Origin of the sequence: Pseudomonas sp. JH-2, from assembly GCF_036231725.1 — a bacterium.
Lineage (GTDB): Bacteria > Pseudomonadota > Gammaproteobacteria > Pseudomonadales > Pseudomonadaceae > Pseudomonas > Pseudomonas delhiensis.
Map to the genome: position 1 here is coordinate 1 of NZ_JAZAQP010000006.1, position 56501 is coordinate 56501.

General features: G+C 67.4%; 52 protein-coding genes and 1 pseudogene (1 of these 53 running past the window's edge). 9 read left to right on the forward strand and 44 right to left on the reverse strand.

Features of this window, described 5'->3' with window-relative positions; genetic code table 11:
* The 10 genes and pseudogenes from VV867_RS05780 to edd form a co-directional block, all read right to left on the reverse strand.
* Nucleotides 1-212, reverse strand: a pseudogene (locus tag VV867_RS05780) (porin); the annotation flags it as partial.
* 36 nt (nucleotides 213-248) lie between these two features.
* Nucleotides 249-1403, reverse strand: a complete 1155-nt coding sequence (locus VV867_RS05785) for an ABC transporter ATP-binding protein (protein ID WP_089391751.1) — start codon at nucleotides 1401-1403, stop codon at nucleotides 249-251.
* Nucleotides 1404-1409: 6 nt separating this feature from the next.
* Nucleotides 1410-2255 carry a carbohydrate ABC transporter permease gene (locus VV867_RS05790; protein WP_328565845.1) on the reverse strand — a complete coding sequence of 282 codons (846 nt, stop codon included), beginning with the start codon at nucleotides 2253-2255 and terminating at the stop codon, nucleotides 1410-1412.
* Nucleotides 2248-3171 (reverse strand): carbohydrate ABC transporter permease, encoded by a 924-nt coding sequence (locus tag VV867_RS05795; protein WP_089391753.1) that lies wholly within the window; start codon nucleotides 3169-3171, stop codon nucleotides 2248-2250. Before VV867_RS05795 ends, VV867_RS05790 begins: the two co-directional genes overlap by 8 nt.
* 102 nt (nucleotides 3172-3273) lie before the next feature.
* Entirely contained in the window at nucleotides 3274-4533 is a 1260-nt protein-coding gene (locus VV867_RS05800) for an ABC transporter substrate-binding protein (RefSeq protein ID WP_328565846.1), read from the reverse strand.
* Nucleotides 4534-4826: 293 nt separating this feature from the next.
* Nucleotides 4827-5192 carry an endonuclease domain-containing protein gene (locus tag VV867_RS05805; protein ID WP_328565847.1) on the reverse strand — a complete coding sequence of 122 codons (366 nt, stop codon included), beginning with the start codon at nucleotides 5190-5192 and terminating at the stop codon, nucleotides 4827-4829.
* Nucleotides 5193-5350: 158 nt separating this feature from the next.
* Nucleotides 5351-6799 carry an ATP-binding protein gene (locus VV867_RS05810; protein WP_328565848.1) on the reverse strand — a complete coding sequence of 483 codons (1449 nt, stop codon included), beginning with the start codon at nucleotides 6797-6799 and terminating at the stop codon, nucleotides 5351-5353.
* Nucleotides 6792-7526 carry a response regulator gene (locus tag VV867_RS05815; protein ID WP_109933116.1) on the reverse strand — a complete coding sequence of 245 codons (735 nt, stop codon included), beginning with the start codon at nucleotides 7524-7526 and terminating at the stop codon, nucleotides 6792-6794. Before VV867_RS05815 ends, VV867_RS05810 begins: the two co-directional genes overlap by 8 nt.
* A 42-nt stretch (nucleotides 7527-7568) precedes the next feature.
* The gene (locus VV867_RS05820; RefSeq protein ID WP_328565849.1) at nucleotides 7569-8567 is read right to left on the reverse strand and encodes a glucokinase; all 999 of its coding nucleotides are present in this window, start codon (nucleotides 8565-8567) and stop codon (nucleotides 7569-7571) included.
* A 67-nt stretch (nucleotides 8568-8634) separates the two neighbouring features.
* A complete protein-coding gene (edd, locus tag VV867_RS05825; protein WP_109933114.1) occupies nucleotides 8635-10461 on the reverse strand; it encodes a phosphogluconate dehydratase in 1827 nt (608 codons plus the stop codon).
* 128 nt (nucleotides 10462-10589) lie between these two features.
* Between edd and gap the strand changes: the two genes are divergently transcribed.
* A complete protein-coding gene (gene gap / locus VV867_RS05830; protein ID WP_328565850.1) occupies nucleotides 10590-11594 on the forward strand; it encodes a type I glyceraldehyde-3-phosphate dehydrogenase in 1005 nt (334 codons plus the stop codon).
* 51 nt (nucleotides 11595-11645) lie between these two features.
* Here the strand turns inward: gap and VV867_RS05835 are convergent, their stop codons facing one another.
* From VV867_RS05835 to VV867_RS05870, 8 genes are all read right to left on the reverse strand, one after another.
* Nucleotides 11646-12404, reverse strand: coding sequence for a carbonic anhydrase family protein (locus tag VV867_RS05835; RefSeq protein ID WP_328565851.1), 759 nt, complete (start codon nucleotides 12402-12404; stop codon nucleotides 11646-11648).
* Nucleotides 12405-12585: 181 nt separating this feature from the next.
* Nucleotides 12586-12768 (reverse strand): DUF1289 domain-containing protein, encoded by a 183-nt coding sequence (locus VV867_RS05840; protein ID WP_089391762.1) that lies wholly within the window; start codon nucleotides 12766-12768, stop codon nucleotides 12586-12588.
* 147 nt (nucleotides 12769-12915) lie between these two features.
* The gene (bglX, locus tag VV867_RS05845) at nucleotides 12916-15204 is read right to left on the reverse strand and encodes a beta-glucosidase BglX (RefSeq protein WP_328565852.1); all 2289 of its coding nucleotides are present in this window, start codon (nucleotides 15202-15204) and stop codon (nucleotides 12916-12918) included.
* 211 nt (nucleotides 15205-15415) lie between these two features.
* On the reverse strand, nucleotides 15416-16405 hold the full coding sequence (gene scpB / locus VV867_RS05850) for an SMC-Scp complex subunit ScpB (protein WP_328565853.1): 990 nt from the start codon (nucleotides 16403-16405) through the stop codon (nucleotides 15416-15418).
* Between the two features lie 84 nt (nucleotides 16406-16489).
* The gene (locus VV867_RS05855) at nucleotides 16490-17338 is read right to left on the reverse strand and encodes a segregation and condensation protein A (RefSeq protein ID WP_328565934.1); all 849 of its coding nucleotides are present in this window, start codon (nucleotides 17336-17338) and stop codon (nucleotides 16490-16492) included.
* Nucleotides 17339-17815: 477 nt separating this feature from the next.
* Nucleotides 17816-19030, reverse strand: coding sequence for a tryptophan--tRNA ligase (locus VV867_RS05860; protein WP_109933107.1), 1215 nt, complete (start codon nucleotides 19028-19030; stop codon nucleotides 17816-17818).
* 49 nt (nucleotides 19031-19079) lie between these two features.
* Entirely contained in the window at nucleotides 19080-19709 is a 630-nt protein-coding gene (locus VV867_RS05865; protein WP_109933106.1) for an L-threonylcarbamoyladenylate synthase, read from the reverse strand.
* Nucleotides 19706-20575, reverse strand: a complete 870-nt coding sequence (locus tag VV867_RS05870) for a PHP domain-containing protein (protein WP_109933132.1) — start codon at nucleotides 20573-20575, stop codon at nucleotides 19706-19708. The genes VV867_RS05865 and VV867_RS05870 overlap by 4 nt, the downstream gene beginning before the upstream one ends.
* Before the next feature lie 147 nt (nucleotides 20576-20722).
* Between VV867_RS05870 and VV867_RS05875 the strand changes: the two genes are divergently transcribed.
* From VV867_RS05875 to VV867_RS05905, 7 genes are all read left to right on the forward strand, one after another.
* Entirely contained in the window at nucleotides 20723-21319 is a 597-nt protein-coding gene (locus VV867_RS05875; protein ID WP_089391768.1) for a septation protein A, read from the forward strand.
* A gap of 1 nt (nucleotide 21320) precedes the next feature.
* Nucleotides 21321-21620: a YciI family protein gene (locus VV867_RS05880; RefSeq protein ID WP_009620898.1), complete on the forward strand. Its 300-nt coding sequence runs from the start codon at nucleotides 21321-21323 to the stop codon at nucleotides 21618-21620.
* Between the two features lie 119 nt (nucleotides 21621-21739).
* Complete coding sequence (locus VV867_RS05885; protein ID WP_328565854.1) at nucleotides 21740-22129, forward strand: translation initiation factor 2 (IF-2, GTPase); 390 nt, start codon at nucleotides 21740-21742, stop codon at nucleotides 22127-22129.
* 14 nt (nucleotides 22130-22143) lie between these two features.
* Nucleotides 22144-22821: a response regulator transcription factor gene (locus VV867_RS05890; protein ID WP_109933104.1), complete on the forward strand. Its 678-nt coding sequence runs from the start codon at nucleotides 22144-22146 to the stop codon at nucleotides 22819-22821.
* A gap of 140 nt (nucleotides 22822-22961) precedes the next feature.
* The gene (locus VV867_RS05895; RefSeq protein ID WP_109933103.1) at nucleotides 22962-23423 is read left to right on the forward strand and encodes a Spy/CpxP family protein refolding chaperone; all 462 of its coding nucleotides are present in this window, start codon (nucleotides 22962-22964) and stop codon (nucleotides 23421-23423) included.
* 94 nt (nucleotides 23424-23517) lie between these two features.
* A complete protein-coding gene (locus VV867_RS05900) occupies nucleotides 23518-24855 on the forward strand; it encodes a sensor histidine kinase (protein WP_328565935.1) in 1338 nt (445 codons plus the stop codon).
* A gap of 15 nt (nucleotides 24856-24870) precedes the next feature.
* Nucleotides 24871-25350, forward strand: a complete 480-nt coding sequence (locus tag VV867_RS05905) for a hypothetical protein (protein WP_328565855.1) — start codon at nucleotides 24871-24873, stop codon at nucleotides 25348-25350.
* Here VV867_RS05905 and VV867_RS05910 read toward each other — a convergent pair.
* Nucleotides 25331-25891, reverse strand: a complete 561-nt coding sequence (locus VV867_RS05910) for a nitroreductase family protein (RefSeq protein WP_328565856.1) — start codon at nucleotides 25889-25891, stop codon at nucleotides 25331-25333. The genes VV867_RS05905 and VV867_RS05910 overlap by 20 nt on opposite strands.
* 404 nt (nucleotides 25892-26295) lie before the next feature.
* On the reverse strand, nucleotides 26296-26673 hold the full coding sequence (locus VV867_RS05915) for a YkgJ family cysteine cluster protein (protein ID WP_089391775.1): 378 nt from the start codon (nucleotides 26671-26673) through the stop codon (nucleotides 26296-26298).
* A gap of 152 nt (nucleotides 26674-26825) precedes the next feature.
* On the opposite strand from VV867_RS05915, the gene VV867_RS05920 reads away from it, so the two are divergent.
* Complete coding sequence (locus VV867_RS05920) at nucleotides 26826-28280, forward strand: TrkH family potassium uptake protein (RefSeq protein WP_109933100.1); 1455 nt, start codon at nucleotides 26826-26828, stop codon at nucleotides 28278-28280.
* 6 nt (nucleotides 28281-28286) lie between these two features.
* On the opposite strand, the gene VV867_RS05925 is transcribed toward VV867_RS05920, so the two are convergent.
* The 24 genes from VV867_RS05925 to VV867_RS06040 all read right to left on the reverse strand — a co-directional run.
* Nucleotides 28287-28931: a DUF1345 domain-containing protein gene (locus VV867_RS05925; RefSeq protein ID WP_328565857.1), complete on the reverse strand. Its 645-nt coding sequence runs from the start codon at nucleotides 28929-28931 to the stop codon at nucleotides 28287-28289.
* Between the two features lie 51 nt (nucleotides 28932-28982).
* Nucleotides 28983-29426, reverse strand: a complete 444-nt coding sequence (gene fliJ / locus VV867_RS05930; protein ID WP_109933098.1) for a flagellar export protein FliJ — start codon at nucleotides 29424-29426, stop codon at nucleotides 28983-28985.
* Nucleotides 29427-29458: 32 nt separating this feature from the next.
* Nucleotides 29459-30814 carry a flagellar protein export ATPase FliI gene (fliI, locus tag VV867_RS05935; protein WP_109933097.1) on the reverse strand — a complete coding sequence of 452 codons (1356 nt, stop codon included), beginning with the start codon at nucleotides 30812-30814 and terminating at the stop codon, nucleotides 29459-29461.
* On the reverse strand, nucleotides 30804-31586 hold the full coding sequence (gene fliH, locus VV867_RS05940) for a flagellar assembly protein FliH (protein ID WP_109933096.1): 783 nt from the start codon (nucleotides 31584-31586) through the stop codon (nucleotides 30804-30806). The genes fliI and fliH overlap by 11 nt, the downstream gene beginning before the upstream one ends.
* Nucleotides 31587-32603, reverse strand: coding sequence for a flagellar motor switch protein FliG (fliG, locus tag VV867_RS05945; RefSeq protein ID WP_109933095.1), 1017 nt, complete (start codon nucleotides 32601-32603; stop codon nucleotides 31587-31589).
* Between the two features lie 6 nt (nucleotides 32604-32609).
* A complete protein-coding gene (gene fliF, locus VV867_RS05950; protein ID WP_109933094.1) occupies nucleotides 32610-34400 on the reverse strand; it encodes a flagellar basal-body MS-ring/collar protein FliF in 1791 nt (596 codons plus the stop codon).
* Nucleotides 34401-34423: 23 nt separating this feature from the next.
* Nucleotides 34424-34759, reverse strand: a complete 336-nt coding sequence (gene fliE / locus VV867_RS05955; protein WP_109933093.1) for a flagellar hook-basal body complex protein FliE — start codon at nucleotides 34757-34759, stop codon at nucleotides 34424-34426.
* A gap of 301 nt (nucleotides 34760-35060) precedes the next feature.
* Nucleotides 35061-35396 (reverse strand): endonuclease domain-containing protein, encoded by a 336-nt coding sequence (locus tag VV867_RS05960; protein WP_328565858.1) that lies wholly within the window; start codon nucleotides 35394-35396, stop codon nucleotides 35061-35063.
* Nucleotides 35397-35549: 153 nt separating this feature from the next.
* Nucleotides 35550-36965 carry a sigma-54-dependent response regulator transcription factor FleR gene (fleR, locus tag VV867_RS05965; RefSeq protein ID WP_328565859.1) on the reverse strand — a complete coding sequence of 472 codons (1416 nt, stop codon included), beginning with the start codon at nucleotides 36963-36965 and terminating at the stop codon, nucleotides 35550-35552.
* Nucleotides 36966-36969: 4 nt separating this feature from the next.
* Entirely contained in the window at nucleotides 36970-38178 is a 1209-nt protein-coding gene (locus VV867_RS05970; protein ID WP_371921110.1) for a sensor histidine kinase, read from the reverse strand.
* Between the two features lie 119 nt (nucleotides 38179-38297).
* On the reverse strand, nucleotides 38298-39773 hold the full coding sequence (locus VV867_RS05975; RefSeq protein WP_089391784.1) for a sigma-54 dependent transcriptional regulator: 1476 nt from the start codon (nucleotides 39771-39773) through the stop codon (nucleotides 38298-38300).
* Nucleotides 39774-39994: 221 nt separating this feature from the next.
* Nucleotides 39995-40291 (reverse strand): flagellar protein FliT, encoded by a 297-nt coding sequence (locus VV867_RS05980; RefSeq protein WP_275627311.1) that lies wholly within the window; start codon nucleotides 40289-40291, stop codon nucleotides 39995-39997.
* A 26-nt stretch (nucleotides 40292-40317) separates the two neighbouring features.
* Nucleotides 40318-40698 (reverse strand): flagellar export chaperone FliS, encoded by a 381-nt coding sequence (fliS, locus tag VV867_RS05985; RefSeq protein ID WP_009620865.1) that lies wholly within the window; start codon nucleotides 40696-40698, stop codon nucleotides 40318-40320.
* A gap of 124 nt (nucleotides 40699-40822) precedes the next feature.
* Nucleotides 40823-42235 (reverse strand): flagellar filament capping protein FliD, encoded by a 1413-nt coding sequence (gene fliD, locus VV867_RS05990; RefSeq protein ID WP_328565860.1) that lies wholly within the window; start codon nucleotides 42233-42235, stop codon nucleotides 40823-40825.
* Between the two features lie 74 nt (nucleotides 42236-42309).
* Nucleotides 42310-42681 (reverse strand): flagellar protein FlaG, encoded by a 372-nt coding sequence (locus VV867_RS05995; protein ID WP_275627313.1) that lies wholly within the window; start codon nucleotides 42679-42681, stop codon nucleotides 42310-42312.
* A gap of 76 nt (nucleotides 42682-42757) precedes the next feature.
* Entirely contained in the window at nucleotides 42758-43876 is a 1119-nt protein-coding gene (locus tag VV867_RS06000) for a flagellin N-terminal helical domain-containing protein (RefSeq protein ID WP_109933452.1), read from the reverse strand.
* A gap of 227 nt (nucleotides 43877-44103) precedes the next feature.
* Nucleotides 44104-47634, reverse strand: coding sequence for a glycosyltransferase (locus VV867_RS06005; RefSeq protein WP_109933453.1), 3531 nt, complete (start codon nucleotides 47632-47634; stop codon nucleotides 44104-44106).
* 64 nt (nucleotides 47635-47698) lie between these two features.
* Nucleotides 47699-48967 carry an ATP-grasp domain-containing protein gene (locus tag VV867_RS06010; protein ID WP_109933454.1) on the reverse strand — a complete coding sequence of 423 codons (1269 nt, stop codon included), beginning with the start codon at nucleotides 48965-48967 and terminating at the stop codon, nucleotides 47699-47701.
* Nucleotides 48964-49770, reverse strand: a complete 807-nt coding sequence (locus tag VV867_RS06015; protein WP_109933455.1) for a methyltransferase domain-containing protein — start codon at nucleotides 49768-49770, stop codon at nucleotides 48964-48966. The genes VV867_RS06010 and VV867_RS06015 overlap by 4 nt, the downstream gene beginning before the upstream one ends.
* A gap of 36 nt (nucleotides 49771-49806) precedes the next feature.
* Nucleotides 49807-52887 (reverse strand): CDP-glycerol glycerophosphotransferase family protein, encoded by a 3081-nt coding sequence (locus VV867_RS06020; protein WP_328565861.1) that lies wholly within the window; start codon nucleotides 52885-52887, stop codon nucleotides 49807-49809.
* A 15-nt stretch (nucleotides 52888-52902) separates the two neighbouring features.
* On the reverse strand, nucleotides 52903-53745 hold the full coding sequence (locus tag VV867_RS06025; protein ID WP_328565862.1) for a LicD family protein: 843 nt from the start codon (nucleotides 53743-53745) through the stop codon (nucleotides 52903-52905).
* Nucleotides 53746-53758: 13 nt separating this feature from the next.
* Nucleotides 53759-55150 (reverse strand): bifunctional cytidylyltransferase/SDR family oxidoreductase, encoded by a 1392-nt coding sequence (locus VV867_RS06030; RefSeq protein ID WP_109933458.1) that lies wholly within the window; start codon nucleotides 55148-55150, stop codon nucleotides 53759-53761.
* Entirely contained in the window at nucleotides 55147-55842 is a 696-nt protein-coding gene (locus VV867_RS06035; RefSeq protein ID WP_089391793.1) for a WbqC family protein, read from the reverse strand. The genes VV867_RS06030 and VV867_RS06035 overlap by 4 nt, the downstream gene beginning before the upstream one ends.
* A protein-coding gene (locus tag VV867_RS06040; protein WP_328565863.1) for a DegT/DnrJ/EryC1/StrS family aminotransferase crosses the window boundary here: on the reverse strand, nucleotides 55839-56501 show its 3' portion. The gene runs 456 nt beyond the window's last position; the window shows 663 of its 1119 coding nt (coding positions 457-1119); the start codon falls outside the window, past its right edge; it ends in the stop codon at nucleotides 55839-55841. Before VV867_RS06040 ends, VV867_RS06035 begins: the two co-directional genes overlap by 4 nt.

Here is a 56501-nt window from a genome sequence, read left to right on the forward strand (position 1 = left end):
CCGTGCAGGTTGCCCGCGGCCTCGCCGACGTAGTCCAGCTTGAAGTCGTAGCCCTTCTCCAGCAGCTCGCTGCGGGTGCCGCCCCAGTCCCCCAGGCCCCATTTCGAATCGGCGGAAAAGGCCTCGTCGGCGCAGGCCAGGCCATTCAGGCCGACGGCGCCCAGGGCGAGCAGGCAGCCCAGGGCGGGCCGGATCTTGTTGTTCTTATGCATTGCTGACGTCCTCGTTGGTGGAATGCCTTGCGGCGTTCAGTGCTTGTGCCGGGCCAGCGGGGTGACCTTGGCCTCCCCCGCCCCGCCCGGCGCCTTGCGCAGGCGCTCGCCGCTCTGCGCGTCGAACAGCAGTACCCGCGCCGGGTCCAGGCGCAGCTTCAGCGTCGAGCCAAGGGCCGGCGCCGCGTCCGGGGCCAGGCGGCAGCAGACCTTGGCGCCATTGAGGGTGACGAAGGCCAGGGTGTCCGGGCCGGTGGGCTCCAGCACCTCGACCTCGGCACGCACGTCCACCAGGCCGTTGCCCGTCTCGGCCACGCCGATCTGTTCCGGGCGCACGCCGAGGATCAGCTCGCGGCCCTCGACGCCTTCGGCGTCCAGCGCCAGGGGTAGTTCGCAGCGGTCCTGGCCGCTGTCCAGCAGGCCGACCAGTTGGCCGCCCTGGCGCTGCACGCGCAGGGGGATGAAGTTCATCGGCGGCGAGCCGATGAAGCTGGCGACGAACAGGTTGGCCGGGTCGTTGTAGATCTGCTGCGGGGTGCCGAACTGCTGGACGATGCCGTCCTTCATCACCGCCACCTTGTCGCCGAGGGTCATGGCCTCGATCTGGTCGTGGGTGACGTAGACCGTGGTGGTCTTCAGGCGCTGGTGCATCAGCTTGATCTCGGTGCGCATCTCCACCCGCAGCTTGGCGTCGAGGTTCGACAGCGGCTCGTCGAACAGGTAGATCTTCGGCCGCCGCGCCAGCGCCCGGCCCATGGCCACCCGCTGCTGCTGGCCGCCGGAGAGCTGCGAGGGCTTGCGCTGCAGCAGGTGCTCGATCTGCAGCAGCTTGGCGACCCGCGCCACCTCCTCGTCGATGGCGGCCTGGGGCATCTTGCGGATCTTCAGGCCGAAGGCGATGTTCTCGCGCACCGTCATGGTCGGGTACAGCGCGTAGGACTGGAACACCATGGCGATGTCGCGATCCTTCGGGCTCATGCCGCTGATGTCCTGGCCGTCCACCAGGATGGCGCCGCCGCTGATGGCCTCCAGGCCGGCGATGCAGTTCATCAGTGTGGACTTGCCGCAGCCCGACGGGCCGACCAGGATCAGGAACTCGCCGGACTCGATCGCCAGGTCGATGGACTTCAGGGTGTCCGCCAGGCCGCTGCCGTAGGACTTGTGCAGGTTGCGCAGTTCGAGTGTCGCCATGTCCGATTACCCCTTGACCGCGCCGGCGGTCAGGCCGCGCACGAAATACTTTCCAGCCAGTACGTAGACGATCAGCGTCGGCAGCGCGGCGATCATCGCCGCGGCCATGTCGACGTTGTATTCCTTGACCCCGGTGCTGATGTTCACCAGGTTGTTCAGCGCCACCGTGATCGGCTGGGCATCGCCGCTGGCGAACACCACGCCGAAGAGGAAGTCGTTCCAGATCTGGGTGAACTGCCAGATCAGGCAGACCATCACGATGGGCGTGGACATCGGCATGAGGATGCGCGTGAAGATGGTGAAGAAGCCGGCGCCGTCGAGCCGCGCGGCCTTCACCAGGGCATCGGGGATGGCCACGAAGTAGTTGCGGAAGAACAGCGTGGTGAAGGCCAGGCCGTAGATGCAGTGGACCATCACCAGGCCCGTGGTGGTGTTGGCCAGGCCGAGCTTGCCGAGGGTGAAGGACATCGGCAGGAGGATCACCTGGAACGGCAGGAAGCAGCCGAACAGCAGCGCGCCGAAGAACAGCTGCGAGCCGCGGAAGCGCCACATCGACAGCACGTAGCCGTTCAGCGCGCCGATGAAGGTGGAGATGAGCACGCCGGGGACGGTGATCCTCACCGAGTTCCAGAAGAAGTCGCCCACCGCGCCCCAGGCCTTCACCCAGCCGATCAGGGTGAACACCTCCGGCAGCGCCAGCAGGTTGCTGTTGCGGATGTCCTCGGGGCTCTTGAAGCTGGTCAGCAGCATCACCAGCAGCGGGATCAGGTACAGCGCCACGGCGCCCCAGAGGGTGGCGTGGACCGCCAGGCGGCCGGGGCTGAAGCTCGGCCTGAAGGTCGCGTCACGCATGGCGCTTGCCTCGCAGTTCGGAATACAGGTAGGGCACGACTATGGCCAGCACGGCGCCGAGCATCAGCATCGCGCTGGCCGCGCCCAGGCCCATCTGGCCGCGGGTGAAGGTGTGGGCGTACATGAACATCGCCGGCAGGTCGGAGGAATAGCCGGGGCCGCCGGCGGTCATCGCGGCGACCAGGTCGAAGCTCTTGATGGCGATGTGCGCGAGGATCATCAGCGCACTGAAGAACACCGGGCGCAGGCTCGGCAGGACGATGCGCAGGTAGATGGTCGGCAGGCTCGCGCCGTCCACCTGGGCGGCCCGCACGATGGCCGGGTCGACGCCGCGCAGGCCGGCGAGGAACAGCGCCATGACGAAGCCCGAGGCCTGCCACACGGCGGCGATCACCAGGCAGTAGACCACGCGGTCCGGGTCCACCAGCCAGTCGAAGCGGAAGCCCGTCCAGCCCCAGTCGCGCAGCAGCTTGTCCAGGCCCAGGCCGGGGTTGAGCAGCCACTTCCAGGCGGTGCCGGTGACGATCATCGACAGCGCCATGGGGTACAGGTAGACGGTGCGGATGAAGCCCTCGCGGCGGATGCGCTGGTCCAGCAGCACGGCGAGGAACACGCCGAGCACCAGGCAGATGGCGATGAACAGGCCGCCGAACAGCAGCAGGTTGCGGCTCGCCACCCACCAACGGTCGTTGTCCCACAGGCGCAGGTACTGGCTGAGCCCCGCCCAGCCGTAGCTGGGCATGAAGCGCGAGTTGCTGAAGGACAGCAGCAGCGTCCAGCCGATGTAGCCGTACACGCAGACCAGCACCACGAGCATGCTCGGGGCCAGCACCAGTTTCGGCAGCCAGCGCTGCAGGCCGTCGAGCAGCGAGGCACGCGGGGCTGCCGGATTCAGGGTCGGAGTTGAGGTCGCCATGGGGTTTCTCGAGTGCGAGTGGAGCCGTCCGGAGCGCCAGGCTGCTCCGGAGTGGGTCGGCTGGGAATCAGGCGGCGCCCGGCGAAAGGCGCCGCTCGCGGCTTACTGCGCGGCCGCCTCGATCGCCGCGTAGAGCTGCTGGGCAGCCTTCTGCGGGTCCGCGGAGGCGTCGTTGAAGAAGTTGGTCACCACGTCGAAGATGGCGCCCTGCACGTAGCTGGAGGCGGCCATGCTGTGGGCCATGCTCGGCACCAGGGTGCCGGCCGCGGAAGCCGCCTTGAAGTCCTTCATCGACTGCTGGGCGCAGGCGTCGAAGGGCGCCATGTCGGCGTCCAGGCGTACCGGTATGGAGCCCTTGGCCAGGTTGAAGTCCTTCTGGAACGCCGGGTCGAGCACCGCGCGGGCCAGGTCCTCCTGGGCCTTGCGGTTCTCGGCGTTGCTCAGTTTGAACATCACCAGGGAGTCGATGTTATAGTCGAAGTCCTGCTGCGTGCCGGGGAACGGCAGGCACTGGTAGTCCTTGCCGGCGACCTTGCTGGCGGCGGTGAACTCGCTCTTGGCCCAGTCGCCCATGATCTGCATGCCGGCCTTGCCGTTGATGACCATGCTGGTGGCGACGTTCCACTCGCGCCCGGCGGCGTCGGCGTCGATGTAGCCGCGCAGCTTCTTCAGCGCGGTGAACACCTCGACCATCTGCGGCCCGGTGAGGGTCGCCTTGTCCTGCTCGACGAAGGCCTTGCGGTAGCCGTCCGGGCCCATCTTGCTGAGCACCAGGTTCTCGAACAGGGTGCCATCCTGCCAGGGCTGGCTGCCGTGGGCCAGGGCCACGAAGCCGGCGGCCTTGAGCTTGTCGGCGACGGCGAAGAACTCGTCGAGGGTGGTCGGCGGCGTGGCGCCGGCCTTCCTGAAGACCTCGGGGTTGATGTACAGCCAGTTCACCCGGTGCACGTTGACCGGCACGGCGACGTAGTCGCCCTGGTACTTCATGACCTGCGCCACCTGCGGCGGCAGCAACTGGTCCCACTTGCCCTCGGCGGCGACCTGGTTGAGGTCGGCGAGCAGGCCGAGCTGGCCCCACTCCTGGATGTCCGGCCCCTTGATCTGCGCGGCGGCCGGCGGGTTGCCGGACACGGCGCGGGTCTTCAGCACGGTCATGGCGGCCTCGCCGCCACCGCCGGCGACGGCGAAGTCCTTCCAGGTGTGGCCCTTGGCCTGGACCAGCTTCTTCAAGGTTTCCGCGGCGCGCGCTTCGCCGGGGGAAGTCCACCAGTGCAGGACTTCGACCTCGCCGGCGTGGGCCAGGGGGGAGAGACAGAAGGAAGAAAGACAGACAGCGACGGAAAGGCGGCGGAGCGCATTCATGGAGGAAGACCTGTTCTTGTTATTCGGGGCAAGTCTGCGCTTGCGGTAGTCCGAGTCTATCCAAGGCATTTCCTTCTCCGGGTAACGAAGCGATCTTCGATTGTCACGAGGTGGTGACATTGAGGTGTCCTTGTTGTTTGGGCTGAAAAGCCAAGAGCCCCTCTCCCCAGCCCTCTCCCGCAAGCGGGAGAGGGAGCCGTTCGGTGTCAGGCGGCATCATGGAGTTAGCCGGCGGTATTTGGTTTGAGGATGACTCTTGACCTGTCGCCGCTCAGGACAAGCCCCCTCTCCCTTCAGGGAGAGGGCTGGGGAGAGGGTTGCGGACTCGAATCGAGCGCCAGGCGTATCGCCTCGAGCACCGAGTCCATCCTCAGCAGCACGTCATGGTTCCAGAACCGTAGCACCTGGAAACCTCGGGCGCTGAGCCAGGCGTCTCGCTCCAGGTCGGAAGCAGAGCCCAGGTGCTGACCGCCGTCCAATTCGATCACCAGCATTCTTTCCAGGCAGATGAAGTCGACTATGTAGTGGCCTACGACTTTCTGGCGCTTGAACTTCAAATCCATGAAGCGGTAGGCACGGAGCTGTTGCCACAGGGCGCGTTCAGCGTCGGTCTGGTCCTTGCGGAGTTGGCGGGAGAAGTCGCGGTATGAGGGGGACATCCTTGATCTCCTTTTCTTGTGAGATCAGGGAAGTTACTAAGCTCGGGTTGAAGAGCCCCTCTCCCCAGCCCTCTCCCTGAAGGGAGAGGGGGCTGTCCTCTGCAGGATGCGATTACGGAGTACGCCGGCGACATCGGAGTCGAATGGAAGAACACTCCTTACTCGACAACCAGCCTAGGTAAACGCAAGGTCACCCGCAGCCCGCCTTCCCGCCTGTTCTGCAGACTCACCTCCCCGCCATGGGTATGCGCGATATTCCTCGCGATGCCCAACCCCAAGCCATACCCCTGCCCCCGCTGCGACAAGCGCACCCGCGGTTCGAACACCTGTTCCAGGCGCTGTTCCGGCACCCCGGGGCCTTCGTCGTCGACGTGCACGAGCAGCGCTTCGGTGCCGTCCTCGACGTGCAGTTGCGCGCGCTGGCCGTACTTCAGGGCGTTGTCCAGCAGGTTGCCGATGCAGCGGCGCAGGGCCAGGGGCTTGCCGGGATAGGGTTCGCCCGCCTCCCCTACCAGCTTCACGCGGCCGTCCGCCAGGTAGGGGCCGGCGACGTGCTGCAGCAACTGGTTGATGTCCACCGGCTCGATGTTCTCGTGGATGTCGGTGTCCTTCACGCACTGCAGGGCGCCCTTGACCAGCAGTTCCAGCTCGTCGAGGTCCTGGTTCAGCTTGGCGCGCTGCGGCTCGTCTTCCAGCAGTTCGACGCGCAGGCGCAGGCGGGTGATGGGGGTGCGCAGGTCGTGGGAGATGGCGCTGAACAGCTGGCCGCGCTCGCTGAGGTAGCGGTCGATACTCTCGCGCATGGTGTTGAAGGCGCGGCTGACCTCCACCAGCTCGCGGGCGCCGCGCTCTTCCAGCGGCGCCGCCGGGCTGCCCAGGGCCACTTCGCGGGCGGCGCGGGCCAGGCGTTTCAGCGGGCGGCTCTGCTGGTGCACCAGCAGGCCGGCGAACAGCAGCAGCAACAGGCTGGTCAGGCCGATGGAGAGGATCTGCTGCGGCTGCAGCGCCTCGGGCTCCAGGCTGACGTAGGGGGCTGGCATCAGGCTGGCGATGTAGAGCCATTCGTTCTCGCCGATGCGGATCTGCGTCACCAGCACCGGCGGGTTCACCGGCTCCAGGGTCAGCGCGTAGTGGGCCCAGGAGCGCGGCAGCTCCTCCAGCTTCAGCTGGCTGTTGAACAGGCGCAGGTCGTCCGGGGCGACGAATTCCACCTCCAGCTCCACGTCCTTGCCCAGCTTCTGGTGCAGCACGTCGCTGACGATATCCAGCACCGCCTGCTTGTTCGGCGTGTCCGGCAGGCTCTGCATCTGCAGCGGGCGCTCGTTGAGCGAGACGAAGAAGCGCGTGCCACCCATGCTGCGCAGCTGGTCCAGCACCAGCGGGCGGTAGCCGATGGGCAGCGAGCGGAAGTAGCTGACGCTGGCGGCCATGGAATAGGCCAGGCTACGCGAGCTGGTGAGCAGGCCCTCGCGCTGGCTGGAGCGCAGGTGCGAGAGCCAGAACAGGCTCGACAGGCCCTGGGCGACGAGGATCGCCAGCAGCGTCAGCAGCAGCATGCGCCCCAGCAGCGAGCGCGGGACGAGCGACCAGCGCCGCCGTTCAGTCATTGCCCAGCCGATGCGGGCGGACCTGGGCCGCCAGCAGGTAGCCGCTGCCGCGCACGGTCTGGATCAGCCGCGGCGCCTTGCCGGTGTCGCGCAGGCGCTGGCGCAGGCGGCTCACCGCCATGTCGACGATGCGCTCCAGCGGCCCGACCTCGCGGCCGCGGGTGGCATTGCCGATGGTGTCGCGGTCGAGAATCTGTTGCGGGTGGTCGAGGAACAGCTTGAGCAGGGCGAAGTCGGCGCCGCTGAGGAAGAACTCCTCGCCGTCCTCGTGGAACAGCCGGTGGCTGACCGTGTCCAGGCGCCAGTCGTCGAAGGCCAGCACCTCGCCGCCGCGCACCTGGGTGAACTGCGCGCGGCGCAGCAGGGCCTTGATCCGCGCCAGCAGCTCGCGCGGGCTGAAGGGCTTGCCCAGGTAGTCGTCGGCGCCCAGTTCCAGGCCGATCACCCGGTCGGCCTCGTCGGAGCTGGCGGTGAGCATGATCACCGGCATGCAGGCCAGGCGCTGGTGCGAGCGGATCCAGCGGCACAGGCTGAAACCGTCCTCGTCGGGCAGCATCACGTCGAGGATGGCCAGGGCGGCCTCCTCTTCCAGCAGCGCCTGGCGGAAGGCCGTGCCGTCGGCGGCGCTGCGCACCTGGAAGCCGGCGCGGCTCAGGTAGGCCTCCAGCAGCTCGCGGATTTCCTGGTCGTCATCCACCAGCAGGATGGATTTGGCGGGTGCGTTCACGGGGCATCCCTTGTTGTTGTTCTGGTTGTTGCCGTTGCTCGTTCAGGCTTTTGCCAGCAGCGCCTGCTCCAGGGCCACGCCGGCGCCGAACAGGCCCGGGTGGCTGGCGGTCATCACCCACACCGGCACGCGGCTCAGGTAGGGGCCGCTGGTCTTGCCGCGGGTGCAGAAGGCGTCGGCGAAGCCGCTGCGCTGAAAGCGTTCGAGGAAGCGCGGGACTATCCCGCCGGTGATGTACACGCCGCCCAGGGCGCCGACCGTCATCACCGCGTTGCCGGCGACCCGCGCCAGCCACACGAAGAAATGCTCCAGCACCTCGTCGCAGTAGGCGTCGCCGGCCAGGGCGCGCTCGCCGATCTGCGCCGCGGACAGCGCCAGCGGCTCGATGCCGTCGACCTTGCAGCTGGCCTGGTAGATGTTTTCCAGGCCGCTGCCGGAGAGCGCGCGCTCGGCCGAAACGTGGCCGTACTTCTCGCGCAGCTGCTGCCAGATGGCGAAGTCGCGCTCGCCGGTCACCGGCAGGTCGACGTGGCCACCCTCGCAGGGCAGCACGTCCCAGCCACCACCGGGCGTCGGCACCAGGCTGCCGACCCCCAGGCCGGTGCCGGGGCCGATGATCAGCTTGGCGCGGCCCGGCAGGGCCTCGCCGGCGCGCACCTGCACCAGGTCCTCGTCGCCCAGGCGCGAGGCGGCCCAGGCCATGGTGCTGAAGTCGTTGACCAGCAGCAGGTGGCTCAGGCCCAGCTCGGCGCGGAAGGCGTCGCGCCTGATGACCCAATGGTTGTTGGTGAAGCGGAAGTCCGCCTCGCCCACCGGGCCGGCGCAGGCCAGGCAGACGCTGTGGATGGCGCCGAGCGGCTGGCCGACGCGCTGCAGGTATTCGCGCACGGCGTCTTCCGGGCGCGGGTAGTCGGCGCAGGCCAGCACTTCGATGGCCTCCAGGCGCTGCTCGCGCCAGAGGGCGAAACGGGCGTTGGTCCCGCCGATGTCGCCGACCAGCGCGATGCCGGCCGGTGCTTGGGGTTTATTGTTGGAATTCATCGCAAGCTCGGGCAGCTGAAAGGTTTGAGCGGACTCCAGGAGGCGAATGCTCCGCCAAGCATAGCCCCTACCGCAAGCGCTCCAGCTCGGCGGTGAAGGCGCAGGCGCCCTGCTCCGCGGAACTGAACGACTGGCGCATGAAGGCGAACAGCTCGCGGCCCATGCCGCTGCCGTCGTCCTCGGGCAGCGGCGCCAGCGGGCGGGCCTGCCACTCGGCGGCATCGACCAGCACGCGCAGCTCGCCGGTGGTGCCGTCCACCCGCACCAGGTCGCCGTCGCGCAGGCGCGCCAGCGGGCCGCCGGCACTGGCTTCCGGGGACAGGTGGATGGCCGCCGGCACCTTGCCGGAGGCGCCGGACATGCGCCCGTCGGTGACCAGCGCCACCTTGAAGCCACGGTCCTGCAGCACGCCCAGGAAGGGCGTGAGCTTGTGCAGCTCGGGCATGCCGTTGAAGCGCGGGCCCTGGAAGCGCACCACGGCGACCAGGTCGCGCTCCAGCTCGCCGGCCTTGAAGGCCGCGGCCAGGCTGGCCTGGTCGTGGAAGATGCGTACCGGCGCCTCGACCACTTGGTGCTCGGGGGCCACCGCGGAGACCTTCATCACGCCGCGGCCGAGGTTGCCCTCCATCAGGCGCAGGCCGCCCTCGGCGGAGAACGGGCGCGACAGCGGGCGCAGGATGTCCTCGTCCAGGCTGTCGACCGGGCCTTCGCGCCAGACCAGCTTGCCGCCGTCGAGGAAGGGCTCCTGCAGGTAGCGGCGCAGGCCCTTGCCGACCACGGTCTGCACGTCTTCGTGGAGCAGCCCGCCGTCGAGCAGCTGGCGGATCAGGAAGGACATGCCGCCGGCGGCCTGGAAGTGGTTGATGTCGGCCTGGCCATTGGGGTAGATGCGCGCCAGCAGCGGCACCACTTCCGACAGCTCGGCCATGTCCTGCCAGGTCAGCTGGATGCCGGCGGCCTGGGCGATGGCCAGCAGGTGCAGGGTGTGGTTGGTGGAGCCGCCGGTGGCCAGCAGGGCCACCACCGAGTTGACGATGGCGCGCTCGTCGATGACCTCGGCCATGGGCACGTACTGGCCGTTCTCCGGGGCCAGGCGGCTGGCCTGGCGCGCGGCCTCGCGGGTCAGCTCGTCGCGCAGCGGGGTGTTCGGGTTGATGAAGGAAGCGCCCGGCAGGTGCAGGCCCATCACTTCCACCAGCAGTTGGTTGGTGTTGGCGGTGCCGTAGAAGGTGCAGGTGCCCGGCGCGTGGTAGGAGGCCATCTCCGAGGCCAGCAGTTCGTCGCGGGTGGCCTTGCCTTCTGCGTAGAGCTGGCGCACCGCGGCCTTCTCCTTGTTGGAGATGCCGGTGGGCATGGGCCCGGCGGGGACGAACACCACCGGCAGGTGGCCGAAGCGCAGCGCGCCGATCAGCAGGCCGGGGACGATCTTGTCGCACACGCCCAGGCACAGCGCGGCGTCGAACATGTTGTGGGACAGGGCGATGGCGGTGCCCATGGCGATCACGTCGCGGCTGGCCAGGGACAGTTCCATGCCCGGCTCGCCCTGGGTCACGCCGTCGCACATGGCCGGCACGCCGCCGGCGAACTGGCCCACCGAGCCGATCTCGCGCAGGGCGTCCTTGATCAGCCCCGGGAAGCGCTCCAGCGGCTGGTGCGCCGAGAGCATATCGTTATAGGCAGAGACGATGCCGACGTTGGCCTGGTTCATCAGGCGCAGCGCCTGCTTGTCGTGCTCGCCGCAGGCGGCCACGCCGTGGGCCAGGTTGCCGCAGGGCAGCGTGCCGCGATGCGGCCCCTTGGTGGCGGCGGCCTTGACCATGGCGAGGTAGCGCTGGCGGGTGGCGGCGCTGCGTTCCTGGATGCGACGGGTGACTTCGAGCACGCGCGGGTGCATGGCAGCATTCTCCTGCAGACTAACGATTGTTGTTTTTACAACATAATCATCGGTTAAAGGATATTTACTTTTGTTTTACGAAAAAATTTAATGGTTTTTACCACAAAAACACAAAAGAGACGACCTCCATGACCATTCGCCTGGCGATCAACGGGTTCGGCCGCATCGGCCGCAACGTCCTCCGCGCCCTTTATACTGCCGACTACCGCCAACAGCTCGAAGTGGTGGCCATCAACGACCTCGGCGACGCCGCCATCAACGCCCACCTGCTGCAGTACGACAGCGTCCACGGGCGCTTCCCCGGGCAGGTCGAGCACGACGACGACAGCCTCACGGTGAACGGCGACCGCATCGCCGTCACCGCCCTGCGCGACCCGGCGCAATTGCCCTGGAAAGGCCTGGACGTCGATATCGTCCTGGAGTGCAGTGGGCATTTCACCGGCCGCGACAAGGCCGCCGCGCACCTCGCCGCCGGGGCGCGCAAGGTGATCATTTCGGCGCCCGGGGCCGGCGTCGACGCCACCATCGTCCATGGCGTCAACCACGAGCTGCTGCGCGCCTCGCACCAGGTCATCTCCAACGCCTCCTGCACCACCAACTGCCTGGCCCCGGTGGCCCAGGTGCTGCACCGCGAGCTGGGCATCGAGCAGGGCCTGATGACCACCATACACGCCTACACCAACGACCAGAGCCTGTCCGACGTGTACCACGGCGATGTCTACCGCGCCCGCTCGGCCACCCAGTCGATGATCCCCACCCGCACCGGCGCCGCCGAGGCGGTGGGCCTGGTGTTGCCGGAGCTGGCCGGCAAGCTCACGGGCCTGGCGGTGCGGGTGCCGGTGATCAACGTGTCGCTGGTGGACCTGACCGTGCAGGTCGCCCGCGACACCACGGTCGAGGAGGTCAACCAGTTGTTCAGGATAGCCAGCCAGGGCTCGCGCATCCTCGGCTACAACAGCCAGCCACTGGTGTCGGTGGACTTCAACCACGACCCGCGCTCGGCCATCTTCGACGCCAACCACACGAAGGTCAGCGGCCGGCTGCTGAAGGTGATGGCCTGGTACGACAACGAATGGGGCTTCTCCAACCGCATGCTGGACAACGCCCTGGCGCTGTGGTGCGCGCCGGCCTGAAACAGGCCGGCGATGTAGGCGGCAGGGCCTTGCACCCTGCCGCCACGGGGCTCAGGCGAAGAACTCCACCTCGCCGCCGCTCAGGTGGTAGAGCGCCCCGGCCAGCTTGATCCGCCCTTCCTGCTCCAGTTTGGCCAGCACCGGGCTGTCCTGGCGGATGCGTTCCAACCCCAGGCGCACGTGGGTGCGCGCCACGGCATCGACGAACCCGGCATCCTTCGCGCTGCGCTCGCCGCCGTACTCGGTGGCCGCCACCGCCGGCTCGAGCTTTTTCAGCAGGCCGCTCAGATGCCCCAGCCGCGCCCCGTCGATGGCCCCCTTGATCGCCCCGCAGCCGGTATGGCCCATGACCAGCACCAGCTTGGCGCCGGCCACCGCGCAGGAGAACTCCAGGCTGCCGAGCAGGTCGTCGTTGACCACGTTGCCGGCCACCCGGGCATTGAAGGTGTCGGCGATGCCGAGGTCGAAGAGGATTTCCGCCGGCGCGCGGGAGTCGATGCAGCTGAGGATCACCGCCGCCGGGTACTGGCCGTCGCGGCTGGCGCGCTTCTGCGCCAGGTAGTCATGCTGCAGCGTCTCGCCGCTGCGGAAGCGCTGGTTGCCCTGGCGCAGGCGCTCGATGATCTGGTCGGGGCTCAGGGCGTCGCGCTCGGCCTTGCCCAGGGCGGCGGCGTAGGCCCGGCCCGGCGCGCCCAGCCAGCCGGCGGCGCCGGCCAGGCCGAGGGCCGCGAGCCCGGCACCGCCCTTGAGCAGCGATCGGCGCCGGGGGTTGTCGGGGCTGCAGTGCACGCAATGGCATGGGTCTTTCATGGAGGTCACCTTGGACGTCGTTGGAAGTGGCACCACTTAACGACGACGCCAGGCAACCCAGAAGACCTCGGAATCCGCGAAAGCCGTCGGAGGCTTCCCAACTGCATCCCATTCGTAGGGCGCATAACGCCTACGGCTCCAGGAAGCACGGATGTAGGAGCGGACTCCGTCCGCGATTGGCCTAACGGAATTTACGCCGGCCCCGCGCCTCCAGCACCAGCAGGCGCATGTCGGCCTCGGCCAGCACGGCCTGGCGTTCGGGCTTGTCCAGTTTCTTCCAGGCCTTGACCTCGGCGCGGCTGCGCCCGCAGCCGCGGCAGATGCCGTCGTCGAATTCGCAGACCTTGATGCAGGGATCTTTCACATGGCCTCCCGATGCGTCTGGCACACCTCCACCATGGCGGTGCGCCGGGCCTACTTGAAGGCACAGGCGACGAAAGGTCCAACGCAGAAAAGGCATCGCCCCGATTGGCCGGGCCAATCGGGGCGATGTCGTGGGCGGAACGCCGGCTCAGAGCAGGGTGAACTGGCTTTCCTTCACGTCATCCGAGTCCAGGCCGATCATCACCTTGAACTCGCCCGGTTCCGAGGCGTAGCGCAGGTTGCTGTCGTAGAAGCGCAGGTCTTCCTCGCGGATCGGGAATTCCACCACCCTCGACTCGCCCGGCTGCAGCATGACCTTGCGGAAGCCCTTGAGCTCCTTGACCGGGCGGCTGATGGAGGCCACCTCGTCGCGCAGGTACAGCTGCACCACGGTCTCGCCGGCGCGCTTGCCGGTGTTCTTCACCGTCACCCGCGCCTTGAGGGTGTCGCCCTTGTGCAGCCTGGTGCTGGACAGTTGCACGTCGGAAACGCTGAAGCGGGTGTAGCTCAGGCCGTAGCCGAAGGGGTACAGCGGGCCGTTCTGCGAGTCGAAGTAGCGCGAGGTGTACTTGTTCGGGTGCTCGTGGTCGAACGGGCGGCCGGTGTTGAGGTGGTTGTAGTAGATCGGGATCTGCCCCACCGAGCGCGGGAAGGTCATCGGCAGCTTGCCCGAGGGGTTGTAGTCGCCGAACAGCACGTCGGCGATGGCGTTGCCGCCCTCGGTGCCGCTGAACCAGGTCTCCAGCACCGCGTCGGCGTTCGCGGCCTCCCAGCGCAGGTCCAGCGGGCGGCCGTTCATCAGCACCAGCACCAGCGGCTTGCCGGTGGCCTTCAGCGCCTTGAGCAGGTCGTACTGGCTCTGGGCGATATGCAGGTTGGTCTTGCTCGACGCCTCGTGGGCCATGCCCTGGGCCTCGCCGATCGCCGCCACTATCACGTCGGCCTGCTTGGCCTTGGCCACCGCCTCGTCGATCATTTCCTGCGGGCTGCGCGGGTCGATCTTCACGTCCTCGCTGTACTCGTTGAGGTACTTGATGATCTCTTCGTCGTTGCTGACGTTGGCGCCCTTGGCATAGAGCAGCGCGGCCTTGCCGCGGGTGGCGTGGCCCATGCCCTCGAGCAGGGTCACCGCCTGGAAGGCCTTGCCGGCGGCGGACCAGCTGCCCATCACGTCGCGCTTGCTGTCGGCCAGCGGGCCGATCAGGGCGATGGTGCCGCCGCGCTTGAGCGGCAGCACGTCGCCCTGGTTCTTCAGCAGCACCATGCCGCGGCGCGCCACCTCGCGGGCCTCGGCGCGGTGCAGGCGGCTCTCGGCGTCGGTGTCGACCGGGTCGGCGCCCTGCAGGTAGCGGTACGGGTCCTTGAACAGGCCCATGTCCCACTTGGCCGCCAGCACGTCGCGGCAGGCGCGGTCGATGTCAGCCAGGGTGATGGCGCCGGCCTTGAGCAGCACCGGCAGTTCCTTGCCGTAGAGGTCGTCGTTCATGTTCATCTCGACGCCCGCGGTCATCGCCAGGCGCGCGGCCTCGCGCGGCTCGCCGGCGACGCCGTGCTTGATCAGCTCCATGACCGCGCCGTGGTCGCTGAGCAGCACGCCCTTGTAGCCCCACTGCTTGCGCAGCACGTCCTGCAGCAGCCACTTGTTGGCGGTGGCCGGCACGCCGTTGACGCTGTTCAGCGATACCATCACCGCGCCGGCGCCGGCGTCGATGGCCGCGCGGTACGGCGGCAGGTAGTCCTGGAACATGCGCGGCAGGCTCATGTCCACGGTGTTGTAGTCGCGACCGCCCTCGCCCGCGCCATACAGGGCGAAGTGCTTGACCCCGGCCATGATGGTGCCGGGCTGGTCCAGGCCCTTGCCCTGGTAGGCGCGGACCACGGTCTCGGCGATGCGGCTGACCAGGTAGGTGTCCTCGCCGAAGCCTTCGGACATGCGGCCCCAGCGCGGGTCGCGGGCGATGTCGACGGTGGGCGAGTAGGTCAGGTTGAGGCCGTCGGCGCTGGCCTCCAGGGCGGCGATGCGCGCGCTGCTGGCGATGGTGTCCAGGTCCCAGCTGGAAGCCAGGCCCAGGCCGATGGGGAACACGGTGCGGTGGCCGTGGACCACGTCGTAGGCGAAGAACAGCGGGATCTTCAGGCGGCTGCGCATGGCCGCGTCCTGCAGGTCGCGGATGCCGGGGCGGACCACGGTGTTGAAGATGGCGCCGGTGGTGCCGGCCTTGATCTCTTCCAGCAGCACCGGCTTGGGATGGTCGGGGCCGACGCTGACCAGGCGCAGCTGGCCAATCTTCTCTTCCTGCGTCATCTGCTGCATCAGCTGGCTGATGAAGGCGTCCTTGGACTGCCCCGGCAGCGGAACCGCCGGCCCCTCGGCAGCGAGCAGGGAAATGCTGTTCAGCCCCAGCAACAGGCCGAGGCAGAGTTGGGTTTTTCTCATTATGCGCACTCAGCCGCTCGGGCCGGGGCGCCGGGCGACTGTTGAATGTTGGAAGATTCGATGACTGCCATGCACGGGCCGATTCAGGCGGTTCCCCCAGGTGCTACCGCCGGCGCCCGTGCGGCGCGGCACATAAGGTCGTCCCGCGCGCGGCGGAAGTCAACGGTTGAAAGCTTTCAGGGGCGGTGCCCCCGACTTTCGGACGCGTGGATCAGTGGTCGCGTTCCCTGGCCATGGCCTCGAGTTCCTCGCGCATGGCCTCGGCCAGGGCGCGCTCCTCGTCGTATTCCTCGGCCTGCGGCGCCGGCGCGGCAGGCTCTGCGGCGGGCTCCGGGGCCTGCTCGACGGTATCGTCGGGCGCCGCCGGCGGGGCTTCCGCGCTGGCCGCCGGGTCGTCCACGGCATCCGCCTCGGCGACCGGCGGCGGTTCGAGCAGGTCGTCGAAGTCGGTCTTCAGGCCCTGCTCCATCTCGTCCAGCTCGGCCAGCAGGCTGCGGAAGCTGGTTTCCTCGGGCTTATCCTCCGGCGGCGCGGCTTCGGGCTCCTCGCCGGCCTCGCGCAACGCCTGGTCGGCCAGGGCCTGGATCGACGCCGGCACGTAGTCCTCGTCGAGGACGGGGCTGGGCAGGTGGACCGGCACCAGTTGCACGTCCTCCGGCTCGGCCTCCATCTCGCGCAGCTCGGCCAGCGGCGGCAGCTCTTCCAGGCTCTTGAGGTTGAAGTAGTCGAGGAAGGTGCGGGTGGTGGCGAGCATCGCCGGGCGCCCCGGCACCTCGCGGTAGCCGACGATGCGGATCCACTCGCGCTCCATCAGCGTCTTGATGATCTGGGTGTTCACCGCCACGCCGCGGATCTCCTCGATCTCGCCACGGGTGATGGGCTGGCGGTAGGCGATCAGCGCCAGGGTTTCCAGCAGCGCGCGGGAGTAGCGCTGCGGGCGCTCCTCCCACAGCCGGCCGACCCAGGGCGAGAGCGGCTCGCGGATCTGCAGGCGGTAGCCGGTGGCCACTTCCTTGAGCTCGAAGGCGCGCCCGGCGCAGGACAACGTCAGGATCGCCAGGGCATCGCGCAGTTGCTGCGGCTCCGGGCGCTCGGCCTCCTCGAACAGCTCGCCCAGGCGCTCCAGCGACAGCGGCCGGCCTGAGGCCAGCAGGATGCCTTCGAGCAGGGTCGCCAGTTCGTGGGGGTCGGAGAGGTTCATCGGGTCGCTCGGTTCGGGGTTGCGGGAATCGCCGGTCTGGCGGGAAAACTACTCAATGCGCGGCGCCAGGGCAACGCCGGCGGCTCAGAGCGGCTCTTCGTCGAAGTCCTCGGCGTCCGCCGTCTCGTCGAAACCGCCCTCCTCGAAGGTCGGCTCCGGCGCCGGCGCCTCGACCGGCTCGAAGACGCCCTCGTCGCCCTCTTCCAGCACCTCGACCGGCGCCGCGCCCTCCTCCGCCTCGATCCGGGCACGCACGTGGATGGGCGCGAAGGCCTGGTTCTGCACCAGCTCCACCAGCTGCTCCTTGACCAGCTCCAGCACCGCCATGAAGGTCACCACCACGCCCAGGCGGCCCTCCTCGATGCGGAACAGCTCGATGAAGGGCACGAAACCGGCGTCCTTCAGGCGTTCGAGGATCTCGCTCATGCGCTCGCGGGTGGAGAGCATCTCGCGGGTCACCTGGTGGCTTTCGAACAGGTCGGCGCGGCGCAGCACCTCGGCCATGCACAGCATCAGCTCCTGCATGTCCACCTGGGGCAGCAGCTTGCGCGCCCTGGCCTCCGGCGCCGCCACCGTCGGCACCACGTAGTCGCGGCCCTGGCGCGGCAGGTTGTCGAGGTCCTCGGCGGCCTGCTTGAAGCGTTCGTATTCCTGCAGGCGGCGGATCAGCTCGGCGCGCGGGTCTTCCTCGTCCTCCTCGGCCTCGGCCGAGCGCGGCAGCAGCATGCGCGACTTGATCTCGGCGAGCATGGCGGCCATCACCAGGTATTCGGCGGCCAGCTCCAGGCGCACCGACTTCATCAGCTCGACGTAGGTCATGTACTGGCGGGTGATTTCCGCCACCGGAATGTCGAGGACGTCGATGTTCTGCTTGCGGATCAGGTACAGCAGCAGGTCGAGCGGGCCCTCGAAGGCTTCGAGGAAGACCTCCAGGGCGTCCGGCGGGATGTACAGGTCCTGGGGCAGCTCGGTGACCGCCTCGCCATAGACGAGCGCCAGCTGCACCGGTTCGCGGTATTCGGCGGGGCTGGGAGGGGTTTGCGGCTCGTTCAGGTCGCTCATCGGCCTCTCGTCGGGCGGGGCGGGCTCAAGGCGGCATTATCCCTGCTTTTCACCGGCGATGGTGAGGGAATTGGACGGAAAGGCGCCCACCCGAGCCATCCCTGTAGGAGCGCGCCCTACGCGCGAATCGCGGGCAGGGCCCGCTCCTACAGGCAGCCGGGCGGCACGGTATTCCTCCCCCGTAGGAGCGGACCTTGTCCGCGATAGCCGGAACCACCCACGCCATTCCCCTGTAGGAGCGAGCTTGCTCGCGAACCGCATGGCATCGCGTTTGTTCGCGAGCAAGCTCGCTCCTACGAAAAGCCATGCTCGCCTGCAACGCAGGGTTTGTCCGCAATGCCGGACAACCTAGCGGTACACCAGCCCCATGGCCTGGCGCACTTCCACCAGGGTCTCCCGCGCCGCCTCGCGGGCGTGTTCGGCGCCCTCGGCGAGGATGCTGCGCACCAGCTCGGGGTTGTCCTCGTAGTCCTGGGCGCGCTCGCGGATCGGCGCCAGTTCCTGGTTGATCGACTCGATCAGCGGGCGCTTGCAGTCCAGGCAGCCGATGCCGGCGCTGCTGCAGCCCTCCTGCACCCACTGGCGGCAGGCGTCGTCGGAGTAGATCAGGTGCCACTGCCACACCGGGCAGCGCTGCGGGTCGCCCGGGTCGTTGCGCCGTACCCGCGCCGGGTCGGTGGGCATGCGCGCGATCTTCTCCTCCACCTCCGCCGGGCTCTCGCGCAGGCCGATGGTGTTGTCATGGGCGTTGGACATCCTCTGCCCGTCCAGTCCCGGCATGCGCACGGTGCTGCCGACCAGCGTCTGCGGCTCGGGCAGCAGCACCCGGCTGTTGCCTTCCAGGTAGCCGAGCAGCCGCTCGCGGTCGCCGAGGGTCAGGTTCTGCTGCTCCTTGAGCAGCGCCTGTGCGGTTTCCAGGGCATCCTCGTCGCCCTGTTCCTGCCAGGCCTTGCGCAGGCTGCTGTAGAGCCTGGAGGTCTTCTTGCCCAGGCGCGTGACGGCGGCCTGGGCCTTGTCCTCGAAGTCCACCTCGCCGCCGTACAGGTGGTTGAAGCGCCGCGCCACCTCGCGGGCGAACTCGACGTGGGCCAGCTGGTCCGAGCCCACCGGCACCAGCCCGGCGCGGTAGACCAGGATGTCCGCCGCCTGCAGCAGCGGGTAGCCGAGGAAGCCGTACGTCGACAGGTCCTTGTGGCCGAGCTTTTCCTGCAGCTCCTTGTAGGTCGGCACCCGCTCCAGCCAGGGCAGCGGGCAGATCATCGACAGCAGCAGGTGCAACTCGGCGTGCTCGGGCACCTGGGACTGGATGAACAGGGTCGCGGCGCTGGGGCTGACGCCCACCGCCAGCCAGTCCACGGCCATGCCGCGGACGTGCTGGCGGATCTGCCCGACGTCATCGTACTCGGTGGTCAGGGCGTGCCAGTCGACGATGGAGAAGAAGCATTCGTACTCGTGCTGCAGGCGCACCCAGTTCTGCAGCACGCCGTGCAGGTGGCCCAGGTGCAGGCGCCCGGTGGGGCGCATGCCGGACAGCACACGGCGCTGGGATTCGACCTTGCTCAAGCGCAGGACCTCAGGCGGACAGTCAAGGGCGGCAGTATGGAAGCGCGTTTCAGGCGTAGGCCTCGAAGGGGGCCGGGTCGCCGCAACCGACGCGCACCACCTCCGGCTCCTCGCCGGTGAGGTTGATCACGGTGGAAGCCTCGACGCCGCCGTGGCCGCCGTCCAGCACCAGGTCCACCTGGTGTTCCAGCGCACTGCGCATTTCATAGGGATCGCTCAGCGGCTCGCTCTCGCCGGGCAGGATCAGGCTCACGCTCATCAGCGGCTCGCCCAGCTCCTGCAGCAGCGCCTGGGCGATCGGGCAGGCCGGCACGCGCAGGCCGATGGTGCGGCGCTTGGGGTGCAGCAGCATGCGCGGCACCTCGCGGGTGGCGTCGAGGATGAAGGTGTAGGGCCCGGGCGTGTGGGCCTTGAGCAGGCGGAACAGGCGGGTGTCGACCTTGGCGTACAGGCCCAGTTCGGACAGGTCGCGGCACACCAGGGTGAAGTTGTGCTTGTCGTCGAGCCTGCGCAGCCGGCGGATGCGCTCCACCGCGCCCTTCTCGCCCAGGCGGCAGCCCAGGGCGTAGGAGGAGTCGGTGGGATAGGCGATCACCCCGCCCTGGCGGACGATCTCCACCGCCTGCTTGATCAGCCGCGGCTGGGGGTTTTCCGGGTGGACCTGGAAGAACTGGCTCATGAAATCTCCTCGAGGGCCCGTGCGGCGCCGGCGAAGCGCGTCCACAAGGGCGGAAGGTCGTCCGGCACGGGCCGGTACAGGCCCAGCTCCGACCAGTCGCTGGGGCCGTGGAAATCGCTGCCGGCGCTGACCAGCAGGCCGAATTCGCGGGCCAGGATGCTCAGCACGCCGACCTGCTCGGCCGGCTGCAGGCCGTTGACCACTTCGATGGCGTGGCCGCCGGCGTCGATGAAGTCGGCGATCAGCTTGCGCCGCTTGGTGCGGGTGAAATCGTACTGGTAGGGGTGTGCCAGGCTGACCCAGGCGCCGGCCGCGCGCAGGGTGCCGACCGCCTCGGCCAGGCTCGGCCAGTGCTGCTTGACGTCGCCCAGCTTGCCGGCGCCCAGCCACTTGCGGAAGGCCTCGGCGCGCTCGGCGACATGGCCCTGGCGCACCAGGAACTCGGCGAAGTGCGGCCGCGCCGGGGCGTTGCCGCTGTCGCCCAGCTCGCGCTGGATGGCCCTCGCGCCCTCGAAGGCGCCGGGCATGCCCTTGGCCTCCAGGCGCCGGCCGATCTCCTCGGCGCGCGCCCAGCGCCCGCGGTGCAGCGCGTCGAGGGCGCGAACCAGCGGCTCGGCGTCGCTGTCGAAGGCATAACCCAGGACGTGGATGGTCGCCCCGCCCCAGGTGCAGGACAGTTCCACGCCGTTGACCAGGGTCACCCCCAGCGCCTCGGCGGCGGCGCGCGCCTCGGGCAGGCCCTCCAGGGTGTCGTGGTCGCTCAGGGCGAGCAGGCGCACGCCGCGCTGGTGCGCGCGGGCCACCACGGCGGCGGGCGGCAGCTGGCCGTCGGAGGCGGTGCTATGGCAATGCAGGTCGACACGCATGGGCATACCGGGACGGGTTTTACTTCTGTATAGACGCTGCGCGGCGGCGATTCACGGCAAGCCGGCGCAACGGCACGAGACGGGTGACTATTTCAGTTCTTCCGCAGGTTGGTATTATGCCGCCACAACTGGGCTCTGGCTGCCGTAATGAAGCAATTCATCGATTTCATCCCCCTCATCCTGTTCTTCATCGTCTACAAGCTGGACCCGCGCACGGTCGAACTCGCCGGACACTCCTTCAGCCTGGGCGGCATCTACAGCGCCACCGCGGTGCTGATCGCCTCCTCGGTGGTGGTCTACGGCGCCCTGCTGCTCAAGCAGCGCAAGCTGGACAAGGGCCAGTGGCTGACCCTGGCCGCCTGCCTGGTGTTCGGCGGCATGACCCTGGCGTTCCACAGCGAGACCTTCCTCAAGTGGAAGGCCCCGGTGGTGAACTGGCTGTTCGCCCTGGGCTTCCTCGGCAGCACCCTGGTGGGCGACCGCCGGCCGCTGATCCAGCGCATCATGGGCCACGCCGTGCAGTTGCCGGAGCCGATCTGGCAGCGCCTGAACCTGGCCTGGGTGCTGTTCTTCGTGTTCTGCGGCTGCATCCAGCTGTTCGTCGCCTTCACCTTCGAGCGTTTCTGGGTGGACTTCAAGGTCTTCGGCAGCCTGGGCATGACCCTGCTCTTCCTGATCGGCCAGGGCGTGTTCCTGGCCCGCCACATGCACGACGCCCCAACCGGCGAAAAGCCCAAGGACTGACATGCTCTACGCAATCATCGCCCGCGACATCACCGCCTCCCAAGAACGCCGCCTGGCCGCGCGCCCGGCGCACCTGGCCCGCCTCGAGCTGTTGAAGGACGAAGGCCGCCTGGTCCTGGCCGGGCCGCACCCGGCGATCGACAGCCCCGACCCGGGCGCGGCCGGCTTCACCGGCAGCCTGATCGTCGCCGAGTTCGAGTCGCTGGCCGCCGCCCAGGCCTGGGCCGATGCCGACCCGTACCGCGCCGCCGGCGTCTATGCCGAGGTCGTGGTCAAGCCGTTCAAGAAAGTCCTGCCGTAGACCGGCAAGCGGCGGCGCACGGACGGCGCCGCATGGCCGGGCACTCAAGGCCCGGCCCCGCAACCGGACAGCGCCCGGACCGCGGTGCCCGGCGGCTCATCAGCATACAAGGAGTTCCGATGTCCCGACGTCATCTGCTGCCCCTGCTGTTCTGCCTGAGCCTGCCGCTCGCCGCCCTCGGCGAGGAGCCCACCGCCACCACCCCCGGCGCCACCCCGGCCAGCGATGACCTCGCCCAGCTGCAACAGCGCCTGGACGAGAGCGAGAAGCTGCGCGCCGACCTCGCCGCCCAGCTGCAGGGGGCGGAAAGCGCCGTGGTGGGCCGCCTGCGCCAGGAAAACCAGCGCCTGAAGCTGCAACTGCGCGAGCTGCAGGCCCAACAACCGCCACGCCTGCTCAGCGACGAGCAGACCTGGTTCGCGACCGGCGGCGCCGTCGCCCTGGTCGCCTTCGTCCTCGGCGCCCTGAGCCGCGGCCGTCGCCGCCGGCGGCGTGAATGGATCAACTGAAAGAAGCCCGAGCAATGAGTGAGCTGCTGCTGATCGACGACGACCGTGAACTGTGCGAACTGCTGTGCACCTGGCTGACCCAGGAAGGCTTCAGCGTGCGTGCCAGCCACGATGGCGGCGCGGCCCGTAGCGCCCTGGCCAGCCGCACGCCGGACGCCGTGGTGCTGGACGTGATGCTGCCCGATGGCAGCGGCCTGGAGCTGCTCAAGCAATTGCGCAGCGAACACCCCGACCTGCCGGTGCTGATGCTTTCCGCCCGCGGCGAGCCACTGGACCGCATCCTCGGCCTGGAACTGGGCGCCGACGACTACCTGGCCAAGCCCTGCGACCCGCGCGAGCTGACCGCGCGCCTGCGCGCCGTGCTGCGGCGCAGCCATCCGGCCCAGCCCAGCGCCCAGGTCGAGCTCGGCGACCTGAGCCTTAACCTGACCCGCGGCGTGGCCAGCATCGGCGGCCAGGACGTCAGCCTGACGCTGTCCGAGAGCCGCATCCTCGAGGCGCTGCTGCGCCAGCCGGGCGAGCCGCTGGACAAGCAGGCCCTGGCGCAGATCGCCCTGGGCCGCAAGCTGACGCTCTACGACCGCAGCCTGGACATGCACGTCAGCAACCTGCGCAAGAAGCTCGGCGCGCACCCGGACGGGCGCCCGCGCATCCTCGCCCTGCGCGGGCGCGGCTACTTCTACACACCCTGAGCGGCAGGCCGGGAACCCCGCCCCAGAGCGGTAGACGCAATCTTTACCGAAGCTTTACCCGGCCCTGACCGCCCTTGACCTTGCCATCCCTAGACTGGGCACATCCGGTTCAGAAACCGGTCCACGAAAGGAGAAGATTCATGCGCAAGACCCTCACCGCCCTGATGCTCGCCGCCACCCTGCCGACCCTGGCCATGGCGGCCACCCCTGCCGCTACCGACGCCCCGCCGCCGCCCGCCCACATGATGGACGGCCACATGAAGGACGGCCACGGCCCGCGCGGCGGCTGGAACGGCCCGTTCAAGGCCCTGAACCTGAGCCCCGAGCAGCGCCAGCAGGTCGGCAAGCTGATGGGTGACTCGATGAAGAGCCGCCACGACATCACCGAGAAGTACCTGAGCAAGCTGCCGGCGGCCGACCGCAAGGCCATGCAGGATGAGCTGAAGGCCAGCCACGACAAGACCCAGCAGGACATCCGCGCGCTGCTGACGCCCGAACAGCAGAAGAAGTTCGACGAGCTGAAGAAAGAGCGCGAGCAGCGCAAGGCCGAATGGACCGAGTTCCAGCAATGGAAAGCGCAGAAGGATGGCAAGACCAACTGATAGCGCCAGCCACGCGGGCGCCGGGCTCCCCCCCGGCGCCTCGCCGTGCCCGCGCCCCTGACCCGAAACGGACATGCGACTGAACCGAAAGACCATGCGCTCGCTCTTCTGGCGAATCCTCGCCGCCTTCTGGCTCGCCCTGCTGCTGGTCGCCGGCCTGTCCATCCTGCTCGGCCGCGCGCTGAACCAGGACACCTGGATCATCGCCCGCTACCCCGGCATGCACGATCTCGCCAAGCAGTGGACCCAGCTCTACGAGAACCAGGGCCCCGCCGCCGCCCAGCAACTGCTGGAGCAACGCCGCCGCGACTACGACCTGTCGGTCCAGGTGCTCGACGAAAGCGGCCAGCGCCTGGTCGACGGCACCTACCTGCCGCGCCCGCCACGGCGCAACGAGGAAGGCTTCGACCGCCGCAACCTGCCGCGCTTCCCCTGGCGCCAGCTCAGCCAGGAATACACCAGCGCGGAGAGCGACCACACCTACCTGTTCATCTACCGGATTCCCCACGGCGCGCTGGAAGCCTGGCACCGCGGCAGCCTGCTGTGGCCGCTCAGCGCGCTGGGCATCGCCCTGGTGGTGCTGACCATCTTCAGCCTGCTGGTGACCCTCTCCATCACCCGCCCGCTCAACCGCCTGCGCCGCGCCGTGCACGACCTCGGGCAGACCGCCTACCAGCAGGACAGCCTGGCACGCCTGGCCCACCGCGGCGACGAACTCGGCGTGCTGGCCCGCGACTTCAACCGCATGGGCGCCCGCCTGCAAAGCCTGATCGGCAGCCAGCGCCAGTTGCTGCGCGACGTCTCCCACGAACTGCGCTCGCCGCTGGCGCGCCTGCGCATCGCCCTGGCCCTGGCCGAGCGCGCCACGCCCGAACAGCGCGCCAGCATGTGGCCGCGCCTGGAGCAGGAATGCGACCGCCTGGAAGCGCTGATCGCCGAGATCCTCGCCCTCGCCCGCCTGGACGCCGAGCCCGGGCCGACCAGCCGCGTCGAACTGCTGCCGCTGCTCGAACGCCTGCGCGAGGATGCCCAGCTGCTCGCCCCGGAACAGCACATCCAGTTGAAGGTCCCCACCGGCCTGGCCCTGGACGGCTGGCCCGACATGCTCGAACGGGCGCTGGACAACCTGCTGCGCAACGCCCTGCGCTTCAACCCGGCGGACAAGCCGCTCGAGGTGGATGCCGACAGCGACGGCGCCGTGCTGCGCGTGCGCGTGCGCGATCATGGCCCGGGGGCCGACGCCGAGCACCTGGCTCAACTGGGCGAGCCCTTCTTCCGCGCCCCCAACCAGGACAGCCCCGGCCACGGCCTGGGCCTGGCCATCGCCCGCCGCGCGGTGGAGCGCCATGCCGGCCGCCTGCGCCTGGCCAACCACCCCGACGGCGGTTTCGTCGCCACCCTGGAAATACCGCTGGCGCGCCACGCCGCCTGACCCCGGAGCCCGATCATGAGCCTTGCCGCCGAATACCTGCCCTCCCCCAGCCCGGCCCTGCCGTCGGCGGCCGCCGGCCTGCCACGGGAGCGCCCGCGGGACGAACCGCAGAGCCTGGTGCTGGCGGTGGAGCTGGGCCTGCTGGCGCAGCGCTGGCGGCGCCGCTGGCCGGAACTGCGCCTGAGCCTGCCGCGCGGCGGCACCTGGCCGCTGCACAGCTGGCCGCAGGCGCTGCACGAAGCCCTGGATGAAGTGCTGGACACCGCGGTGGAATGGCAGCAGGACGCCGCCATCGTGCTGGAGCCGCGCCTGGAGCGCGGGCTGCTGCGCCTGGACCTCGGCGGCACCGACGAGCAGGCCCGGCACTGGCTGCCCCGGGCCCTGCGCGCCGCCCAGCGGTTGGCCGCCTGGCAGGGCGGCCGGCTGCTCTGGCGTGCCGGCGGGGCGCGCTGGAAAGTCCGCCTGAGCCTGCCGCTCAGCCCCGCCAGGCGCTGACGAAGGCCGCCGGGTCCAGCGGCGCCGGCTGGCGCAGCTCACCCATGGGCGTGCCCAGGTAGATGAAACCGACGATCCGCTCGTTGGCCGCCAGGCCCAGGCCCTGCCGTACCAGCGGGTCGAAAGCCATGGCGCCGGTGCGCCACATGGCCCCCAGCCCCTCGACGAACGCCGCCTGGACGATGCCGTAGGCGGCACAGCCGGCGGCCAGCATCTGCTCGATCTCCGGCACCTTGGGGTGCTCCTGCAGGCGCGCGATGGCCACCACCAGGGTCGGCGCGCGCAGCGGCATGGCGCGCGCCTTGGCCAGCGCCTCGGGGCTGGCGTCGGGTTGCTCGGCGCTCAGCGCGCGGGCGAACAGCTCACCCAGTTGCTGGCGTGCCTCGCCTTCCACCGTGAGGAAGCGCCACGGGCGCAGCTGCCCATGGTCCGGCGCGCGCAGGGCGACGCGGAATAACCGCTCGAGCTGCCCGGCGCTGGGTGCCGGCTCGCCCAGGCGGGCATGGGATACACGATTGACCAGCGCTTCGTAGGCCTCCATGGGCTACCTCCTGTACACACAAGGACGGCCATTGTAATCGCAAAGGCTTCTCATCTGTCTGCTGAGGTGCGATCAGGGTGCTGCGTATCCGTGTAGGAGCGAGCTTGCTCGCGAAGGGGGCTCATCGGCGAACGCTGGTGTTCGTCCTGAGAGCGCCCTCTCCCTAACCCTCTCCCTGAAGGGAGAGGGGACCGTTCGGTGCGTTTTGGCAGTCCTGAGTCAGCCGGCAATTCCGAAGGCCTCCGGCTGAAACCATTCCTTCTCTCGGCACGGACAAACCCCCTCTCCCTTCAGGGAGAGGGCTGGGGAGAGGGAGCGGAGTCAATCTGAAACACGGGAGTCGCCGGCAAGCGCCGTTCGCGAGCAAGCTCGCTCCTACAGGGAGTCCAGCGATGCGCCCATCGTCAAGCCACCCGCTCCGGCGACGGCGTGACGATCGGCTGCAGGGGTGGCATCAGCGGCGGCAGGCCGTAGGCCGCCCGGGCCGCATCGCAGTTGGGGTTGTGCTGGCCGTCGAGCCAGGAGGCCTCGAACTCGCGACAGGTGCTGGAGCGGTGCTCGTAGACCGTGCAGCGCACGCCGCAGCCGACCTCGCCGAGCAACCCCACGCAGCGCACCGGCCTGGCCTCGGTGCCACGCATGGCGGCGTGGTGCGGGCTGACCTGCACCACCAGTTCGTCGGGCACGCTGCCGCCGGCGGAACGGCACTCGCCCCAGTAGAAGGACACACGGAAATGCGCGCAGCAGGCGCCACAGTTCAAACACGGATTGTCGATGGACATGATGTGCGAATGCACCAGAAGAAACCGGCGAGCGCCGGCGGGCTGCGCAGGATTCTAGCGATTCCGCCGCCGTTGTGAAGAGCCCTCCGGCGCGCTGCGCATCGCGCCGGGGGCAGGTACAATGGAGGGTTCATGTCCATCGAGTCCGCTTCATGGCGCTGCCGACACTACGCACCCTCGGATACATCATCGGCCTGTTCCTCATCACCCTGGCGGTGGCCATGCTGGTGCCCATGGCCACCCTGCTCTACTACCACCGCCCGCAGGAGCTCTCGCCCTACATCTGGTCGAGCCTGATCACCTTCAGCGCAGGCCTGGGGCTGGTCCTGCCGGGCCGGCCGGAGCAGGCCCACCTGCGCCCGCGGGACATGTACATGCTCACGGTCTCCAGCTGGGTGATCGTCTGCTTCTTCTCCGCCCTGCCCTTCATCATCGCCCGCCACATGAGCGTCACCGACGCCTTCTTCGAGAGCATGTCGGGCATCACCGCCACCGGCTCGACGGTGCTTTCCGGGCTGGACAACATGTCGCCGGGCATCCTCATCTGGCGCTCGATGCTGCACTGGCTGGGCGGCATCGGTTTCATCGGCATGGCGGTGGCGATCCTGCCGATGCTGCGCATCGGCGGCATGCGCCTGTTCCAGACCGAATCCTCGGACCGCAGCGACAAGGTCATGCCGCGCTCGCACATGGTTGCCAAGTACATAGTCGCGGTGTACGTCGGCATCACCATCCTCGGCACCCTGGGCCTGTGGTGGGCCGGCATGGGCCTGTTCGACGCGCTCAACCACGCCATGTCGGCGATATCCACCGGCGGCTTCTCCACCTCCGACCAGTCCCTGGCCAAGTGGCACCAGCCGGCGGTGCACTGGGTGGCGGTGGTGGTGATGATCCTCGGCAGCCTACCCTTCGCCCTCTACGTCGCCACCCTGCGCGGCCACCGCAAGGCGCTGCTCAGGGACAGCCAGGTACACGGCTTCATCGGCCTGCTGGTGTTCACCTGGCTGGTGATGGGCACCTGGTACGCCTTCAATTCCGACCTGTCCTGGCAGGACGCCTTCCGCATCGTCGCGGTGAACGTCACCTCGGTGGTCACCACCACCGGCTTCGCCCTGGGCGACTACAGCCTGTGGGGCCACTTCTCGATCATGGTGTTCTTCTACCTGGGCTTCATCGGCGGCTGCTCCGGCTCCACCGCCGGCGGCCTGAAGATCTTCCGCTTCCAGGTCGCCTACATCCTGCTCAAGGCCAGCCTGTACCAGCTCATCCACCCGCGCGCGGTGCTGCGCCAGAGCTACAACGGGCACCGCCTGGACGAGGAGATCGTGCGTTCGATCCTGACCTTCTCGTTCTTCTTCGGCGCCACCGTCGGCGGCCTGGGCCTGGCCCTGACCTTCCTCGGCCTGGACTGGATGACCGCGCTGACCGGCGCTGCCAGCACCGTCTCCGGCGTCGGCCCGGGCATGGGCCCGGTGATCGGCCCCTCGGGCAACTTCTCGTCTCTGCCGGACGCCGCCAAGTGGCTGCTGTGCGCCGGCATGCTCGCCGGGCGCCTGGAGATCCTCACCGTGCTGGTGCTGTTCACCCCAGCCTTCTGGCGCCACTGAGGCCCGTCAGCCGACGATGCCGGCGGCGATGTTGATGCTCAGGCCGAGGATCGCCGTGTTGTACAGGAAGCAGATGATCGACTGCGCCAGGGCCACCCGGCGCAGCTTCGGCGAGGCGATGGCCACGTCCGAGGTCTGCACGGCGACGCTGAGGGTGAAGGAGAAGTAGGCGAAGTCCCAGTAGTCCGGCTGCCACTCGCGGTCGGGGAACTGCAGCGGCGGCTGCCCGGCCGTGTAGTACATGCGCGCATAGTGCATGGCGAAGATGGTCCCGATGAGGAACCAGGAACCCAGCACCGTGCTGCCGGTGAAGGCATAGCGCAGCAGCTTCTCGCCGCCCTGCAGGTCGCGGGCGCCGGCCAGTTCGAAGACGATCGCCACCAGGCTGGCGATGGCCGCGGCGCTGACCAGCATCAGCACGGCCTCGGCGTTCTCGTCCTCGATGCCGGCCAGCCCGCGCACCTGCTCCGCCGTGGCGCCGTGCGCCAGCAGGGCGATCAGCGCCACGTACAGCCAGGCGCAGGCATTCCAGCCGACCAGGACGCGCATCAGCGGCGTCAGCCCGACGCAGGCCAGGGCCGCCAGCACGCCGCAGAGGATGGCGACGATCAGCCGCGGGTGGGCGCGTAGCAGGGTGAATTTCAGAGGCATGCGGGGGCTCCGGGGGCTCAGCTGGCTGCAGCCTAGCATGGCGCCCGCGCTTCAGTAGGGCGGCGGCCGCAGACGCTGGGCGAACTCGTCGAGCTGCTTCTGTTCCTGCTTGTCGGCCAGCAGGCGCGCCTCTTCGCGGTAACGCTCCACCAGCTTGCGCAGGCCTTCCAGGCGCGCGTACTTCTCGGCCCAGGTGGCGCGCGCCTTCTCCACCACGTCCTGGTGCCAGGCCAGGCTGCGGTTCTGCTGTTCCACGGCGCTTTCCAGCTGCGCCAGGAAGCGCTGGTAGTCCAGCAGCCACTGGCCGCTGACGCCCTGGCGGCCGCGGTCGATCCACTGCTGCTGGTAGTCGGCGCGGAAGCGCTCCAGCTCGGCCAGCTTGCGCTGCGCCTGGAGCAGCTGGCCCTGGGCCACGCCCAGTTGGCGCGCGGCCTCGCGCTCGGCCTTCAGGGCCATCTCCACCACCGGGGCCAGGCGGTCGGCGCGGCGGTTCATGGCAAGCGGACCTCAGGCATCATCCGCCGCACTCAACCGGCCTTGCCGGACAGCACGGCGTCCAGCAGCTGGGCGCTGTCCTCCAGGCTCTGGCTTTCGTTCAGGCCCTGGCGGAGGAACTGGCGCATCACCGGGAAGCGCTGGATGGCCAGGTCGGTCTCGGCGTCGCCACCGGCGACGTAGGCGCCGACGCTGATCAGGTCGCGGCTCTGCTGGTAGCGCGACCACAGCTGCTTGAAGCGCTGGGCGTGCTGCAACTGCTCGGGGCTGACCACCTGGGGCATCACCCGGCTGATCGAGGCCTCGATGTCGATGGCCGGGTAATGGCCTTCCTCGGCCAGCCGGCGCGACAGCACGAAGTGGCCGTCGAGCACGCCGCGGGCGGAGTCGGCGATCGGGTCCTGCTGGTCGTCGCCCTCGCTGAGCACGGTGTAGAAGGCGGTGATGGAGCCGCCGCCCTTCTCGCCGTTGCCGGCACGCTCCACCAGGCGCGGCAGCCTGGCGAACACCGACGGCGGGTAGCCCTTGGTCGCCGGCGGCTCGCCGATGGCCAGGGCGATCTCGCGCTGGGCCTGGGCGAAGCGCGTCAGCGAGTCCATCAGCAACAGGACGTTCTTGCCCTTGTCGCGGAAGTATTCGGCGATGCGCGTGCAGTACATGGCCGCGCGCAGGCGCATCAGCGGCGCGTCGTCGGCGGGCGAGGCCACCACCACCGAGCGCTTGAGGCCCTCCTCGCCGAGGATATGCTCGATGAACTCCTTCACCTCGCGGCCCCGCTCGCCGATCAGGCCGACCACGATGATGTCGGCCTTGGTGTACTTGGTCATCATGCCCAGCAGCACCGACTTGCCCACGCCGGTGCCGGCGAACAGGCCCAGGCGCTGGCCGCGGCCGACGGTGAGCAGCGAGTTGATCGAGCGGATGCCGACGTCCATGGGTTCGTGGATCGGCTCGCGCTTGAGCGGGTTGATGGTCGGGCCGTCCATGGGCACCCAGTCCTCGGCGCGCATTCCGCCCTTGCCGTCCAGGGCCCGGCCGACGCCGTCGAGCACCCGGCCGAGCATGGACATGCCCATGGGCAGGCGGCCGCTGTCGGGCAGCGGCACCACGCGGGCGCCGGGGGCGATGCCGGCCAGGCTGCCGACCGGCATGAGGAAGATCTTGTTGCCGGAGAAGCCCATGACTTCGGCTTCCACCTGCACCGAGTGGTAGCCGCTGTCGTTGATCACCGTGCAGCGGCTGCCCACCGCCGCCTGCAGGCCCTCGGCCTCCAGGGTCAGGCCGACCATGCGCAGCAGGCGGCCTTCCACCACCGGCTGCGCCGGCAGTTTGGCGGCTTCCAGGTAGCCCTCCAGGCGTTTGGCGAAACTCACCCGGTCAAGGCGCATCGGGCTTGTCCAGGTCGATGTGCAGGTCCGGCTCCAGCGCGTGGGTGGCCTGCTCGCGCTGCTGTTCGAAGAGCTGCTTGGTGATCTGCGCCAGGCGCGTCTCGATGCTGGCGTCGATGCGCGAATGCTCGGTCTCGATGCGGCAACCACCGGGCAGCAGTTGCTCGTCCTCGAGGATGCGCCAGCTTTCCTCGTGGCGGTCGCGCAGTGCCTTGACCAGTTCGAAGTCCTGCGGGTTGACGTGGATACGCACGTTCTCGCTGCCCATCGGCAGTTGCTTGAGCGCCTCGCGCAGCACCTGGCGCAGCTGGCTGGAGTCGCCCTCCAGCTCGCGCTGGATGACCTGGTGCGCCACCTGGCCGACCAGCCTGACCAGCATCTGCTCGATCAGCAGGTCCTGCTCGGCGATGGGCTCGAACAGCTGGCCCATCAGCGTCTCCAGGCCGGCCAGGCGCTCCTGCAGCGCCGCCTCGGCCTCCTGCCGGGCCTTGAGCTGGCCGGCGTGGAAACCGTCCTTCTCGCCGGTGGCGAAGCCTTCGTTGTAGGCGTCCTGGCGGATCGCCTCCAGTTCCTCGAGCGTCAGCGGTTTGACTTCCTCGACGGGGACTTCCTCCACCGCCGGGGCTTCCGGCGCCTGCGGCTCGGGCTCGGGTTCCGGCGGCCGCTCCACCACCGGGTCGAAGCTGGGCAGCGCCCAGCGGTCGAAGCCGGCGACGTCGCGCGCGCGGATCAGGCCATCGTGTTCTTCCTTGGATTTCGCGGGGCCGCTCACTTAGATCATCTCCTCGCCACCCTTGCCGCCGAGGACGATCTCCCCGGACTCGGCCATGCGCCGGGCGATGGTGAGGATTTCCTTCTGCGCGCCCTCCACTTCGCTGACGCGCACCGGGCCGCGGGCCTCCAGGTCGTCGCGCAGCAGTTCGGCGGCACGCTTGGACATGTTGCGGAAGATCTTCTCGCGGATGCCCTCGTCCGAGCCCTTGAGGGCCAGCACCAGCACGTCCGAGGACACCTCGCGCAGCAGCGCCTGGATGCCGCGGTCGTCGACGTCGGCGAGGTTGTCGAAGACGAACATGAGGTCCTCGATCTGCCCGGAGAGGTCTTCGTCCACGTCGCGGATGGCGTCCATCAGGGCGCCCTCCATCGAGCTGTCGAGGTAATTCATGATGTCCGCCGCGCGCTTCACCCCGCCCATGGTGGTGCGGGTGGCGTTGGCGTTGCCGGCGAACTGCTTCTCGAGGATCAGGTTGAGTTCCTTCAGCGCCGAGGGCTGCACGGTGTTCAGCGAGGACACGCGCAGGACGATGTCCAGGCGCACCTTGTGGTCGAAGTGGCTGAGCACCTCGGCGGCCTGGTCCGGGTCCAGGTAGGCGACGACGATGGCCTGGATCTGCGGGTGCTCGTAGCGGATGACGTCGGCCACGGCGCGCGGCTCCATCCACTTCAGGCTGTCCAGGCCGCTGGTGTTGCCGCCCAGCAGGATGCGGTCGATGAGGTTGTTGGCCTTGTCCTCGCCCAGGGCCTGGGTGAGCATCTTGCGGATGTAGCCGTCGGCGCCGACGCCCAGGCTGGTCTGGTCGCCGACCACCTCGACGAACTCGCTCATCACCTGCTCGACCTGCTCGCGATGCACGTTGCGCATCTGCGCCATGGCCACGCCGACCCTCTGCACTTCCTTCGGGCCCATGTGCCGCAGCACCTGCGCCGCGTCGGTCTCGCCGAGGGACAGCAGGAGAATGGCGGCCTTGTCGACCTTGGTCAGTTTGGCGTTCAACCGGGTCTCGCTCATACCGCATCACTCATCGGAGTTGATCCAATCCTTCACTACCTGGGCCACGCGGCCCGGGTCCTGAGCCACCAGGCTCTTGATCGCGTTCAGCTGCGCATCGTACCCCTCGCTGGGGCTGGGCAACAGGATGCTCGGCGGGCCACCCAGGCTGACGCGGTCCTCGGCCAGTTCGCCGTCCAGGCCGGCCATCTCGCCCAGGGCCATGTCGCCGCCGGCGCCGGCCACCAGGGCCTTGCTCTTGTTGCCGGCGAGGTTGTTCAGCACCGGGCGCAGCACGCCGAACACCAGCACCAGGATGAAGACGATGCCCAGCACCTGCTTGACGATGTCCCAGAACCAGGGCTGCGAGTAGAACGGCGGCGAGGCGATCTCCAGGTTCTGCTCCGGGGCGAAGGGCGCGTTGATCACGCTGACGCTGTCGCCACGGCTGGCGTCGTAGCCCACCGCGTCCTGCACCAGGCGGGTGAAGCGCGCCAGTTCGTCGGCGCTCCAGGGCTTGTGGCTGACTTCGCCGGTCTTGGGGTCGGCGACCATGTGGTCGTCCAGCACCACGGCGACGGAAAGCCGGCGCAGGCGGCCCTGCTGCTGCTTGGTGTAGCTGATGGAGCGGTCCAGCTCGTAGTTGCGGGTGTTCTGCTCGCGCTTGTCGGTGGGGTACGGCGCCAGCACCGGACGGCCGGTCTTCGGATCGATGATGGTCTGGCCGTTGGCGTCCTTCAGCGGCTGGCCCGGGGCGACGAAATCGGCGCCGGCGCTCTTGCCGGTCTGCTGCGGCGCGCTGGCCGGGCCCGGCGGCTGGTTAGACAGCGCCCCCGGCACACCCTGCGGGCCGCTGCCGTTCTGGCGTTCCTCGTTGTTCACCTGCTCGCTGCGCAGGGCCGGCTGGTCCGGGTTGTAGGACTCGGCGGTGGATTCCACGGCGCTGAAGTCGACGTCGGCGGACACCTCGGCCTTGTAGCGGCCATCGCCCAGCACCGGCTGCAGGATGCTGTGCACGCGCTGGGTGAACATGCCTTCCATGCGCCGGCTGTAGTCGAACTGCTTGCCGGCCATGGTCAGTTCAGAAAGCTCCTGCTGGTCGGAGAGCAGGTTGCCCTTCTGGTCGACCACGGTGACCTGGGACTTGTCCAGCTCCGGCACGCTGGTGGCCACCAGGTTGACGATCGCCAGCACCTGGCTGGGCTCCAGGCTGCGCCCCGGGTACAGCTCGACCAGCACCGAGGCGGTGGGCTTGCGCTCGTCGCGGACGAACACCGAGCTCTTCGGGATGGCCAGGTGCACGCGCGCGCCCTTGACGTTGTTCAGGCTGGAGATGGTGCGCGCCAGCTCGCCTTCCAGGCCGCGACGGTAATTGGTCGCTTCCATGAACTGGCTGGTGCCCAGGGCCTGTTCCTTGTCGAGGATCTCGAAGCCGACGTTGCTGTCGGTGGGCGTGAGGCCGGCGCCGGCCACCTTGATGCGGGCGCGGCCGAGGTCGTCGGCCTTGACCAGCAGGGCGCCGGAATTGGGGTCGACCTTGTAGCCGATGTCGGCGGCGTTCAGCGTCTCGATCACCTTGTTGGCATCGACGCCGTTGAGGCTGCCGTACAGCGGCTTGTAGTCCGGCTGCTGCGACCACAGCACCATGCCGAAGCCGATGGCGATGCTCGCCGCCAACCCGACCAGCAGGCCGACCTGGCGCAGCACCGGCATCTCGGCGAGGTTCTCGAGGAACTGCAGGCCCATCAGCGGCTTCTTCAGCATTTCGGCTGCGCCGGCTTTGGCGGGGACCTGGTTGTCTACAGTGGCTTCGGCCATGAACTATCTACCTACCCCGTGGCTCAGATGGGCATCTGCATGATGTCCTGGTAGGCCTGGACCAGTTTGTTGCGCACCTGGGTCATGGCCTGGAAGGACACGCTGGCCTTCTGCGAAGCGATCATCACGTCGGTCAGGTCGACGTTGCTCTGGCCCACCTCGAAGGCATTGGCCAGCGCAGTGGCGGCCTGCTGGGTGGAGTTCACCTTGTTCACCGCCTGGCCGAGCATGTCCGAGAAGCTCGGCGCACCCTCCACGGCCGCCGGCGCCGACGTCGCCGGCTTGGCCTTGGCCATGGCGTCCATCTGCATGGAGCGCATTTCCAGCAGCAGGCGATTGAACTCGATACCCTGACTCATTTGCTTTCCCTCTGACTACGGGCCGTGGCTTTTTTGACGCCGCGGCGCTTTGGCATAGGGGATTGCAACAAGGGTGCCAGGTTTCAGGGGGGACTTGCAGGGTATGGCTATTGGGGTCAAGAGCCCCTCACCCCAGCCCTCTCCCGGAGGGAGAGGGGGCCGTTCGGCGCGGCGATAGGTAATGGTTTTCTCCTGACGCACAGGGTGTGGCCGGCACCCATGTTTCAGGCTGAATGCCTTCATTCGCACGGCAGAGGAGGAGCCCCCTCTCCCTCTGGGAGAGGGCTGGGGTGAGGGTGCTTCAACCAGACTCCAGCACCAACAGAATCGCCTCCAACACCCCTTCCGTCCGCACCAGCACATCATGATTCCAGAACCGCAGCACCTGCAGCCCCTGGGCCTTCAACCAGGCGTCCCGCTCGATATCCGCGACGCATCCCAGGTGCTGCCCACCATCCAGCTCCACCACCAACCGCCGCTCATGGCAGTAGAAATCCACGATGTATCGCTCCAGTGGCACCTGACGCCTGAATTTCCAGCCGAGTAGCCGACGGTCCCGCAGACGACTCCACAACAACCGCTCCGCGTCGGTTTGCCGACGCCGCAGTTCCCGGGCAAATTCCGCTGGCTTCGACATGCCCTGCCCCTTCCTCCAGGGAAAAGCAGAACCCTGCGCCACCCACTGCCGTCACGACTGCCGGCAAGCGCTGAAACCACCTCGGGAATCCCCCTTGCGACACAAAGAAAAGGCCCGCGAACAGCGGGCCCGAACAGGGGAAACCGGCGCCACTCAACTGGCGTACAAGTAGGCCTCCACATCCATCCCCGCATCGCGCATCTGCGCCAGCTTGTAGCGCAGGGTGCGCGGGCTGATGCCCAGGCGTTCGGCGGCTTCCTTGCGGCGGCCGCGTTCGCTGCGCAGGGTGTCGATGATCATCTGGAACTCGCGGCGGCGCAGGTCTTCGCCCAGGCCGCCGGCGGTGTCCGCCGCCGCTGTCGGAATTCCGGCGCTGCTGGCGGCCGCCACGGGGGCGGGCTGCACCAGGGGGATCACGGGTGCTGCGGGCGCCATGCCGATGGGGGCGTTCAGGCACAGGTCCAGGGCGCGGACCTGGCCGCCCTGCTGCAGGATCAGCGCGCGCTGGATCGCATTGTCCAGCTCGCGCACGTTGCCCGGCCAGGGGTGCGTCAGCAAGGCGTCACGGGCGTCGGCGGCCAGGCTCAGCGTGCCCAGGTTCATCTTCTTCACGTACTTGGCCAGCAGGCGCTCGGCCAGCGGCAGGATGTCCGCCGGGCGCTCGCGCAGGGCGCGCCAGGCCAGGGGGAAGACCGACAGGCGATAGTACAGGTCCTCGCGGAAGCGCCCCGCCGCCACCTCGCCGAGCAGGTCGCGGTTGGTGGTGGCCAGCACGCGGATGTCCAGCTCGATCGGCTTGCGTGCGCCCACGCGCTCCACCTCGCGCTCCTGCAGCACGCGTAGCAGCTTGGCCTGCAGCGCCAGGGGCATCTCGGAAATCTCGTCGAGCAGGATGGTGCCGCCGTCGGCCAGCTCGAACTTGCCCGGCTGCGCGGCGATGGCGCCGGTGAAGGCGCCCTTCTCGTGGCCGAACAGGGTGGCCTCGAGCATGTTGTCGGGAATGGCCGCGCAGTTGATGGCGATGAAGGGCTTGTTGGCGCGCGGCGACTGCTGGTGGATGTAGCGCGCCAGCACCTCCTTGCCGGTGCCGGACTCGCCGGAGATCAGTACGGTGGAATCGCTGCGCGCCACCCGTGCGGCCAGTTCCAGCAGCTGGCGGCTGGCCGGTTCCACGGCCACCGGGCCCTCGCCTTCGGCGACGGGCGCCTGGCCCTGGGCGTGGCGGGCCACCAGTTCCAGCAGCACCTTGGGCTCGAAGGGTTTCACCAGGTAGTCGGCGGCGCCCTGGCGCATGGCGTCGACGGCACGCTCGACGGCGCCGAAGGCGGTCATCAGCAGTACCGGCAGTTGCGGGTAGCGGGCGCGGATCAGGCCGAGCAGCTGGTGACCGTCCATGCCGGGCATGTTGACGTCGCTCACCACCAGGCCGAAGGCCTCGCGCTGCAGGGCGACCAGGGCCGCCTCGGCGCTGTCCACGGCGGTGAACTCGCAGCCGCCGATCAGCAGGGTATCGGAGAGGGCTTCGCGCAGGGCGCGGTCGTCTTCGACGAGCAGGATTCGGGCGGGCATGGGGTTATTCCTTGTGTTCACGGACGGGCGCCGCGATCAGCGGCAGGACCAGGCTGGCGCAAGTGCCGCGGCCCGGGCGCGAGTGCAGGCGCAGTTCGCCGTGGTGCGCCTTGGCCACGGCCTTGACCACCGCCAGGCCGAGGCCGGTACCAGTGGTCTTGGTGGTGAAGAAGGGCTCGCCAAGGCGCGCCAGGGTGGCGGCGTCCATGCCCGGGCCGCTGTCGCTGATGGCCAGGCGCAGGCTGTCGCCGCGGGCGTAGAGGTGGACTTTCAGGCGCACGTCCTGGCCGCCGGCCTGGATGGCGTTGTGCAGCAGGTTGAGGACGCTGCCGACCAGGGTGTCGCGGTTGCACAGCAGTTCGCCGCCGCGCACGTCGCACTGCCAGCGCAGCTGCAGGCCGGCGACGTGGGCCTCGGCGGCGGCGCGCAGGCTGGCGAAGAGTTCCGCCGGGCTCAGGCGGTCCGGCAGCGGCAGCTCGCCACGGGCGAACACCAGCATGTCGCGTACCTGGTTCTCCAGCTCCTGCAGGCGCTCCTTGAGGCGCCCGGCGAAGCGTTGCTGCTGCTCCAGCGGCAGCGCCTGCTCGCTCAGGTGGCCGGCATAGAGCATGGCCGCGGACAGCGGCGTGCGGATCTGGTGGGCCAGGGAGGCGACCATCCGGCCCAGGGCCGAGAGCCGCTCGTGGCGGGCCAACTGGTCCTGCAGGCGGCGGGTCTCGGTGAGGTCGTTGAGCAGCACCAGTTGCCCGGGCTCGCCGTTCAGCGAGCGGGTGGCGATGGACAGGCGGCGCCCGTCGCGCAGGGAAATCTCGTGGCCGTCGTCCTTGCGCGGCGCGAAGCAGCGGGCGATGACCTGGCGCCACAGCATGCCCACCAGGGGCTGGCCGAGCAGGCCGCGGGCCGCCGGGTTGGCTTCGCGCACCACGCCCTGGCCGTCGATGACGATGACGCCGCCGGGCAGCAGGTCCAGCAGGCTCTGCAGGCGGTTGGCCAGGCGTTCCTTCTCCGCCAGCTCCTGCATGCGCTGGGCGCTGACCAGGGCCAGCTGTCCCTTCAGTTCGCTGACCCGCGCCTCCAGCATGCTGTACGACTGGTTCAGCTGGGTGGACATCTGGTTGAACAGGGCGAAGGCCTGGTCGAGGCCGGCGCGGCCGTTCTCCTCCAGGTGTTCGCTGGAGTCCGGCTGGGGCTGCTGGGGTACGGCTGGCATCATGCTGTCTCTCTTCCATCCGACGTCGTGAAAGCGTCGGCTGGCAGAGTCTTAGCAATCTGCGTGCCTAAAAATTAGTCCTTTATTTTCAGGCACTTGCAAAAAGCCCAAGGCAAGTGGCGTCAATCCTCCGCCACTTCCTCCTCGCGACGGCTCATGCCGTACTTGCGCATCTTCTCCACCAGGGTGGTGCGGCGGATGCGCAGGCGCTCGGCGGCGCGGGCGACCACGCCGTTGGCGTCGTCCAGGGCCTGCTGGATCAGCCCCTGCTCGAGGTTGGCCAGGTAGTCCTTGAGGTCGATGCCCTCGGCCGGCAGCATCGCCGGCGAGTCCAGGCCCGGCAGCCCGGCGGTGATGGCGGCGCGCTCTTCCAGTTCCTCGCGCAGGCTGCTGGCGAGTTGCTCGTCCTCGTCGTCGACGTGGCGGAATTTCTTCGGCAGCTCGCCGACGCCGATCACCCCGTAGGGGTGCATGATCGCCAGGCGCTCGACCAGGTTGGCCAGTTCGCGCACGTTGCCCGGCCAATCGTGGCGGCACAGCGACATGATGGCGGCGGAGTTGAAGCGGATGGAGCCGCGCTTCTCGTGCTCCATGCGCGAGATGAGTTCGTTCATCAAGAGCGGGATGTCTTCCACCCGCTCGCGCAGCGGCGCCATCTCGATGGGGAAGACGTTGAGGCGGTAGTACAGGTCTTCGCGGAAGCCACCGTCCTCGATCATCTTCTCGAGGTTCTTGTGGGTGGCGGCGATGATGCGCACGTCGACGTTCTGCGTCTTGTTGCTGCCCACGCGCTCGAAGGTGCGCTCCTGCAGCACGCGCAGCAGCTTGACCTGCATCGGCAGCGGCATGTCGCCGATCTCGTCGAGGAACAGGGTGCCGCCGTTGGCCAGTTCGAAACGCCCGGCGCGGCTGGTGATGGCGCCGGTGAAGGCGCCCTTCTCGTGGCCGAACAGTTCGCTTTCCAGCAGCTCGGCGGGGATCGCCCCGCAGTTCACCGGCACGAAGGGCGCGTCGCGGCGCTTGGAGTGGTAGTGCAGGTTGCGCGCCACCACTTCCTTGCCGGTGCCAGATTCACCGAGGATCAGCACGCTGGCGTCGGTGTCGGCGACCTGCTGCATCATCTGCCGCACCTGCTGGATGGCGCGGCTGGTGCCGACCAGGCTGCGGAACAGGTTGGGCTCGCGCTGGCGGCCGCGCTCGCGGGCCTGGTCGTACATCTCGCGGTAGACCTGGGCGCGGTGCAGGGAATCGAGCAGCTTGTTGTAGCTGGGCGGCATCTCCAGGCTGGCCAGCACGCGGCGGCGCAGCTCTTCCGGCCAGTCGTTGGGCGCCGGTTCGCCGATCAGCAGCACCGGCAGGTATTCGTCCCAGGCCGCGAGCTGCTTGAGCAGCTCCAGGGCGCCAGCCTTGTGCTCGACGCTGCCGAGCAGCACGCAAAGCACGCCGCGGCTGCCGTTGGGCAGGTCGTCCACCGCCAGGCGCCAGTCGCGGCTGCGGCAGGACAGCTGGTCCTCGCCGAGGAAGTTGAGGATGGTGGAGAGTTCGCGGCAACGCTCCAGGTCGTCGTCAATCAGCAGAATCTTGGTTTCACGCCACATATTGCTCTTGTCTTCCGAAGGCATGTGGGCCGGCGAACGGCAACGGAGAGGGGCGGAAACAGGCCGCCATCATTTAGCCACCAAGTAAAGTCAAAATTGTGGCAGGAGTCAAATTTATGGCGTGATTTATTCGTTGTTTCCGACGGAAGAACTTACCTGCTGGAACGAACGGCGGCAATGCCGGAAACGGGGGGTCGCGCCGAACGGGCGACCCGCGGGGCTCAGCCGAAAAGCTGATAGACCTTGGCGCCCTTGTGCGACCGATTGACGCGGATGATCTCCTCGGCCACGCCCTGGCGCTGGCGGGTGACTTCCTGGACCAGTTCGCGGTACAGCATGAGCAGCCCTTCGAGGCTGCGCTTGAGCTCGCTGTCGTCGTCCAGCGGCTCGTGCATGGCGGCATCCACGTGCTGGCGGCACTCCAGGTCCAGCCGGGCGATGGCTTCCCAGTCCTGCTCCGCCAGGGCGGTTCCCAGGGCGGTGCGGGTTCGTTCGATACGCTCGACGGCGAGGGTCATGCTTCGTGTCTCCTGGTGGGGCGGTATTACTGCGGGATACCGTCCCAGCCTTCCTTGATGCTGCGAAGCAGGTTGGCCACTTCGTCGAGCATATGTTCGTCGTTCTGCCGGTTGGCCTCAAGCAGGCGGCGGCCCATGTAGATGTACAGGGCGTTCAGGCGCTCGGCATAGTCGCCGCCGGCCTCGAGGTTCAGCCCGTCGCGCAGGCCGCCGATGATGGCCACGGCCTTGCCGATCAGCTGGCCCTTCTCCGCCATCTGGCCGCGCTGCATGGCGCCACGGGCCTGGGCGATGCGGCTCAGGCCGCCTTCCATGAGCATCTGGATCAAGCGGTGCGGACTCGCCTCGTGGAGCTGTGCCTGGACACCCACGTTCTGGTATTGGCGAAGCGCTGCCATCGCATTCATTTCGAGATCCCCTGGTGTGGAAGGTTTCATATCCGATGTCCAGGGTATCGGCGCGGCGGCGCCAGACTTTAATCGCGAATTGCGTCTACCTCGGCCGCTGCCGGGCGGCTAAGCGCCGCCCGCATCAGTCGTCGGAGCTCTTGTTCAGCGCGTTCAGCGTGGTCATCACGCTGCTGCTGGTGGCGTTGAGCTGGGCGACCAGGCTGTCCATGGCGTTGTACTTGGCGTACAGGATGTCGGTCAGCTTGGCGGTGCGGTCGTCCAGGTCAGTCTGCTGCTTCTTCAGGCTGCTGATGGTGGAGTTGATCGAGTCAGTCTGCTGGTCGAGGATGCCGTTGGTCTTGGCATAGCTGTCGACGGCGTTGTACATGCGCTTGAGGAAGCCGTCGCTGCCGGTGAAGAAACTCTGGATGTTGCCCGAATAGGTCTCCAGCCCCTTGCTCAGCTTGCTGCTGTCGACGCTCAGGGTGCCATCCTTCTGACTGGTGATGCCGAGCTGCGACAGCACCTGCAGAGTACCGCTGCTGCTGGACAGGTTGACGAACTCGTTGCGCAGACTGTTGAGCAGGGTGCGGGTGGTGGCGTCACTGGACAACGGCCCCGCACTGGTACTGGTGGTACCGTCCTCGTTGGTGGTGGTGGTGATGTCCGTCAGACTGGAGATCGACTTGATCATCGTGTTGTAGGCGTCGACGAACTTCTGGATGTTGGCGGTCAGGTCGTCGGTGTTGGTCGCCACCGTCACGGTGGAGCTGCCGGTCGTCAGCAGGTTGAAGGTCACGCCGCTGACGGCCTTGTCCAGGGTATTGCTGGAACTGGTCATCGACAGGCCGTCGAGCTTGAACTCGGCATCGCCGGCCTGAACCAGATAGCCGCCGGTAGAGCTGCTGTAGGCTGCCGAGCCGTCGATCGCCAGCTTGCCCAGGGTGCTGTCGCCCGAAGCCTTGACGCTGATATCGGTGCCGGCGCCGGTGGTGGTGGAGCTGAGCACCAGGCGCGAGCCGCTGGAGTCGGTGACGATGTTGGCGGAGATGCCGCTGGTGGAACTGAGCTTGTTGATGTTGTCGCGGATGGTCGACAACGAATCGCCAGCGGACACCGTCACGTAATAGTTGCTGCTGCCTTGGCTGAGGGTAAGACGACCGGCGCCGAACTTGTCGGAGCTACCGACGTACTGGCTGGCCACCTTGGAGGCGGTCGCCAGCTTGTCGACTTCCAGGGTGTAGGTACCGGCGGTGGCCGAAGCGCTGGCGGTGGCAGTCGCTTTCGTCTCGTCCGACGAAGTCGCCTTGAGCCCGGAGAAGGAGTCGGCGGTGTTGAGCGTCGCCACGGCCAGCTGGAAGGTCGAGAGCGCGCTCTTGAGCGAGCCCACGGCGGACAGCTGGGTGGTGCTCGACTTGGTGAGGTTGGTGATCTGCGTCTGCTTGGCACTGGTCTGTGCCTTCACCAGGGCGCTGACGATCGAGTCGATGTCCAGGCCGGACCCCAGGCCGGTAGAGGCGATGCTGCCCGACGAGGAAGAACTGATCGTAGTCATTGCCGCGCTCCTTTAAACGGTTTCTTGACGCAATTGCTCGTGCCAGAGCCTTCGAGCAAGAAGCAGGCCAGCTTCTAGGCCTGCTCCCGGAACAGCAGGTTGCCGGCTTCCTTGATGCTCTCCGCCAGCTTCACCGCGACCTCCGAAGGAATCTGCCGGATCACGTCGCCACTGGTGCTGTCCACCACCTTGACCACGGTGATGCCCGACTCCTGGTCGACCGAGAACTCCAGGTTGCGGTGGATGACCTGGGCATTGCTGCGCAGGCTGTCCAGCGCACGGTCCAGGGTAGCCTTGTCCGGCGCAGCCTGGGTGCTGCCGGTGGACGGCGAGCCCTTGCCGTCGACGGCAAGGGTTTTGCCGCTGGCCGCGATGGGCGTGGCCGCCTGGGCCTGGTCCGCCCTGGCGGGGGCGCCCAGTCCGATCGTAGAGAAAGTCACGCTCATCATCGACTCCTCATTATTCTGGACAAATGCAGGAAGGGCGCAGTGCGCCCTTCCTTCGTATCAACCGCCGATGACCTTACTGCAGCAGCTTGAGTACGGCAGAGGGCAGCTGGTTGGCCTGGGCCAGTACAGCGGTGGCTGCCGACTGCAGGGTCTGCTGCTTGGTCATCTCCGCCGTTTCCGCGGCGAAGTCGGCATCCTGGATCGTACTGCGTGCCGAGGTGGCGTTCTCCGCGATGTTCTGCAGGTTGGAGATGGTGCTGTCCAGACGGTTCTGTACCGCACCCAGGGCCGAACGCTGGGTGTCGATCTGCTTCAGGGCATCGTCGATCACCTGGATCGCGGCCTGGGCCTTGTCGGCGGTGCCGATGTTCAGCGACTGCACGGTCTGGCCGGAAGCCACGGTGGCGGTGCCGCCGGTCAGGGTACCGCCCGCGGTGACGGTGATGTCGTCCTGCGAGGTGACCTTGATGCTGCTGCCACTGGCGACCGCGGTGATGCCGCTGACGTTGGTGTTGATCGAGGCGACGATGTCGTTGAGGCTGGCGCCCTTGGCGTAGTCGACTTCGACGCCGTTGACGGTGATGCTGCCCGAGGCGGCGGCGGTGGTGGTGTCGTTGACGCCGGTGACCGCGATGGTGCCGCTGGCCAGGGTGTAGCTGCCGTTCAGGGCCTTGGCGCTCATGTCGTTCAGGGTGAAGCTGACGGTTTCGTTGGCGTTGGCGCCGACCTGGAAGGTCATGGTGCCGTTGGTGCCAGCCTTGCCGTTGAGCAGGGTCACGGCGGTGCTGCCGCCACCGAAGGTGGTGGTTTCGGAGATACGGGTCAGTTCGGCGGTCAGCGACTTGAACTCCTGGTTCAGCGAGGTGCGGTCGTCTTCGCTGTTGGAGCCGTTGGCGGACTGCACGGCCAGGACACGCATGCGTTGCAGGATGTTGGTGGATTCCTGCAGGGCGCCTTCAGCGGTCTGGGCGATGGAGATGGCGTCGTTGGCGTTGTCCACTGCCTTGTTCAGGCCGTTGATCTGGCTGCTCAGGCGGTTGGAGATCTGCAGACCGGCGGCGTCGTCCTTGGCGCTATTGATGCGCAGGCCGGTGGAGAGCCGGGTCATGGCAGTGTTCAGGTTTTTCGAGGCGTTGTTCAGGTTCTTCTGAACGGTCAGCGAAGAGATGTTGGTATTTACGGTAAGGGCCATGACGAGATCCTCGTGGATAGGCGACTGCTTTCAGTTGGTTCCTGGCCCTTGGCTAGTGCCGCCCGGTATGGCCTGGAGAACCTTCGTTAGGGTTATCGTCCGTGGCGGATTTTGCTTTAGGGCGATTTTCGATTTTTTTTCAAGCCCCTCTTGCATCTTGCCCCAGGAAAATGCTGAAAGCCCCGCTTGGCGGGGCTTTCAGCATTCAGGCAGCGGTACCCGGGCGCTCAGTCCGGCTGCCAGGCGCGATGCCAGGCCTGCAGGTTGTCGCCCTGCAGCATCCAATCGCTGCGCACCTTCTCGCGCAGGCTGTCGCCCATGCGGGCGGTGGCGTCGAGGTCGTCCAGGTGCATGCGGATCGCCTCCACCCAGTCGCGGAAACGGTTCTTCACCCGGGTGGCCGGCAGGTCGCCGGCATAGGCGCGGTTGTCGCTGCACACCACCGGGAAGCCGCAGGCGCCGTACTCCAGCAGGCGCAGGTTGCTCTTGCACTGGTTGAACAGGTTGTCTTCCAGCGGCGCCAGGGCAAGGTCCAGGTCCAGGCTGGCGAGCTTGGCCGGATACAGGTGTATCGGCAGGCCCGAGTGGAACTCATGCACGTACGGGCGAATCTGCTCCGGGCACATGCCGAAGAAGACCCACTCGACCTCGTTGGCCAGCTCCTTGACCACGTCGGCGATCAGTTCGAGGTCACCGGTGTGGCTGACGCCACCCGCCCAGCCTACCCGCGGCTTCGCCGAACGCCGCCGCTGGCTCGGCTGCAGGCCGCCCCACCAGCCGGGAGCCAGGCGGTTATAGGCGACACGGATATCCGGATGCAGGTCGGAGAAGGCCTCGGCCAGCGCCTCGGTGGAAACCACGAAGCGGTCGACGTAGCCCAGGCCGCGGCGCAGGGAGCGGAGAATGTCCTTGGGCATGTGCTCGCGGTGCTGGTTCTTCAACGGCAGGTTCGGCAGGTAGTCGTCGAGTTCGTAGACCTTGAAGGCACGGGAGAAGGCCTTCATGCGGCGCATGGCATCCAGGCGCTCGTCACCGATCTGGCGCTGCAGCAGCACCACGTCCGGGGAGAAGCGCTCCAGGTCGGCGACGTGCAGCAGGCCGTGGGTCACCACGCCTTCGATCAACCCCTGCTCGCGCTGCGCCAGGAACGGCTGGATGACCCGGTAGTGGCCGCAACCGAAGGTGTCGGCAAAATGTGCCAGTACCGTCGGCAGCGGTTGCCAGGCCAGGGGGCGGAAGGTCAGTTGGGTGTCGGTGAGGACGAAGCCCCCACGGGCGCGGACCAGGGAGAAGTTCGGGTTGTATGCGGGGTCGCGAGCCAGACGTGGCAGCCAGCGAGCGTAGAAGGCGTCCTGCAGTTCCGTCGGCTCGGCTTCCAGGGCCTGGTTGTGCAACAGGGTTGCGTGGGGCGTCCAGACGATCAGGTAACCGGAGGCACCGGTGCGCAGGCAGAGGTCGACATCGGCGCCACGCTCGGCGAAGTCGCCCTCATCGAGGCCACCCAGTTCGTCGAACAGTGCCTTGCGGATCATCAGGCAACCATCGGAGACCGCACTGTAGTTCTGTGCCACCTGCAGGCGGTTCATGTAGCCGGTGGCGTTCATGTCCTCGCCGATGAAGGCGTGCCCGGCGATGCCGCGCAGGCCCAGCACCAGCCCGGCATGGGTGATGCGCCCCTCGCCATCGACCGTGCGCGCGCCGACGATCCCCACTTCGGGACGCTGCGCCTGGTTGACCAGTTCGCCCAGCCAGTCGCCCTGGAAGACCGCGGCCTCCGGGCGCAGCAACAATAGGTAGTCGCCACGCGCATGAGCGGCAGCCAGGTTCTTCAGCCGCGCGTCGGCCAGCGGCTCGCCCGAGCGCAGCACACGGACGCGCTCGGCGGCCATCTGCTCGACGCCCTCCAGCCACTGGCGGGTGGCCGGGTTCTCGCTGGCGTTGTCCACCAGCAGGATTTCGTAGTTGGGGTAGGCCGTGTGCTCGAGGAGGCTCATCACGCAACGCTGCACGGCGGCGAGCTGGTCGCGCAGGACGATGAGGATGGACACCGGCGGCTGTGCCGCATGACCGTAGTCGATGTGGTAGCGCCCCGGCAGATGGCTCTGCACCCGCGCCTGCCCGTAGCCGCGTGCGGCGAGATGACGCTGCAGGGTGCGCTCCTCGTCGGGGTTGGCCTGCAGGCTCGGCGCGGCGGTCGACAGCAACGGCTCGGACAGGTGCGCCAGGCCATCGAGGCCGCCCTGCTCCACCAGGCGCAGCAGCAGGTCCAGTTCCAGCGCCCGAGGATACTCCCCGTCGAAACCGCCCATCTCGAGGATGGCCTCGCGGTTGAACAGGCAATGGCGCGCCTGGGAGGTGGGGAAGCTGATCAGCAGGTCGAGGTTGAAATCCGGACGCATGGCCGGCCCTTCGCGGCCATCTTCGCCACGCAGCACCAGGTCGGTGGATACCGCGCGGCAACCGCCCGCCCCCATCAGTTCGAGGCCGGCGACCATCAGCCCGGACGCGGTGAAGAGGTCACCGGCGCCAGCCAACACCACCCAGTGGGCGGTGCTGCTGCGCAGCGCCTCGTTGACTGCGGCGGCCAGGCCATCGCCCCCCACAGGCTGATGGCGCAGGCGAAGCCCGCTATCCACGGCCTGCGCCTGGGCGCCCAGCAGCGTCACACTGACATTCGGGTAGAGTTCGGCGGCCGCCGCCAGGCTGTCGAGCGTCGCCTGCAGCGCTGCGCTATCCCCGCCTACCGGCAACAGCACATCTATATGCACGCCCAGGCCATTGGCCCGCAGGTGCTCATCGATCAGCCGCCTCTGGATCGGGCTCGGCTTGCGTGCCACCAGCCACTCATCGAAGCGCTCGGTCATTTCGCTCAGGGCATGGGCCTGGCGCAAGGCGGCAAGCAGGTCGACGCGCTCCGGAGCTTGTTCCCGATGCAGCGGCGAAACACCAACCAACTGGTCGCCACCCTCGATGTACCAACCCAGGTCACGCACGGCCTGGCGGAAGTCCTGGTGCCCCTTGTCACCGATGCCCGGCTTGTCACGGCCGAGCTGGCTGAACTGCTCGCGGGAGACGCGGAAGTCCACCAGGGGGGCGGAGAGGAACGCCAGGTCCCCCTTCTGCAGCAGCTTGACATAGAGCGCAAGGTCGCCCACCCAGCGGATGGGTACGCCATTGAGCGCCATGACCTGGTCGCCGAACGCTGCCACCGCCTCGCGGCGGCACAGCACGGTGCTGGGCTCGCCGATGAAGTTGACCGTGTGTTCGGCCAGGAACGACGTCAGGCCGATACCATCGACCAGCGCATCCTCCACGAACGGCAATGCGGTGGCCAGGATGTCCGGCAGTTGACGCCCCTGATCGTCGATGCGCCGCCGCCGCGAACTGACCAGCTCAATCCCCGGCCGCTCCCGCATGGCGTCGACCATGCGTTCGACGCACTCCGGATGCAAGACGTCGTCGTCATACAGGAACTTCAGGTATTCGCCGCTGGCCAGGCTGACGCACTTGGCCAGGTTCTTCGATTCGTGCAAGCGCGTCTCGTTGTACGAGTAGTGCACGGGGAAATCGAGAATGCCGCGGTACTCGTCCACGACCGCCCGGACTTCGTCCGTCCGGCAGTCATCGCAGATCACCAGCTCCAGCGGGCGATAGGTCTGATCCTGCAGGCTCTGCAGGGCCTCCTTGAGGTAGGCCGCCTTGTAGGCCGGCATTACGACGCTGACCAGCGGGTTGATATCGTTGGGTTGGTTCACCATCACACCTCAACTTGGCTTCAGGCAATCCGCGGGCACCATGCCCACGGCTTGCGAATTGAACTCGTCAGAACAGCAGGTCCATCGCATCCACATCGAATACGGGAATGCCATGGCGTCGGGATACGTCCAGACGTTCGGGAAAATGGTTGTCGATGAAGATCGCCGGCGCGCGCACATGGTCGGACTTGGGCTCGCCTTCACGCAGATGGACGATCCGTTCGAACATCGTCAACGGGATATGCGCCGCTTCCAGGGTGGCCGTCAGATCACCGGCATGGCGCGTGAGCAGCACCAGCCGCTTGTCCAGTTGCAGCAACCGGTAGGCAAGGCGCATCGCCTGTGGGTTGGCGCGGCCGGCGCACACTAGGGTGTCGTCCAGGTCCAGGTAGCAGGTATCGAAGTCGTAATCGAGCACCGCCTTGTTCTCCAGGCGGCGTTCGACCAGTTGCAGGCGCGGCTCCGGCAACAGCAGCAAGTCTCGCCCGAGGTAGTCCTGCACGGCCAGCAATGGCAGGTTGACGCCAAGGGCGCGCGCCACGACCGAGCCGGTGGACAAGCGACTGCTGAACTCCAGCAGTTTCCAGTCGCCCTGGCGGTCCCGGCGAACCTGGAAGAACCAGGGCCCGCGCAGGGCGAGCCGGGCGTTGAGCGTGGTGGCAATGTCGTTCAGTTGCGTATCGGTGGGCCGAGGTCCCGAGCGCATGGCGATGCCGCCCACCACACGCTCGCGGGAACGCGCCCCGACATACAGCAGCTGGCCGCGGTGACTGGTGAAGCAATCGACGGTCAGCTCCTCGCCCGGCAGGTACTCGCAGACCAGCGGTTGCTGCACGACAGCCAGCGCCACGGCCAGTTCATCGGCATCGGCGACCAGGGTCACCCCCTGCCCGCCCTGCCCCTGGTCGGGCTTCACCACCACGGGCCAGGCCTCCACGGCCGCGGCATTGGCATATCGACGCGGCCCCCACGGCGTATCGTCCAGCAACTCATAGGTCAACGATTTGCGCCGGGCGATGCGCGCCGTTCGAGCGTCGCCGTTGACCAGTTGCACGCCAAGGCCTTCGACACGGGGCGCCAGGTAGTCCTGCACGCTGTCGTGGGTGGCGAACACCAGGTCGATGTTCCACTGCGCCAGCAAGTGCGCGAAGCACTCATCGAAGGTCGCATCGGCAATGTTGGGCAAGTGTGCGTGCCGGACATAGGCCTGCTCGCCGTGGTCGACACGGCTGGAGGCACCGTGCAGCTCGACGTGCAGCGAGTGCTCCAGGGCACGGGCGATCTCCAGCCCCACTTCGGTGCCGCAGGGAAACACCAATACCCGGACCTTGCTCATTCCGACGGCGCCAGGTGATGGTCGGCGAAGTATTGGGAAATGCATTCGCCGATAGCCGGATCGCGGTAGAAGAACACGTAGCGCTTGCGCGGGCCGCCAGTACTCATCTTCAGCGCGATGGCGGGGGTGCGGAAATCAACCTTCACGCCGAAGCGCCTGCCGATCTCGATGAGCGAGCGACCGGAATAATAGGAGGTGTGCCCTTCTTCGAACGGATAGGTGACAGTCTCCAGCGGCAGGCCATCGCGCAGGTTGGTACTGGCGATGACCAGCCCGCTATCGCGCACTTTGTGCAGCAGGTTGGCGAAGTCCTCGTCCAGGTCGGTGAAATGCTCCACCACCTCGCAGGCGACCATCAGGTCGAATTCTGCCTCGCGTGAATCGAAGGGGACGAAATCCAGCGCTTCCTGGAAATTGCCCAGGTCGGATACGGCGACCCTGGAAACCGGCAACTGCTGCTGGATCAACGCATGGTCCTGCGACAAGCCGGCGCCATAGACCACCACATCGGGAGCGAAGGCTTCGCCGAAGTGATTCCGCAGGATTTCGAGCCCCATCTCCGCCATGCGGTACTCACGGCGCGGCGTGACCCCATCGCCGGCCCGTACGCTGGTCTCGGGCTGGCTGCCGGGGTCGAAGGGAGCGCTACGGTAGTCATGGGTATTGCCCGGATTGCCTGCATAGCCGCAGCAGCCGCAGATCACGAAGTCGCAGGTCTTGCCCAGCCACTTCTGGATGGTGCAGGTAACGGTTTCGAAGGAAAGCTCGGTGCTTCCGCACGCGTTGCATTGTGGAGTGGTCATGATTCTGATCCTTACGCTTCTGGCAACCTGTTTCGCTTATGGCAGGGGGCGGCGCAACTCGGCCGAGTGCCCGACGGGCGACTTCGGCGGGCGCTGCAGTATCGGTAGGCTGGTGATGACGTAGAGCAATGCCAGCCAGCGCGGCGAACGAGCCAGGGACGTGTCCAGCGACTGGGACCTGATCGGCTCCCCTCGCAGGTTGCGCACGATGTCCGCCAGCGTGAGCGCAGGCGAGTACTCGGTGTTGCTTCCATGGCTGTACATGGAGTCGGTCAGGTGGGAAATCTCCTTGACCACCTCGGGGTTGAATCTGTTGCGGGCGAAGTGATCGATCGACCAGTCGAACAATGTGCGCATGGCGTCGACTTCGTCCTGCAGCGGCAGCCGGCAGAGTTCGCGGGCGAACTTCGGCAGTTCTCGCTCCATGGCCTCGTGCAATGCCATGTCGCAGTCGCGCGGCGGAATCACCGGTATGAAGTCTCCGTCACGCTGCTCATAGCCGCTGGTGCTCGCATAGGGCAGGTTGGCGAAGAGGGTCTCCACGAACAGTAGCGATGCCCTGCTCACCGTCAGGTTGTACCGCGCCCTGCCGGGCTGGCTGCGGTAGATGCTTCGCGCGTAGTAAAAATCGGCAGGCACGGGACTGCCCGCGGCCAACTCCAGGAGCCGCGCCAGGCAATCCTGGGTATAGCCCCGCCCCCAGTACTCGACGAAAGCGAAGCGTTGATCGAAGTCGATCTGCGAACGCAGGTAACCAATCGCCGTGGGGCGCTCCCGGTTCCCCACCTCCAGCAAGTGCCGACGGTATCGCTCGGCGTTCTTCGCTTCGTGCACCACCAGGGTGACGAAGGTCGTCGGCAGATCATCCCGCCTGGCAGGCACGCTCAGGTCGGGGAAGAACTCCGCGAACTGGCCGGCGTCAAGCCGCAGCCCTTCCAGCAGGCCGTCGAAGGAAATCGCCCCCGTGTAGGCGAGAATGCTGGCGAAGAACTCCGGATCGATCTCATCGACATAGGACGCCACCCACCAGGCCTGGCGCGAGCCATAGAGATAGCGGGTCTGCAACGGCAAACCGCACTCCTCGATGATCGCATCGGCGATGCGCTTGAGATGGTGGCCATCGCGGGCGACGAAGTACAGGCACTCGATACCGCGCGCCAGCGCATCGCGCACCACCCACATCGCATAGCAAACCAGATACAGGGAGGCCCGGGTGTAGGCATAGCGGGCCTTGCCATCCTGATTCCGATGGCGGAAGCGAGCCATGAGCGCAGCGACGCAATAGGCGTCATAGCTGCCCAGGCTCTCGACGATCTCCCGCTCGAATGCATCGAACTGCGGTAGTTCATGCAGTACCGGAGAGATTCCCAGCGCAGCGGCACTCTTGCCGTCGGCGTTGGGGTTGTCGCCATAGTGGACCCATCTGGAGAAACGATATCCCGCCTCCCGGAACGCATCCAGATAAAGGGTACGGGTGCTTTTCTGGGTGCCTCGCGTGGACGAAAGGAACAGCGGCAGCTCGGCCAGGCGCGGCTCGGCCTTGGCCAGCAAACGCCGGATGAAGTCCTCGGGCAGGTACATGTCGGACAGCAGGATCACCCGTTCGCCGCGCTGCAAGAGCTCGAGAGCGTCAGCGATCTTGTCCGGGCATGGCTGGCAGGAGACGAACTCGCTTTCCAGCTCCTGCTCGCGCAAGAACGCCGCCTGCTCCGGCGTCAGCCCATAGACATCGGCCAGGCGCTCGATGATTTCGTCAAAGGTGATTTCCAACAAGTCGCTGCCACGCTGAAGCTTCGTGGCGCTGTACATGTAGCGAACATTGGATTCGGCGCCCATGCGCGCTTTCGGGTAATCGGACAGCAGCGAGTGAGGGAAGCCCAGACCCGAATCGCGCATCGCCCGCTGCACCCGGAAGAACACCCCCGCGGGCTCCAGCGTCGTACGCTGAATCAGGGTATCGAACACGTCGAACGAATACAGGGTAGGAGACACCAGGGCCGGCGTGCGGAAGGCGCGTGCCGACTCGATCAGGTATTCATTGTTGTCTTTCCGGGAGTACGACCAGAACAGCTCGGAAATGGCCGCACGCCCATGATCAGGCTGCTCACGGTAGCACCCAAGCGCCAGCAGAAGCTGGTCGAAATCATCACATTCGATACCGCAGGTCATTTCCCGGCAGTCGTAGACGAAATCGCGGCAATTGCCATTGGTGCCGTAGTCGAAGAAATAACGGATGAAATACGGAACCCCCGCTGCCAACAAGTCGTAGAAGATCGACGAATAATCGACGATCGCCCCATCGACTTGGTCCATGACCTCGTAGAAGTCCTCGTGGTTGTCCCAGAACAGCAGGCGAGGCTGGTCGGCATAGCGCTGCTTGAGCGCCTTGTACTTCTGATACCCCTCGATCATCGGATGGACCTTGAGGATGAACAGCAACCCCTGCTCTTCCAGCGTGCCGAGCAGCCTATCCATGTCCGGCAGGGCACGATTGAAGAAGTCGTTATGCGACTTTTCCCGGTAGGTGGGGCAATAGGCGACGATCCGGGTGTCCGGCGGCAGGTTCCTGCGTCCCAGCAGGTCGTGATCGAAGGTCTTGACCGAGACCTTCTCATGGCAGCGGGGATAGGCGCCCCGCAGTATCGAATGAGGCTCCAGAGCGCACTGCTCGATGAAGTGCTTCTCCATCAGCGGCGAGGTGGTCAGAAACAGTTGGTGATTGCGATAGGTTTCGTGATGGACGATGTGCTTCTTGACGATCCTTTCATGCAGGAAGCCGCTATTGACGCCCCGCTCGACCGTCTTGCAGCCCACGCCGTGCCACAGGTTGAGGAGAGTGGCCCCGCGCAGCTCCTCCTGGATGACTTCCTTGAAGTTCTCCACCACATAGACGCCGGCCTGCCGCATGATCCGGCGTGCAGCTGGCGAGTCGTAGCGATGGGCGCTCCAGCCCTGCCGACGGACCAACGCAATGGTCTCGTCGTCATCGCATAGCCAGTGCGCCTGGATATCGGGTCGCTTGTACTGGATATAGGCAAACAACCACTTCGGATTGCCGGCGAAGTTCATCCCGGCATTGAACACCCAGATGCTGTCGTTTCTGCTGTTCTGAGACATGGTGCGGTCCATTGGTCAGCTTGTTGCGGGCGCACATGCGCCATCGGCGAAATTCAAGGAGGCCAGGGCTATGCGATGGCCGGAGTGGCGCCGTTCCAGTGGGGGCAGTTGCCGGAAGTCGCCGTAGATGCTGGTGAGGTAGGCCTGGGTCTGTTCAGGCGCGTTGAAGCTGCGCCCCTCGAATACGACCGAGGCGCCCTTGCCGAACACTTGCGCAGGCACCACCTCGCGGTCGCCATACAGACCATAGAGATTCCCCACCAGGCCATCGCTGGAGGCCGGCAACGAAGACACCACCCGGTCATACAGGGCGAAAAGCAAGGCACGGGGCACCAGGCTCGTCGCCAGCGCCACCAGCGCGAAGCGCCAGTGCTGGGCTGGGGGTACGGGTCGCGGGTAGTAGCCCTTCTGTTTGTTCATGGTCATCGAGCGCAGCAGCGCGATGGACTTGCGCAGCAGCCGGCGACGCATGCCGGGAGGCGGAACGCCGTCCAACGGGAATACGTCCACCCCGATGCCCCGGTCGAACGGGTGCGCGTAGTCCACCACCCAACGCGAATGGCGATCGCTCACCACCAGGAACGGATAAGGCGTATAGGCGTCGATGGACGGGTGGATCGCCCGCAACGTCGGCGGCAATCGATCCAGCAGGCCGAGCAGGCGGCGGTAATCCTTGCGCGGCACCACGATGTCGATGTCGTCGTCCCAGGGAATGAAGCCGCCATGGCGCACAGCGCCCAACAGCGTTCCGCCGACCAGGTAGTAGTCGATGGCATGGGCCTGGAAGAAGTCGACTAGCGCGCCCAGCACGGCAAAGGCCCGTTGCTGGATCCGTGCCAGCGGAACGCCGGCGACCATCGCGGCCCCCTCCTCAACCATGGCGGCGCACATCGAACACCATACCTGTCAGGGTCGAGCCCAGCGCCTGCAGGGTAGCGAGCGCCACTGCCGAGGGATCCAGCAGGCTCTCGACCGGTTCGGCACCGAAGTTGCGCGTACGCATGGGCGTGCGGGTCCGTTCGGGATTGATGCAGACCACGCGGATTCCTTCGCTCGCCCATTCCTCGGCCAGTGCCTGGGTGAGGTTGACCACCGCAGCCTTGGTGGCGCTGTAGGCGGCATAGAATGCACGCCCCCGGGTGTAGGAGCTGGAGGCGAAGTTCACCAGGCAACCGCGGCTTTCGCGCAGGTACCCATGGGCAGCCTGGGCCAGGTGGATGGTGCCGGTGAGGTTGGTGGCGATGAGTTGCTCCACCTCGGATTCGCTGAGCAGGGCCAATGGCTTGTGCAGCAGCATGCCGGCGGTATTGACCACCGCGTCTATTCGTCCTTCACGCTGCGCCACCTCGGCGAGGAAGCGCTCCACGTCGCTGCGGCGGGAAATATCGATGTTGCCCTCGCCACGGCTGGCGCCATGTACGCGAGCGCCATGGGCCCTGGCCAGCTCGGCCACCGAAGCGCCAATGCCGTAGCTTGCGCCGATCACCACCACCACGCGGTCACGCAACAGGTCCTGCAGGCCATCATCCTGCGCAGCCTGGGTGCTGCGGATCTGGATCAGCTTTTCGGCGATATACAGGTCCACCCCGTCGGTGATTTTCAGATTGGAGGGCGAGCCGGCTACGGTAGCGATGGTCACCTCGGGCATTTCCCGGCGCAGCACGCCACAATCGCAGGTCACGCCCTCCAGCCCTCTGCGTTCGGCGAGTCGATAGGCCTCACGCAGGATGCCAAGGCGGAACCCCTGCGGCGTCTGTCCACGGCGTAGCCGGCTGCGGTCAGGGATGTCGCGAATATGCCCCTCCCCCGCCACCTCGACGATGGTGTCGCTGGCGGGCACCACCACATCCACTGCGTCGTACCGCTCCAGCGCGTCCAGGCAGCGGACGATGGTCGGCTGGTCCAGCAGCGGGCGCGCAGCATCATGAATGAGTATCCGCGCCTGCTCCGGCTGCCCGTCCAGAGCGGCGATTGCCGAAGCGGTGGAGTCGGCACGGTCCCGGCCACCGGCGACGATCTTCGCCACCTTGCGCCAGCCATTGCGGGTGGCCGCCTCCCAGAGCACGCTTTCGTAGCCGCCAGGCACCACCAGCACGATCTGCTCCACTGCCGGCGAGTGCTCGAAGACTTCGACGGTATGCTCGATGACCATGCGCCCGGCCAACTTGACGAACTGCTTGGGCAGCTCGCTGCCGAAGCGCAGGCCACGCCCTCCAGCGAGCACTACGGCGATGACCGGGGATTCGACTGCACGGGTAGTCATGCGACCTCCTCCAACTCGCCCATCGACAGCATCCGCTCGACGGTCTCGGGCGGGTTGTGCATCAGCACGTCGATCATCGACAGGCCTGGCATGAAGTTCTCCACTTTCTGTTGCTGGTAGGCTGGAAAGCAGCCATGTACGAAACGCAGTTGCACGTGCTGTTCGCGAAACGCGGTGGCGCTGTATAGCGAACGACCACCGCTGGCGTTGTGGTAGGCGTCGGCCCCGAAGAGCCGGCAAAGCTCCAGAATGCGTTCCTGCCCCTGAAGCGAGCTGGGCATCTGCGAGGCGAAGGAAACCGAAAGCGGCCTGCCGAGGTAGGCGAAGACCGCCTGGACGGAAGCGGCGCAGACGCGAGCGACATTCTGCTCGGGCATCCGGCAGATGGATTCGACCAGGGCGAAAACCACGTCGAAGAATGGAGCCCGCCGGTAGGCATGGCGTATCAGCTGGAGAAACTTGTCGTGATCGCCAACGAAATGGTGCTGGTCGATTCGCAGGTTCTGGCTGGCCCCTTCCACCGGCAGCGTGAAGCGGAATGGCTGGCCATCGAGCAGGATGCTGTTGCGGTGGATGAACCCCCGGCGAATGAAAGCCACATCGTCCAGGAAGACGAAGTGGTCCACGCTCCCCGCCAACTGGAAGTAGCCCAGGTAAGGGAAGAAGTAGGGTTGCATGACCGCGAGAATCACGCCCGGACTCCCGCACTGATGACCAGGTCGCAGATGCGCTCGACATCCTCGTCGGCCAGGTCCGGGTAGATCGGCAGGCACAGCACCTGGCTCGCCACCTGGCGGGCGACCGGCAGGTTGCTCGGCTCGGCCGACGGCAGGCCGCGGTACATCGGGAAGTCGCTGATCAGCGGGTAGAAGTAGCGGCGCACCACGATGCCCTGCTCGCGCAACAGCTCGTACAGCCGGTCGCGCTCCACGGCGAAATCCTCGTCGATCAGCACGGGGAAATAGGCGTGGTTGGACACGCACCCGGTACGGAACTCGATGAAGTTCAGCCCCGGCAAGCCGACCAGGCGCTCACGGTAGAGGTTATCGATTTCCTTGCGCCGCGCCAGCGCACGGTCGATGTGCCGCAGCTGCAACAGGCCGAAGGCGGCGTTGATCTCGCTCATCTTGCCGTTGATGCCGGGGGCCACCACCGTGGTTTCATTGACGAAGCCGAAGTTCTTCAGATGGCCGATGCGCCGGTAGGTTTTCTCGTCGGGGCAGATGATCGCCCCGCCCTCGAAGGTGTTGAACACCTTGGTGGCGTGGAAGCTGAGCACGCTCAGGTCGCCGTGGCGCAGGATGCTGCCGCCGGCGTCGCGCACCGAGAAGGCATGGGCCGCGTCGTAGAT

Bases quoted from the DNA above. Each gene is read 5' to 3' on its own strand.
- fleR (WP_328565859.1), bottom strand. From the start codon at position 36,965: ATGCCCGCCCGAATCCTGCTCGTCGAAGACGACCGCGCCCTGCGCGAA.
- VV867_RS05970 (WP_371921110.1), bottom strand. From the start codon at position 38,178: ATGATGCCAGCCGTACCCCAGCAGCCCCAGCCGGACTCCAGCGAACAC.
- VV867_RS06015 (WP_109933455.1), bottom strand. From the start codon at position 49,770: ATGACCACTCCACAATGCAACGCGTGCGGAAGCACCGAGCTTTCCTTC.
- VV867_RS05875 (WP_089391768.1), top strand. From the start codon at position 20,723: ATGAAGCAATTCATCGATTTCATCCCCCTCATCCTGTTCTTCATCGTC.
- fliD (WP_328565860.1), bottom strand. From the start codon at position 42,235: ATGACTACGATCAGTTCTTCCTCGTCGGGCAGCATCGCCTCTACCGGC.
- fliE (WP_109933093.1), bottom strand. From the start codon at position 34,759: ATGAGTCAGGGTATCGAGTTCAATCGCCTGCTGCTGGAAATGCGCTCC.
- VV867_RS05890 (WP_109933104.1), top strand. From the start codon at position 22,144: ATGAGTGAGCTGCTGCTGATCGACGACGACCGTGAACTGTGCGAACTG.
- VV867_RS05835 (WP_328565851.1), bottom strand. From the start codon at position 12,404: ATGAAAGACCCATGCCATTGCGTGCACTGCAGCCCCGACAACCCCCGG.
- VV867_RS06020 (WP_328565861.1), bottom strand. From the start codon at position 52,887: ATGTCTCAGAACAGCAGAAACGACAGCATCTGGGTGTTCAATGCCGGG.
- VV867_RS06000 (WP_109933452.1), bottom strand. From the start codon at position 43,876: ATGGCCCTTACCGTAAATACCAACATCTCTTCGCTGACCGTTCAGAAG.
- VV867_RS05975 (WP_089391784.1), bottom strand. From the start codon at position 39,773: ATGTGGCGTGAAACCAAGATTCTGCTGATTGACGACGACCTGGAGCGT.
- VV867_RS05905 (WP_328565855.1), top strand. From the start codon at position 24,871: ATGAGCCTTGCCGCCGAATACCTGCCCTCCCCCAGCCCGGCCCTGCCG.
- gap (WP_328565850.1), top strand. From the start codon at position 10,590: ATGACCATTCGCCTGGCGATCAACGGGTTCGGCCGCATCGGCCGCAAC.
- fliG (WP_109933095.1), bottom strand. From the start codon at position 32,603: ATGAGCGAGACCCGGTTGAACGCCAAACTGACCAAGGTCGACAAGGCC.
- VV867_RS05800 (WP_328565846.1), bottom strand. From the start codon at position 4,533: ATGAATGCGCTCCGCCGCCTTTCCGTCGCTGTCTGTCTTTCTTCCTTC.
- VV867_RS05880 (WP_009620898.1), top strand. From the start codon at position 21,321: ATGCTCTACGCAATCATCGCCCGCGACATCACCGCCTCCCAAGAACGC.
- VV867_RS05980 (WP_275627311.1), bottom strand. From the start codon at position 40,291: ATGACCCTCGCCGTCGAGCGTATCGAACGAACCCGCACCGCCCTGGGA.
- edd (WP_109933114.1), bottom strand. From the start codon at position 10,461: ATGCACCCGCGCGTGCTCGAAGTCACCCGTCGCATCCAGGAACGCAGC.
- scpB (WP_328565853.1), bottom strand. From the start codon at position 16,405: ATGAACCTCTCCGACCCCCACGAACTGGCGACCCTGCTCGAAGGCATC.
- VV867_RS05785 (WP_089391751.1), bottom strand. From the start codon at position 1,403: ATGGCGACACTCGAACTGCGCAACCTGCACAAGTCCTACGGCAGCGGC.
- fliF (WP_109933094.1), bottom strand. From the start codon at position 34,400: ATGGCCGAAGCCACTGTAGACAACCAGGTCCCCGCCAAAGCCGGCGCA.
- VV867_RS05805 (WP_328565847.1), bottom strand. From the start codon at position 5,192: ATGTCCCCCTCATACCGCGACTTCTCCCGCCAACTCCGCAAGGACCAG.
- VV867_RS05910 (WP_328565856.1), bottom strand. From the start codon at position 25,891: ATGGAGGCCTACGAAGCGCTGGTCAATCGTGTATCCCATGCCCGCCTG.
- VV867_RS05920 (WP_109933100.1), top strand. From the start codon at position 26,826: ATGGCGCTGCCGACACTACGCACCCTCGGATACATCATCGGCCTGTTC.
- VV867_RS05790 (WP_328565845.1), bottom strand. From the start codon at position 2,255: ATGCGTGACGCGACCTTCAGGCCGAGCTTCAGCCCCGGCCGCCTGGCG.
- VV867_RS05810 (WP_328565848.1), bottom strand. From the start codon at position 6,799: ATGACTGAACGGCGGCGCTGGTCGCTCGTCCCGCGCTCGCTGCTGGGG.
- fliS (WP_009620865.1), bottom strand. From the start codon at position 40,698: ATGAATGCGATGGCAGCGCTTCGCCAATACCAGAACGTGGGTGTCCAG.
- VV867_RS06010 (WP_109933454.1), bottom strand. From the start codon at position 48,967: ATGAGCAAGGTCCGGGTATTGGTGTTTCCCTGCGGCACCGAAGTGGGG.
- VV867_RS05820 (WP_328565849.1), bottom strand. From the start codon at position 8,567: ATGAATTCCAACAATAAACCCCAAGCACCGGCCGGCATCGCGCTGGTC.
- bglX (WP_328565852.1), bottom strand. From the start codon at position 15,204: ATGAGAAAAACCCAACTCTGCCTCGGCCTGTTGCTGGGGCTGAACAGC.
- VV867_RS06030 (WP_109933458.1), bottom strand. From the start codon at position 55,150: ATGACTACCCGTGCAGTCGAATCCCCGGTCATCGCCGTAGTGCTCGCT.
- VV867_RS05865 (WP_109933106.1), bottom strand. From the start codon at position 19,709: ATGAGCCAGTTCTTCCAGGTCCACCCGGAAAACCCCCAGCCGCGGCTG.
- VV867_RS06025 (WP_328565862.1), bottom strand. From the start codon at position 53,745: ATGGTCGCCGGCGTTCCGCTGGCACGGATCCAGCAACGGGCCTTTGCC.
- VV867_RS05915 (WP_089391775.1), bottom strand. From the start codon at position 26,673: ATGTCCATCGACAATCCGTGTTTGAACTGTGGCGCCTGCTGCGCGCAT.
- VV867_RS05925 (WP_328565857.1), bottom strand. From the start codon at position 28,931: ATGCCTCTGAAATTCACCCTGCTACGCGCCCACCCGCGGCTGATCGTC.
- VV867_RS06005 (WP_109933453.1), bottom strand. From the start codon at position 47,634: ATGGTGAACCAACCCAACGATATCAACCCGCTGGTCAGCGTCGTAATG.
- VV867_RS05870 (WP_109933132.1), bottom strand. From the start codon at position 20,575: ATGCGTGTCGACCTGCATTGCCATAGCACCGCCTCCGACGGCCAGCTG.
- fliI (WP_109933097.1), bottom strand. From the start codon at position 30,814: ATGCGCCTTGACCGGGTGAGTTTCGCCAAACGCCTGGAGGGCTACCTG.
- VV867_RS05895 (WP_109933103.1), top strand. From the start codon at position 22,962: ATGCGCAAGACCCTCACCGCCCTGATGCTCGCCGCCACCCTGCCGACC.
- VV867_RS05960 (WP_328565858.1), bottom strand. From the start codon at position 35,396: ATGTCGAAGCCAGCGGAATTTGCCCGGGAACTGCGGCGTCGGCAAACC.
- VV867_RS05995 (WP_275627313.1), bottom strand. From the start codon at position 42,681: ATGAGCGTGACTTTCTCTACGATCGGACTGGGCGCCCCCGCCAGGGCG.
- VV867_RS05885 (WP_328565854.1), top strand. From the start codon at position 21,740: ATGTCCCGACGTCATCTGCTGCCCCTGCTGTTCTGCCTGAGCCTGCCG.
- VV867_RS05795 (WP_089391753.1), bottom strand. From the start codon at position 3,171: ATGGCGACCTCAACTCCGACCCTGAATCCGGCAGCCCCGCGTGCCTCG.
- VV867_RS05900 (WP_328565935.1), top strand. From the start codon at position 23,518: ATGCGCTCGCTCTTCTGGCGAATCCTCGCCGCCTTCTGGCTCGCCCTG.
- fliJ (WP_109933098.1), bottom strand. From the start codon at position 29,426: ATGAACCGCCGCGCCGACCGCCTGGCCCCGGTGGTGGAGATGGCCCTG.